Source organism: Streptomyces sp. NPDC058758 (assembly GCF_042746075.1).
Taxonomy (GTDB): Bacteria; Actinomycetota; Actinomycetes; order Streptomycetales; family Streptomycetaceae; genus Streptomyces.
Genome location: NZ_JBHYPS010000019.1, coordinates 54,221 through 111,492, shown reverse-complemented (window position 1 = coordinate 111,492; position 57,272 = coordinate 54,221). Strand labels below are relative to the sequence as shown.

Annotated in this window: 47 protein-coding genes and 1 pseudogene (2 of these 48 running past the window's edge); 23 read left to right on the top strand and 25 right to left on the bottom strand. The window is 72.4% G+C overall.

Going from position 1 to position 57,272, the window contains the following annotated elements; genetic code table 11:
* Window positions 1-1,355 carry the end of a cation-translocating P-type ATPase gene (locus tag ACFW6A_RS22420; protein ID WP_386642276.1) on the top strand. The gene continues 1,402 nt to the left of window position 1, outside the view, so only the last 1,355 of its 2,757 coding nucleotides appear in the window; its start codon lies beyond the left edge, outside the window; the stop codon is at window positions 1,353-1,355.
* Here the strand turns inward: ACFW6A_RS22420 and ACFW6A_RS22415 are convergent.
* The 5 genes from ACFW6A_RS22415 to ACFW6A_RS22395 form a co-directional block, all read right to left on the bottom strand.
* Window positions 1,298-1,954 (bottom strand): DUF4389 domain-containing protein, encoded by a 657-nt coding sequence (locus tag ACFW6A_RS22415; RefSeq protein WP_351846396.1) that lies wholly within the window; start codon window positions 1,952-1,954, stop codon window positions 1,298-1,300. The genes ACFW6A_RS22420 and ACFW6A_RS22415 overlap by 58 nt on opposite strands.
* A 4-nt stretch (window positions 1,955-1,958) precedes the next feature.
* A complete protein-coding gene (locus ACFW6A_RS22410; protein ID WP_351846399.1) occupies window positions 1,959-2,567 on the bottom strand; it encodes a CBS domain-containing protein in 609 nt (202 codons plus the stop codon).
* A 280-nt stretch (window positions 2,568-2,847) separates the two neighbouring features.
* Window positions 2,848-3,501, bottom strand: a complete 654-nt coding sequence (locus ACFW6A_RS22405; protein WP_386483400.1) for a CBS domain-containing protein — start codon at window positions 3,499-3,501, stop codon at window positions 2,848-2,850.
* A gap of 11 nt (window positions 3,502-3,512) precedes the next feature.
* Window positions 3,513-3,983, bottom strand: coding sequence for a cyclic nucleotide-binding domain-containing protein (locus tag ACFW6A_RS22400; RefSeq protein ID WP_386642273.1), 471 nt, complete (start codon window positions 3,981-3,983; stop codon window positions 3,513-3,515).
* Between the two features lie 93 nt (window positions 3,984-4,076).
* Entirely contained in the window at window positions 4,077-5,504 is a 1,428-nt protein-coding gene (locus ACFW6A_RS22395) for an MBL fold metallo-hydrolase RNA specificity domain-containing protein (RefSeq protein ID WP_386642270.1), read from the bottom strand.
* Window positions 5,505-5,701: 197 nt separating this feature from the next.
* Here ACFW6A_RS22395 and ACFW6A_RS22390 point away from each other — a divergent pair, with 197 nt between their 5' ends.
* From ACFW6A_RS22390 to ACFW6A_RS22380, 3 genes are read left to right on the top strand one after another with little or no spacing between them, the layout of a single operon-like run.
* Complete coding sequence (locus ACFW6A_RS22390; protein ID WP_386483402.1) at window positions 5,702-6,784, top strand: zinc-dependent alcohol dehydrogenase family protein; 1,083 nt, start codon at window positions 5,702-5,704, stop codon at window positions 6,782-6,784.
* Window positions 6,785-6,800: 16 nt separating this feature from the next.
* Window positions 6,801-7,574: an HAD family hydrolase gene (locus ACFW6A_RS22385; RefSeq protein ID WP_386642267.1), complete on the top strand. Its 774-nt coding sequence runs from the start codon at window positions 6,801-6,803 to the stop codon at window positions 7,572-7,574.
* Window positions 7,571-9,970 (top strand): glycoside hydrolase family 65 protein, encoded by a 2,400-nt coding sequence (locus ACFW6A_RS22380; RefSeq protein ID WP_386642263.1) that lies wholly within the window; start codon window positions 7,571-7,573, stop codon window positions 9,968-9,970. The genes ACFW6A_RS22385 and ACFW6A_RS22380 overlap by 4 nt, the downstream gene beginning before the upstream one ends.
* Window positions 9,971-9,986: 16 nt before the next feature.
* Here ACFW6A_RS22380 and ACFW6A_RS22375 read toward each other — a convergent pair whose 3' ends face one another.
* Both ACFW6A_RS22375 and ACFW6A_RS22370 read right to left on the bottom strand, forming a co-directional pair.
* Window positions 9,987-10,979 (bottom strand): Acg family FMN-binding oxidoreductase, encoded by a 993-nt coding sequence (locus tag ACFW6A_RS22375; RefSeq protein ID WP_351846417.1) that lies wholly within the window; start codon window positions 10,977-10,979, stop codon window positions 9,987-9,989.
* A 28-nt stretch (window positions 10,980-11,007) separates the two neighbouring features.
* Complete coding sequence (locus tag ACFW6A_RS22370; protein ID WP_386642260.1) at window positions 11,008-11,631, bottom strand: CBS domain-containing protein; 624 nt, start codon at window positions 11,629-11,631, stop codon at window positions 11,008-11,010.
* 242 nt (window positions 11,632-11,873) lie between these two features.
* On the opposite strand from ACFW6A_RS22370, the gene ACFW6A_RS22365 reads away from it, so the two are divergent.
* The 4 genes from ACFW6A_RS22365 to ACFW6A_RS22350 are packed head-to-tail and all read left to right on the top strand — an operon-like array spanning window position 11,874 to window position 18,055.
* Window positions 11,874-12,776, top strand: a complete 903-nt coding sequence (locus tag ACFW6A_RS22365) for a universal stress protein (protein ID WP_386642257.1) — start codon at window positions 11,874-11,876, stop codon at window positions 12,774-12,776.
* Window positions 12,773-13,633, top strand: a complete 861-nt coding sequence (locus ACFW6A_RS22360; RefSeq protein WP_386642254.1) for a universal stress protein — start codon at window positions 12,773-12,775, stop codon at window positions 13,631-13,633. The genes ACFW6A_RS22365 and ACFW6A_RS22360 overlap by 4 nt, the downstream gene beginning before the upstream one ends.
* Window positions 13,634-13,642: 9 nt before the next feature.
* Window positions 13,643-16,261, top strand: a complete 2,619-nt coding sequence (locus ACFW6A_RS22355; RefSeq protein WP_386484464.1) for a cation-translocating P-type ATPase — start codon at window positions 13,643-13,645, stop codon at window positions 16,259-16,261.
* Window positions 16,262-16,309: 48 nt separating this feature from the next.
* Window positions 16,310-18,055, top strand: coding sequence for a GAF domain-containing protein (locus ACFW6A_RS22350; protein WP_351846430.1), 1,746 nt, complete (start codon window positions 16,310-16,312; stop codon window positions 18,053-18,055).
* Here ACFW6A_RS22350 and ACFW6A_RS22345 read toward each other — a convergent pair.
* Both ACFW6A_RS22345 and ACFW6A_RS22340 read right to left on the bottom strand, forming a co-directional pair.
* Entirely contained in the window at window positions 18,052-18,738 is a 687-nt protein-coding gene (locus ACFW6A_RS22345) for a response regulator transcription factor (RefSeq protein ID WP_351846433.1), read from the bottom strand. The genes ACFW6A_RS22350 and ACFW6A_RS22345 overlap by 4 nt on opposite strands.
* Window positions 18,739-18,788: 50 nt before the next feature.
* The gene (locus ACFW6A_RS22340) at window positions 18,789-19,433 is read right to left on the bottom strand and encodes a CBS domain-containing protein (protein ID WP_351846434.1); all 645 of its coding nucleotides are present in this window, start codon (window positions 19,431-19,433) and stop codon (window positions 18,789-18,791) included.
* A 404-nt stretch (window positions 19,434-19,837) separates the two neighbouring features.
* Here ACFW6A_RS22340 and ACFW6A_RS22335 point away from each other — a divergent pair, with 404 nt between their 5' ends.
* The 3 genes from ACFW6A_RS22335 to ACFW6A_RS22325 all read left to right on the top strand — a co-directional run bounded on the left by ACFW6A_RS22335 (window position 19,838) and on the right by ACFW6A_RS22325 (window position 23,753).
* Entirely contained in the window at window positions 19,838-20,803 is a 966-nt protein-coding gene (locus tag ACFW6A_RS22335; RefSeq protein WP_386642250.1) for an ROK family protein, read from the top strand.
* Window positions 20,804-20,922: 119 nt separating this feature from the next.
* On the top strand, window positions 20,923-22,104 hold the full coding sequence (gene manA, locus ACFW6A_RS22330; protein WP_351846439.1) for a mannose-6-phosphate isomerase, class I: 1,182 nt from the start codon (window positions 20,923-20,925) through the stop codon (window positions 22,102-22,104).
* 341 nt (window positions 22,105-22,445) lie between these two features.
* Window positions 22,446-23,753: a cellulase family glycosylhydrolase gene (locus tag ACFW6A_RS22325; protein WP_351846441.1), complete on the top strand. Its 1,308-nt coding sequence runs from the start codon at window positions 22,446-22,448 to the stop codon at window positions 23,751-23,753.
* A gap of 185 nt (window positions 23,754-23,938) precedes the next feature.
* Here ACFW6A_RS22325 and ACFW6A_RS22320 read toward each other — a convergent pair whose 3' ends face one another.
* Both ACFW6A_RS22320 and ACFW6A_RS22315 read right to left on the bottom strand, forming a co-directional pair.
* Window positions 23,939-24,985, bottom strand: coding sequence for a LacI family DNA-binding transcriptional regulator (locus ACFW6A_RS22320; protein WP_351846444.1), 1,047 nt, complete (start codon window positions 24,983-24,985; stop codon window positions 23,939-23,941).
* A complete protein-coding gene (locus ACFW6A_RS22315; RefSeq protein ID WP_386642245.1) occupies window positions 24,982-27,381 on the bottom strand; it encodes a glycoside hydrolase family 2 protein in 2,400 nt (799 codons plus the stop codon). The genes ACFW6A_RS22320 and ACFW6A_RS22315 overlap by 4 nt, the downstream gene beginning before the upstream one ends.
* Window positions 27,382-27,656: 275 nt before the next feature.
* Here ACFW6A_RS22315 and ACFW6A_RS22310 point away from each other — a divergent pair, with 275 nt between their 5' ends.
* The 3 genes from ACFW6A_RS22310 (at window position 27,657) to ACFW6A_RS22300 (ending at window position 30,953) form a co-directional block, all read left to right on the top strand.
* A complete protein-coding gene (locus ACFW6A_RS22310; protein ID WP_351846450.1) occupies window positions 27,657-28,982 on the top strand; it encodes an ABC transporter substrate-binding protein in 1,326 nt (441 codons plus the stop codon).
* A 79-nt stretch (window positions 28,983-29,061) separates the two neighbouring features.
* Window positions 29,062-30,078: a carbohydrate ABC transporter permease gene (locus ACFW6A_RS22305; RefSeq protein WP_386483692.1), complete on the top strand. Its 1,017-nt coding sequence runs from the start codon at window positions 29,062-29,064 to the stop codon at window positions 30,076-30,078.
* Entirely contained in the window at window positions 30,075-30,953 is an 879-nt protein-coding gene (locus ACFW6A_RS22300) for a carbohydrate ABC transporter permease (protein WP_351846453.1), read from the top strand. The genes ACFW6A_RS22305 and ACFW6A_RS22300 overlap by 4 nt, the downstream gene beginning before the upstream one ends.
* A gap of 75 nt (window positions 30,954-31,028) precedes the next feature.
* Here ACFW6A_RS22300 and ACFW6A_RS22295 read toward each other — a convergent pair whose 3' ends face one another.
* Window positions 31,029-32,051: a LacI family DNA-binding transcriptional regulator gene (locus tag ACFW6A_RS22295; RefSeq protein WP_351846523.1), complete on the bottom strand. Its 1,023-nt coding sequence runs from the start codon at window positions 32,049-32,051 to the stop codon at window positions 31,029-31,031.
* A gap of 501 nt (window positions 32,052-32,552) precedes the next feature.
* Between ACFW6A_RS22295 and ACFW6A_RS22290 the strand changes: the two genes are divergently transcribed.
* The 3 genes from ACFW6A_RS22290 to ACFW6A_RS22280 all read left to right on the top strand — a co-directional run bounded on the left by ACFW6A_RS22290 (window position 32,553) and on the right by ACFW6A_RS22280 (window position 36,559).
* Window positions 32,553-33,263 (top strand): hypothetical protein, encoded by a 711-nt coding sequence (locus ACFW6A_RS22290; RefSeq protein WP_351846455.1) that lies wholly within the window; start codon window positions 32,553-32,555, stop codon window positions 33,261-33,263.
* Window positions 33,260-33,526: a cellulose binding domain-containing protein gene (locus ACFW6A_RS22285; protein ID WP_351846457.1), complete on the top strand. Its 267-nt coding sequence runs from the start codon at window positions 33,260-33,262 to the stop codon at window positions 33,524-33,526. Before ACFW6A_RS22290 ends, ACFW6A_RS22285 begins: the two co-directional genes overlap by 4 nt.
* Window positions 33,527-34,798: 1,272 nt before the next feature.
* Window positions 34,799-36,559 (top strand): ABC transporter ATP-binding protein, encoded by a 1,761-nt coding sequence (locus ACFW6A_RS22280; RefSeq protein WP_351846460.1) that lies wholly within the window; start codon window positions 34,799-34,801, stop codon window positions 36,557-36,559.
* Window positions 36,560-36,619: 60 nt separating this feature from the next.
* Here ACFW6A_RS22280 and ACFW6A_RS22275 read toward each other — a convergent pair whose 3' ends face one another.
* Window positions 36,620-37,933, bottom strand: a complete 1,314-nt coding sequence (locus tag ACFW6A_RS22275) for a cellulase family glycosylhydrolase (RefSeq protein ID WP_351846463.1) — start codon at window positions 37,931-37,933, stop codon at window positions 36,620-36,622.
* Between the two features lie 611 nt (window positions 37,934-38,544).
* Between ACFW6A_RS22275 and ACFW6A_RS22270 the strand changes: the two genes are divergently transcribed.
* The gene (locus ACFW6A_RS22270; RefSeq protein WP_351846465.1) at window positions 38,545-39,171 is read left to right on the top strand and encodes a hypothetical protein; all 627 of its coding nucleotides are present in this window, start codon (window positions 38,545-38,547) and stop codon (window positions 39,169-39,171) included.
* Here ACFW6A_RS22270 and ACFW6A_RS22265 read toward each other — a convergent pair.
* Window positions 39,122-39,657, bottom strand: a pseudogene (locus tag ACFW6A_RS22265) (transposase). The gene ACFW6A_RS22270 and the pseudogene ACFW6A_RS22265 overlap by 50 nt on opposite strands.
* A 503-nt stretch (window positions 39,658-40,160) precedes the next feature.
* On the opposite strand from ACFW6A_RS22265, the gene ACFW6A_RS22260 reads away from it, so the two are divergent.
* On the top strand, window positions 40,161-40,625 hold the full coding sequence (locus ACFW6A_RS22260; RefSeq protein ID WP_386485050.1) for an ATP-binding protein: 465 nt from the start codon (window positions 40,161-40,163) through the stop codon (window positions 40,623-40,625).
* Window positions 40,626-40,929: 304 nt separating this feature from the next.
* Complete coding sequence (locus tag ACFW6A_RS22255) at window positions 40,930-41,277, top strand: hypothetical protein (RefSeq protein WP_351846525.1); 348 nt, start codon at window positions 40,930-40,932, stop codon at window positions 41,275-41,277.
* Between the two features lie 92 nt (window positions 41,278-41,369).
* On the opposite strand, the gene ACFW6A_RS22250 is transcribed toward ACFW6A_RS22255, so the two are convergent.
* Window positions 41,370-41,666 carry an STAS domain-containing protein gene (locus ACFW6A_RS22250; RefSeq protein WP_351846469.1) on the bottom strand — a complete coding sequence of 99 codons (297 nt, stop codon included), beginning with the start codon at window positions 41,664-41,666 and terminating at the stop codon, window positions 41,370-41,372.
* Window positions 41,663-45,877: a SpoIIE family protein phosphatase gene (locus tag ACFW6A_RS22245; protein WP_386642241.1), complete on the bottom strand. Its 4,215-nt coding sequence runs from the start codon at window positions 45,875-45,877 to the stop codon at window positions 41,663-41,665. The genes ACFW6A_RS22250 and ACFW6A_RS22245 overlap by 4 nt, the downstream gene beginning before the upstream one ends.
* Window positions 45,878-46,222: 345 nt before the next feature.
* Here ACFW6A_RS22245 and ACFW6A_RS22240 point away from each other — a divergent pair, with 345 nt between their 5' ends.
* Window positions 46,223-46,579 carry an STAS domain-containing protein gene (locus ACFW6A_RS22240; protein ID WP_351846471.1) on the top strand — a complete coding sequence of 119 codons (357 nt, stop codon included), beginning with the start codon at window positions 46,223-46,225 and terminating at the stop codon, window positions 46,577-46,579.
* 83 nt (window positions 46,580-46,662) lie between these two features.
* Complete coding sequence (locus ACFW6A_RS22235) at window positions 46,663-46,833, top strand: hydrophobic protein (protein ID WP_386642238.1); 171 nt, start codon at window positions 46,663-46,665, stop codon at window positions 46,831-46,833.
* Between the two features lie 155 nt (window positions 46,834-46,988).
* Here ACFW6A_RS22235 and ACFW6A_RS22230 read toward each other — a convergent pair whose 3' ends face one another.
* The 9 genes from ACFW6A_RS22230 to ACFW6A_RS22190 all read right to left on the bottom strand — a co-directional run bounded on the left by ACFW6A_RS22230 (window position 46,989) and on the right by ACFW6A_RS22190 (window position 56,621).
* Entirely contained in the window at window positions 46,989-48,617 is a 1,629-nt protein-coding gene (locus ACFW6A_RS22230) for a SpoIIE family protein phosphatase (RefSeq protein WP_386642235.1), read from the bottom strand.
* The gene (locus ACFW6A_RS22225) at window positions 48,614-50,461 is read right to left on the bottom strand and encodes an ATP-binding protein (protein WP_386642232.1); all 1,848 of its coding nucleotides are present in this window, start codon (window positions 50,459-50,461) and stop codon (window positions 48,614-48,616) included. The genes ACFW6A_RS22230 and ACFW6A_RS22225 overlap by 4 nt, the downstream gene beginning before the upstream one ends.
* Window positions 50,458-51,501 (bottom strand): ATP-binding SpoIIE family protein phosphatase, encoded by a 1,044-nt coding sequence (locus ACFW6A_RS22220; RefSeq protein WP_386484411.1) that lies wholly within the window; start codon window positions 51,499-51,501, stop codon window positions 50,458-50,460. Before ACFW6A_RS22220 ends, ACFW6A_RS22225 begins: the two co-directional genes overlap by 4 nt.
* Before the next feature lie 5 nt (window positions 51,502-51,506).
* A complete protein-coding gene (locus ACFW6A_RS22215; protein WP_386484413.1) occupies window positions 51,507-51,929 on the bottom strand; it encodes an ATP-binding protein in 423 nt (140 codons plus the stop codon).
* Window positions 51,926-52,303, bottom strand: coding sequence for an STAS domain-containing protein (locus tag ACFW6A_RS22210; protein ID WP_351846482.1), 378 nt, complete (start codon window positions 52,301-52,303; stop codon window positions 51,926-51,928). The genes ACFW6A_RS22215 and ACFW6A_RS22210 overlap by 4 nt, the downstream gene beginning before the upstream one ends.
* Window positions 52,300-53,145, bottom strand: coding sequence for an STAS domain-containing protein (locus ACFW6A_RS22205; protein WP_351846485.1), 846 nt, complete (start codon window positions 53,143-53,145; stop codon window positions 52,300-52,302). The genes ACFW6A_RS22210 and ACFW6A_RS22205 overlap by 4 nt, the downstream gene beginning before the upstream one ends.
* Before the next feature lie 334 nt (window positions 53,146-53,479).
* The gene (locus tag ACFW6A_RS22200) at window positions 53,480-54,382 is read right to left on the bottom strand and encodes a glucose 1-dehydrogenase (RefSeq protein ID WP_351846488.1); all 903 of its coding nucleotides are present in this window, start codon (window positions 54,380-54,382) and stop codon (window positions 53,480-53,482) included.
* A gap of 204 nt (window positions 54,383-54,586) precedes the next feature.
* On the bottom strand, window positions 54,587-56,176 hold the full coding sequence (locus ACFW6A_RS22195; RefSeq protein WP_386484416.1) for a phytoene desaturase family protein: 1,590 nt from the start codon (window positions 56,174-56,176) through the stop codon (window positions 54,587-54,589).
* Window positions 56,169-56,621, bottom strand: coding sequence for an SRPBCC family protein (locus tag ACFW6A_RS22190; RefSeq protein ID WP_351846492.1), 453 nt, complete (start codon window positions 56,619-56,621; stop codon window positions 56,169-56,171). Before ACFW6A_RS22190 ends, ACFW6A_RS22195 begins: the two co-directional genes overlap by 8 nt.
* 585 nt (window positions 56,622-57,206) lie before the next feature.
* Between ACFW6A_RS22190 and ACFW6A_RS22185 the strand changes: the two genes are divergently transcribed.
* Window positions 57,207-57,272, top strand: partial view of a short-chain dehydrogenase/reductase gene (locus tag ACFW6A_RS22185; protein WP_386484417.1) — the 5' portion only. It continues 870 nt past the right edge of the window; 66 of the gene's 936 nt are visible here — the first part of the coding sequence; it begins with the start codon at window positions 57,207-57,209; the stop codon falls past the right edge of the window.

The following is a 57,272-nucleotide window of genomic DNA, read 5'->3' as shown; positions in this document are numbered from 1 at the left end:
GCGTGCCGCCCGGGCCCGACGGAGAGGCGGCCCGAGCAGCGGCGCAGCGACTCGCCCAAGCAGGCACGCGCGTCCTGGCGGTCGCCTTCCGTGACCTCGGGCCGGACGAGGGTACGCCCGCCCGGCGGCAGGACGCCGAAGTCGGCCTGACCCTGCTGGGCCTGGTCGGTCTGTACGACCCGCCGCGCGCCGAGGTCGCGGCCGCCGTCCGCCGCTGCCACGAGGCCGGTGTGCGCGTGCACGTGGTGACGGGGGACAACGGTGCCACAGCCGCCGCGATCGCACGGGAGGTCGGCATCGGGGTGCCCCGCCCGGAGGTCGTGGCCACCTCCGAGTCCCTGGACGACGGCGAACTGGACCGGCTCCTCGTGGAGGGCGACGCCGAGATCGTCTTCGCGCGCTCCTCGCCCGAGACGAAGCTCAAGGTCGCCGACACCCTGCGGGCCCACGGCCGGATCGTCGCCATGACGGGCGACGGCGTCAACGACGCCCCCGCCCTGCACCGCGCCCACATCGGGGTGGCGATGGGACGCTCCGGCACGGACGTGGCCCGCGAGGCGGCGGCCATGGTGCTGACCGACGACGACTTCGCCACCATCGTCACGGCGATCGAGTCCGGGCGCCGCGTCTACGACGACGTCCGCAAGTTCATCGTCTACATCTTCGCCCACGCCACGCCGGAGATCGTGCCCTTCCTCGTCTTCGCCCTCTCGGCGGGCGCCGTGCCCCTTCCCCTCACCGTGCTCCAGATCCTCGCCATCGACCTCGGCACGGAGACCCTCCCCGCCCTCGCGCTGGGCAGGGAGCGCTCCGAACCCGGCATCATGCGACGGCCGCCGCGCCCTGAGCACCAGAGCGTCATCTCGCGCGACATGCTCATCCGTGCCTGGGGATACCTCGGCCTGGTCTCGGCCGCCCTCGTGATGGCCGGATTCTTCTACGTCCTGTGGCGCGCCGGCTGGCAGCCCGGCGACCCCACCGGCGAGGGGACCCCTCTGCACGGCGCGTACGTGACGGCGACGACGGCCACGTTCGCCGGCATCGTCTCCTGCCAGGTCGGCACCGCCTTCGCCGCCCGCACCGACCACGCCGCGCTCCGCGAGATCGGGGTCCTGTCCAACCCGCTGCTGCTCGCGGGCATCGCCTTCGAACTCTGCTTCACCGCCGCGCTCGTCTACGCGCCGCCACTGCAGCAGCTCTTCGGCACTGCACCGCTCCCCTGGGACGTCGTCCTGTTCATCGGCGCCTTCCCGCTGCTGGTCTGGGGCGTGGACGAGGCGCGCCGCGCCCGGCGGCGTCAGACGGACTCCGCCGCCGGCTCGTCCCCGCCCTGGTCGAGGCGGAAGGGCGGATAGACGTCCGTCATCAGGCTCGCGTAGGCGGCGACCCGGAGGACCCAGCGGTTGAGGCCGACGACCAGGTCGAACAGGTCCCGGGGATAGCGCGAGGTGAAGGCGAGGGCGAAGCCGGCGATGACCGCGAGCAGGGTGATCAGGCCGCCGCTCCACCAGCCGGCGCGCATGCCGCCGGTGAAGAACGCCAGGATCAGGTAGTGGGGTACGGCGAGCAGCCACCACTTGACGAGCACCTGCGAGCGGGAGAGCCGCTTCGGGCAGGCGATGTCGAGCCGGGCCGGGTAGCCGGGTTCGGGGCCGAGGCTGAAGGGCGGGTAACGGTCGGTGCCGAGCGCGCCGTAGGAGTAGTACGAGACCCGCCAGGACCAGCGCAGCACGCCGAGACCGAAGTCGAACAGGGGCCGTGGGTACCGCTCGGTGAACAGGATCGCGAAGAAGGCGATCACCGTCACGACGAGGAAGGCGATCCACAGGAAGAACAGCACGATCCAGTGCGGGATCGCGAGGATCCATTTGACCAGCCACAGCCAGCGGGAGAGCGGGGCGTCGAGCGTGGCCGTCACGCGGACGGGCGGGCGGAGGGTTCGAGGAGCGTCCATGTCGCTACTTCCCTGTGCTGGAGGTCCGGTCGTCGCGCCGGAGCCGGTCCACGACCCCCACCACCCCGTCGACGCTGTTGCAGAGCCTGAGGAGGACGGGCACGAGTCCGGGACGCCGGACCGTGCCGCTGAGGGTGACCCGGCCGTCCTCGACCTCCACGGAGACGTCGGAGGGGTGCAGACCGAGCGTCCGGGTCATGACCTCCTCGACGATCTCCTCCTGGATCGCCCGGTCCCTGCGGAGGAACAGCCGGACCAGGTCGCTGCGGCTCAGAACCCCCACGAGCCGCCCGTCGTCGCCGGTCACCGGCAGCCGCTTCACTCCGGCCCTGTCCATCAGCCGGGCCGCGCGCACCACGCTCCAGTCGGGGCGGGCGACCACGGCGGGGCTCGACATGAGCGCGCCGGCCGTGTCGATGCCGGAGCCGGCCACGTGGCGGCGGACGAGGTCGGCTTCCGAGACGACGCCCAGGGGGCGGTCCTCCTCGTCCACCACACAGACGGCGGTGATGTCGAACTCGTCCAGAAGCCGGGCGATCTCCTTGAACGGCGTCTGCCGCCCGACGCTGACGGCCGTGGGTGTCATCAGCTCGGCCACGCTTCGGTGCCTCATCACCGGTCACCTTCCGTGCATGGATTCCGCTCCCCACCTCTCAGGATCGCCCGTGTCGCCCGGCGGGGGGGAGGGCCGTCCGGCCCCCCTCGGGCGGCCGTGGTCGCGGCCGCCCGGTGGCAGAGCGGGGACGGCGGACACGTCTCCACCGGCCGGGTCTGCGGCAGCGGCGCGGTGACCTCCGGCAGCGGCTCTTTGCCGAAGACGAACCTGCCCTCCGGGACGTCGCTTCGAGCACGCACGGGGAGGCGCCGCCCCGCAGGGGGAGGCGTCGCCGCGTTCACGCCCCGGTGGCGAGGGTGAGGGCGCACCGTACGTCCACCACGCCTTCGACGGCCCGGGCCAGGCGCTCCGCGAGCGGGACGAGCGTGCTGTCGCGCACCTCGCCGGTCAGGGTCACCACACCGGCGTCGACGCGGACCTCGATCCGGTCCCGCGAGAGCGGGAACAGGCGCGTCACGACGTCACGGCGGATCTCGTCGGCGAGTTCCCTGTCGGACCGGAGGAAGACCTTGAGCAGGTCGGAGCGGCTCACGACGCCCTGGATCATCCCGTCGGCGTCTACGACGGGAAGCCGCTTCACCCGACGGGTGGCCATGAGCCGGGCCGCCCGGGGCAGGGACGCCTCCGGGCGTACGGTGACGGCGGGCGTGGTCATCAGCTCCGCCGCCCGGTCGGAGCCGGCCTTGGCGGTGGCGTCGCGTCGCCGCAGCTGCTCGACCATGCCGAGGCGGTGGTCGTGGAACTCCTCCTTGAGGAGCAGGTCCGCCTCGGACACGACACCGACGACCCGCCCTTCTCCCTCCAGGACGGGCAGCGCGGTCACCTTCCAGCGTTCCATCGCGGTGACGATCTCCTTGAAGGAGGCGTCGGGCCGGACGGCGACGACCTTTTTGGTCATCACGTCGGCGACGCTGAACGGTCGTGTGGTCATGGCTCTCTCCTTCAGCGGGCGTAGGCCAGGAATTCGGTGCCGTGCCGGGGAACGAGGCCGTCGAGCAGGCGACCACGGAGCGTCAGCAGCCGGCGGGCCATCGTCGCGGCGACGCACGCGAACACCACCTCCCCGATGGCCGGGTCCCGGTCGCACAGCTCCCGGACCGCTCGGGCGTCGAACTCCAGCGCACGCACCTCCGTGACCGCCGTGGCGCCGAGGTGCCAGACGTACGGCGGCATGATCCAGGAGCAGCCGAGGAGCGCGCCGCCGACGAGGGTGTCGACGGTGGCGTCACGGCGGCCCGGTACGTGGGTGTCGAGCCCCACCCGGCCGGTCTGGAGGATCCAGAAGCGGTCGGCTCGCTGCCGCTCGCGGAAGACGCGTTCGCCGGCGTCGAAACGGACCGGGCGAGAGTGCCCCAGAAGCCGAGTCCGGGCTTCCGGGGAGAGTTCGTCCAGCAGGGTCCGCGTGGTGGTCATGGTGTCCTCCAGCCCTTCTCCTCCAGGATCGCGTGGAGCGTGCCCCGGGAGGCAGGGCCGCGAGGGTCCCGTCCAGGGGCCGATGGGCCCGTCTCAACGGACCAGGACGGTCTCTCCGGAGCGGGGCACGACGGCCGTCCAGCCCAGTTCGTGGTCGAGGCGGTCGCGCAGCGTCGCGGAGGCGGCCGGTTCACCGTGCACGACGTAGGCGGCGTGCGGGGCGGGGGCGTCCCGGAGCCAGTCGACGATCTGGTCCGCGTCGGCGTGGGCGGAGAAGTGGGGGACGTCGGCGACCTCGGCCCGTACGGGCACGTACTCGCCGAACATCTTCAGCGTGCGGGCCCCGTCGACCAGGTCCCGGGCACGGGTGCCGGCGGCGGCGAAGCCGACCACGACGACGGCGTTGCGCGGGTCGGGCAGGAGCCGGTGGAGGTGGTGCAGGACGCGGCCGCCGGTGGCCATGCCGGCGGAGGAGACGATGACGGCGGGGCCGTGCGCGCTGTTGATGTCGATGGACTCCTGGACGGTCCGGGCGGCGAGGAACGGCGCCGGGCTCAGCGCGGCCTCGCCCCGGGCGAGGATCTCGGGTCGCAGCTCCGGGGACCGCCCGCGCACGGCGTCGCGGTAGACGTCGAGCGCGGCCAGGGCCATGGGACTGTCGACGTAGACGGGTACGGAGCGGGGCATTACGCCCGTCTCGCGCAACCGGGTCAGTTCGTGGAGGACGACCTCGGTGCGGTCGACCGCGAAGGCCGGGATCACGACGGTGCCGCCCCGGGCGAGGGTCCGCTCGATCACCGAGGCGAACTCCGAGCGGGCGGACTCCCGGTCGTGGCGGCGGTCGCCGTACGTCGACTCCACCAGCAGCACGTCGGCTCCGGAGAACGGTTCCGGTGGCAGGAGCAGCGGGTGCCCGGGGCGTCCCAGGTCGCCGGAGACGACCAGGGTGTGTCCGTCCTCCAGGGTGAGGCTGGCCCAGGCCGAGCCGAGGATGTGACCGCCGTGGTGGAGCGTCAGCCGGGTACCGGACATGATCTCCACGTCCGCCCCGACGGGAACCGGGTCGAAGAAGGACAGCGTCCTGTCGACGTCGGTCTCGTCGTAGAGCGGTTTCGCCGGACGGTGCTTGGACCAGCCGTGCTCGTCGGCGTGGCGGGCCGCCTCCATCTGGAGCCGGGCGCTGTCCCGCAGCACGATGCCGGCGAGCCGGGCCGTGTGCGGGGTCGCGAGGATCGGGCCGCGGAAGCCCTGCCGGACCAGACGCGGCAGATAGCCGCAGTGGTCCAGATGGGCGTGGGTGACGACCACCGCGCGGACGTCGGCCGCGTCCCGGGCGAACCGGTCCCAGTTGCGCCGCCGCAGCTTCGCGAAACCCTGGAAGAGACCGCAGTCGACGAGGATCCGGGCATGGTCGCTCTCGACCAGGAACTTGCTTCCGGTGACCGTCCCCACGCCGCCCAGGAAACTGAGCAGGGCGGGGCGGGTCACCGACGGGACGGTGTGCGCTGCTGCCTCGGACATGGGAGGGGCCTCCTTCGCGCCGGGGGCCGGTCGCACCGGTCCGACCCCACCTTCACGCCGTCCCGCGCCGCGTGTCAGGGGTCCGAGAGGCCCGGACCGGGGACCGACCGGCCCATGCGCGCGGAGGCGACGCGGGGCGAGCCTGACGGTGGGCTCCGTGGGAGCAGACCCACGGACCGGCCGGGAAGGCGGTCGTCATGAAGGCTCTCGTGTTCCAGGGAACGGGCCGGGTCGCATGGCAGGACGTGCCGGATCCCGCGGTGAAGGACGCGGCCGACGCCATCGTGCGCGTCGACGCCGTCACCCTCTGCGGCACCGACCTGCACATCGTCAAGGGGGACGTGCCCGAGGTCGAACCCGGGCGTGTCCTCGGCCACGAGGCGGTCGGCACCGTGATGGAGACGGGCGGCGACGTCCGGACGGTGCGGCCCGGCGACCGGGTCCTGGTCTCCTGCATCTCCTCCTGCGGACGCTGCCGCTTCTGCCGCGAGCAGCGCTACGGCCAGTGCCGGGGCGGAGGCGGCTGGGTCCTCGGCCACCTGATCGACGGCACCCAGGCCGAGTACGTCCGCGTGCCCTTCGCCGACCTCTCCGTCCACCCGGTCCCCAGCGGCGTCGACAGCTTCGACGCCGTGCTCCTCGCCGACATCTTCCCCACCGCCTACGAGGTCGGGGTCCTCAACGGCGCGGTCCGGCCCGGCGACACCGTCGTCGTGGTCGGGGCGGGCCCCATCGGTCTCGCCGCGATCATCACCGCACGCCTCTACAGTCCCGGCCGGATCGTCGCCGTCGACCGGGACGACTCCCGCCTCGCCGCCGCCCGCCGGCTCGGCGCGGACGCCACCGCGACGGCCGACGAGGGACCGGAACAGCTCGTCGCCGACCTGACCGACGGCCTCGGCGCCGACGTCGTCATGGAGGCCGTCGGGGTCCCGGAGACCTTCGAGATGTGCACCCGGATGGTCCGCCCCGGGGGCCGCGTCGCCAACATCGGTGTCCACGGCAAGCCCGCCGCCCTCCACCTGGAGGACCTGTGGATCAAGGACGTCACCCTCACCACCGGCCTCGTGGACACCTCCTCGACGCCGATGCTGCTGCGGATGATGGCCGCCGGCCGGCTCCCCACGGCGGAGCTGGTCACCCACCGCTTCGAACTCGGGCAGATGGAGGAGGCGTACGACGTCTTCGGCAGCGCCGCCCGGACCGGTGCGATCAAGGTCGCGCTCGGCGGACCGCGGCACACGGCCGTCGACACCGCGCCCGCCACGGGTACCGGATGAACGACCGGGGAGCCGCATGAAAAGCCACGGGGTCCGTCCCGCGCCCCCGCGCGCCGTCGTCCTCGACACCGACGGCGTGCTCATCGACTCCGCCGCCGTCCACGCCGCCGCCTGGAAGACCGCCTTCGACGGCTGCCTTCCCGAGTGGGCGGACGGGGCGGGAAACGGGGAACCGTTCGACGCGGACGCCGACTACCGCCGGTACGTCGACGGCCGGTCCAGGTACGAGGGAGCCGCCTCCTTCCTGGCGGCCCGGGGAATCCGCCTCCCGGCCGGGGCACCGGACGACCTGCCCGGCTGCGACACGGTCCGGGCCGTGGCCGCGCGCAAGGAGCAAGCCTTCCGCGACGCCCTGCGCGCCCGGCCCGTCACCGCCTTCCAGGACGCCTCGCGGGCCCTTGCGGCCTTGAGGTCCCTCGGCGTGCCCGCCGCGGCGGTCTCCGCCTCCCGCCACGCCCGCGCGCTGCTCGCGTCCGCCGGGACGGACCGGCTCCTCACCACCGTCGTGGACGGTGAGGACGCGGCCGGGCTGGGGCTCGCGGGCAAGCCGGACCCGGCGCTCTTCCTGCACGCGGCGCATGTCCTCGGTGTGCGGCCCCCGGACTGCGCGGTCGTCGAGGACGCCCTCGCCGGCGTCCTGGCCGGCCGCCGCGGACACTTCGGTCTCGTCGTCGGTGTCGACCGCACCCCGGACCGGCACACCACCGGCGCGCTGCGCGAACACGGCGCCCACCTCGTCGTCACCGATCTCATGGAGTGCGTGGAGGCGGTGTGGGGAGCGTGGCCGTGAGCTCGGGAAGGAGCGGCTGGACCTGGGAGTACGACGGGTACGCGCCGGAGCGGGAGCGGCTGGTGGAGGCCCTCTGCACCCTCGGGAACGGCCGGTTCGCCACCCGGGGCTCCGCGCCCGAGTGCGCCGCCGGCCCCGTGCACTATCCGGGCACCTACCTCGCGGGCTGCTACGACCGGCGCTCCTCGCCGGTCGACGGCCGCACGGTGGAGAACGAGGACCTCGTCAACCTCCCGAACTGGACGCTGCTGCGGTACCGCTGCCTGCCGGAGGGCGAAGCGGCCGGCCCGTGGCTCTCACCCGACTCCGGCGAGCTGCGCCACCATGCCGTCCGGCTCGACCTGCGGCGCGGGCTCCTCCACCGCGACCTCCTCTTCCGGGACGCCCACGGACGCGGACTGCGCGTGGGGCACACCCGAATCGTCCACATGGGAGACCCCGGGCTCGCCGTCCAGCGCACCACCTTCCACGCCTACGGCTGGAGCGGCGAGATCGAGGTCGAGTCCCTGCTCGACGGCGACGTCGCCAACACCGGCGTCGAGCGCTACCACCACCTGGAGAGCCGGCACCTGTCCGGCCACCGCACGGTCTTCGCGCCCGGCGGGGTCGCCGGGCTGTCCTGCCGCACGGACGACCCGGGCCGCCTGGTCGCCCTGGCCGTCCGCACGGACACGAGTCCCGAACGACCCGCCCGGACCACCTCCACCTCCACCGGCACCGCGCAGGCGTACCGCCTGCCGATCGCCAGGGGACGGCCGGCGTGGTGCGCCAAGACGCTGGCCCTGCGCACCTCGTCGGACCGTCCGCCGGGCGATCCACTCACCGTGGCCGTGGAGGCCGCCGCCCGTGCCCCGGACTTCCCCGCCCTGAGGGCCGCGCACGAAGCGGCCTGGCGGCGGCTCTGGGAAGAGGGCGAGCTGTACGTGCCCGGAGAAGCGGGCCGCATCCTGCGCCTGCACCTGTTCCACCTGCTGCAGACCCTCTCCCCGCACACCGCCGACCTCGACGTGGGCGTTCCGGCCCGGGGCCTGCACGGCGAGGCGTACCGGGGCCACGTCTTCTGGGACGAGCTCTTCGTCCTGCCCTACCTCGGCCTCCACTTCCCCGAGGTGGCCAGAGGGCTGCTGATGTACCGCCACCGACGCCTCCCGGCCGCCCGCGCGGCGGCCCGGCGCGCGGGCCTGCGCGGAGCCATGTACCCCTGGCAGAGCGGTGGTTCGGGAAACGAGGAGACCCAGGAGCTGCACCTCAATCCGCGGTCGGGCCGCTGGCTGCCCGACCGCTCACGGCTCCAGCGGCACGTCGGGTCGGCCGTCGCGTACAACGTCTGGAAGTACGCACGGGCCACCGGCGACCGCGGCTTCCTGCACGGCGAGGGCGCCGAGATCCTGCTGGAGGTCGCCCGGTTCTGGGCGACCTCCGCCGTCCTCGATCCCGCGCTGGAGCGTTACCGCATCCGCGGCGTGGTCGGTCCGGACGAGTACCACGACGCCTATCCCGGCGCGGAGGTTCCGGGCGTCGACGACAACGCCTACACGAACGTCACGGCCGCCTGGGTGCTCGCCCGCGGCCTCGACCTGCTGGGCGAACTGCCCCCCGCCCGGCGGGAGGAACTGTGCGGCCTCCTCGCTCTGGACGACGAGGACCTCGCCCGCTGGGACGACGTGTCCCGCCGTCTGCACGTGCCCTTCCACCGGGGCGTGATCAGCCAGTTCGAGGGTTTCGGGGAGCTGGCGGAGCTCGACTGGGAGGCGTACCGCGCCCGCTACGGCGACATCCGCCGCCTGGACCGGATCCTGGAGGCGGAGGGCGACACCGTCAACCGCTACCAGGCGTCGAAGCAGGCCGACGCCCTCATGCTCGGATACCTCTTCCGGTCCGACGAGCTGGCGACGCTGTTCGCGCGGCTCGGGCACCGGCTGGACGACGAGACCTGGCGGGCCACGGTGGACTACTACCTGCGCCGCACCAGCCACGGCTCGACCCTCAGCAGCCTCGTCCACGGCTGGGTGCTCGCCCGTCTGAAGGGCGCCGAAGCGTGGAGGTACTGCGAGGAGGCCCTGCTCTCCGACGTGGCGGACGTCCAGGGCGGCACCACGGGGGAGGGCATCCACCTCGGCGCGATGGCCGGCACGATCGACCTGGTCGAGCGCGGCATCACCGGCCTGGAGGCCGGTCCGGAGGGGCTGCGCGTGGATCCCGTAGCCCTCCGTGAGCTGCCCCGTTTCGCCTTCACGCTGGCCTGCGGGGGCCATCGGGGCGTCCGCCTGCGCATCCTCCCCGCCCGCCTGGGGATACGCGTCCCCGCCGGCCCGGGAGGCCCCTTCTCCCTCGTCCTGCCGGGAGAGCGGAGGTTCACCGTCCTTCCCGGGGAGGAGCGCTGGTTCAGGCTGTGAGCCGGTCCGCGTCGTGTCAGGCGAAGGAGAGGACGTCCGCGACCGCCCGTCGGGGCGTCGCCCGGCCGGACGGTCCGTAGCCCAGGCGGACGATCATGTGGACGTAACCGACGTTCGAGAGGGGGTCCCGGGCGTCGAAGCGGAGTTCAGGCCATTCCAGGGGTTGCGACATGAGGGAGGTGGCGAGCCCGTCGAGCGTGGCCTGGAGCAGGACGCGTTGCAGGGCCTGGCCGGCCATCAGCCACGACCGCGGTGTGTCCGCGACTGTTCCGAGCAGGGCGATCTGCGGTGTCCTCTCGAAGCGGGCCGACGGACGGGAGGGCGTGCGGCCGGGCGCGCCGAAATCCCGGACGGGCGCGGTCACGTCGTATTGCCGGGGTCCGAAGGCGTAGGCGGGGACGCCGTCGGCGTCGGTCCCTTCGTCGTCCGCTCCTGTACGCGTCCAGGCCGCGATCTCGGCGCGTACGGCGTCGTCGGCGGCCTCGAACAGCTCGGAGGCGTGGACGAGGTCCATGACGGCGTCGGTGTGCCAGTCGCCGGGGACGATCAGGCGACAGCCCTCCAGCCGGGCGGCGGCGCAGAGGCCGTCGAGCAGTTCGACAGGGATCGGCTCCTCGGCGAACGGGAAGCGGCTGGTGTGCCGTCGCGCCAGGGCGGGATGGAGCACGCCCAGGTCGCCGGCGGTCTCCGCAGGGCCCTCGAACCGCACGTCGGCGAGGTGCCAGGGATCCTCGGCTGCGGGCAGCAGACGGACGGCGGGACGAAGGGTCCGGTGCTCGGCGGCCACCCGCAGACCGAACAGGGCGGCGCCGCAGCCGATGTGAAGGGCCCGGTGGACGGGGTCCTGGCGGGGCATGCCGCGGGCCGGGTCGCCGTGGAGCTCGAGAACACCGGACGCCTCCCGGTGCACGAACCGCCATGGCTGGGCGTTGTGCATCGACGGCGCCAGGACGGCTTCCTCCACCAGCGAGGTGACGAGGGGACGAGGGAGAAGGGCGGTGGGGGACACGGTACGTCCTGTCTGTGCGGGGCGGTCATCACGAGAAGTCGTAGGCCGACCGTGTGGGCGGGCCCTCGACGCGGGGTTCGTCGTCACGTGCGGACAGCCGGTCCACGACGGCGACCACGCCTTCCACGCGTTCGGCGAGACGCTGGAGCACCACGGCCTCGCTCCGCAGCCGGACCCGTCCGTCGAGGGTCACCACGCCGTCCAGGACGTGCACGTCGACCGCGTCGGCCGGCAGGTCCAGGGCGTCCGCGAGAACCTCCTCGCGGACGCGCCGCCTGATCTCGGGGTCCGGGCGGAGGAAGACGCGGAGCAGGTCGCGGCGGGTGACGATGCCCACCAGCCGCTCCTCCTCGTCGACCACGGGAAGGCGTTCGACCCCGCGGCGCACCATGAGGCGGGCGGCGTCCGCCGCCGCCTCCTCGGCGTGCACCGTGACGGCCGGAGCGCTCATCACGTCCCGTGCGGTCAGGGCCCTGCGGGCCAGGAGGTCGCTCTCGGAGACCACGCCGACGACGTGGTCGTCGGCGTCCACGACGGGCAGCCCGCTGATGTCGTGCTCGGCGAGGAGCTTCGCCACGTCCCGGAACGACGTGTCGGGGACGGCGGAGACGACGTCGTCGGTCATCACGCCGCCGACCTTGAGGCGCTTCATCGCGGTCCCTCCCGTTCGAACAGACGGCAGGCGGGTCTTCACGCCACCACCGTCCACCGCGCCACCACGCGTCGGCGAGGGGCCGAACGGTCCACCTACGGGCCCGACCGGGCCCCTGCCGGTGCCGCGTCGCCGTCGCGTGGGACCTTTGGCCCCACCTCTGCCCCCAGCGGCCCTCCGGTGCTCCGGTGCGGGGTGCGAGGGTCGAAGGGCAGTCCTCACGCACCCGGCAAGGAGGAGTCATGGCCGCAGCCCCGCGACTCCGGCACTCCGGAAGTGTCGTCGCCGGTGTCGACGGATCCGAAGAGGCGATGTCCGCTGCCCTGTGGGCCGCTGGAGAAGCGTTTCTGCGGGGATCGGTCCTCTTCCTCGTCCACGCGACGGACACGGACGCCCTCGTCCGGTACCTCTTCCAGGAACAGATCGACGAGAGCCGCAGGACCGGGCGCGAGGTCCTCGACCGTACGGCCGAGACCGTCTCCGCGCACCACCCGGGGGTGACCGTCGTCAAGGAGCTGAGCGACCGGCCGCCCTCCGAGGCGCTGCGGCACGCCGCCGCCCTGAGCGGCACGGTCGTCGTCGGCCACCGGGGCCGCGGCGGGTTCGCCTCGCTGCTCCTCGGCTCGGTCGGCCTGCGGACCGCGGCGACCGCGATCACACCGGTGGTCGTCGTCCGGGGACACGCCGGGACAGAGCACCCGGGCGTCGTCCTGGCGGGGATACGGGACGACCACGACCTCGGCTGTGCGCGAGCGGCCGCACACGAGGCCCTGCTGCGACGGCAGCCGCTCCGACTTCTGCACGTGTGGCGGACGGCCTGGGCACGGAGCGAGCGGACGGCACCGCGCGACCGCCCCTGCCCCCGGGCCGCCGACCACGTGCGCGTGCAGTTCCGGACCACCGGACTCCTGCGTGAGGAGTTCCCCGGTCTGAAGATCGAGACCGAGGGCGTGAAGAGCCCCGGCGTGCCCGGAGCCCTCGTCGAGGCGAGCCGGGACGCCGCCGTCCTGGTCGTCGGCGGACGCCGTGGTCCCGGATACCTGGGGCCGACCCTGGGCCGGACCACGCTCGCCCTGCTGCAACACGCCCACTGCCCGGTGGAACTCGTCCCCCGGCACGGACCCGGACACGGGAGCACCTCATGAGCACCACCCCGGAACACCGCGAGATCGTCGTCGGCGTCGACCCCGTGCGCGAAGGGGGCCTCGCCCTGGCCTGGGCCGCCGACGAGGCCCACCGGCGAGGGCTCGCCCTCCGCCTGGTCGTCGCCGTACCGCCCCCGCACGACACCCAGCACGTCGACGACACGCCCCGCCACCAGGCAGGGACCCAGCGCGGCAGGGACGCCCTGCGCGCCGCGGCCGACCGGGTCAGGGCCAGACAGCCGGACGTGCACGTCGGCTCCGCGCTCGTCGACGGCTTCCCGGCGGCCGTGATGGCGGGCATGGCACAGCGCGCCTCCATGACCGTCCTCGGCTCCCGGCACCTGAGCCGCACCGAGGAGTTCCTCAGCGCCGGCTCCCTCGTCGTCCCGGTCACCGCCCAGGCCCGCTGCCCGGTCGTCGTGGTCGGCGACGCCGAGCACATCACCCAGGACCCGCCCCACCTCGTCGTCGGCGTCGACGGCAGCGAATCGTCCCGGGCGGCCCTCGCCTTCGCCTTCGAGGAGGCCGACCTCAGACACTGCGCCCTGCGCGCCGTCGCGGTCTGGCAGCCCCCCGTCTTCACCCTCCACACCGGGGACACCCTCTTCCACGCCGAACGCAGGCTCCTCTCGGAGACCACCGCCGGCTGGGCCGAGAAGCACCCCGACGTCCGCCTCACCCACGAGGTGCTCATCGGCTCGCCCGTCGAACTGCTCGCCGGCGCCGCCGAGCACGCCCTGGCCGTCGTCGTCGGCCGCCGTGGCCGCGGCGGCTACACCGGCATGCGCGTCGGCTCCGTCGTCCACGGCCTCCTGCACCGGGCCCACTGCCCCGTGATCACCGTCCCCTCGGGGTGAGCGCGCGCCATGACGACGCCGGCCGGAGCCGAAGCGGTCCCGACCTCCCCGGCGACAGGACTCACCCCGGCGGAGGCGGCCCGACGGCTCGCCGCCGACGGGCCCAACGAGGTGGCCGCCCGCCGGTCCGTACGGCTGTACAGCCGGGTCCTCGCCCAGCTCCGGGATCCGCTGATCATGGTGCTCCTGGGCGCCGTCGCGCTGACCCTGGCGATCGGGGACCACCCGGACGCGATCGTCATCGGCCTGGTCGTCCTCGTGAACACCACGGTCGGCGTGGTCCAGGAGGTCCGGGCGGACGACGCCGTCGCCGCCCTGTCGGCGCTCAGCGCCCCGCACGCGCGCGTGCGGCGGGACGGAACGGTCCGCGACGTGGCGGCCGCGGAGGTCGTCGTCGGCGACGTCCTGGTCCTCGGCGAGGGCGACATCGTCGCTGCGGACGCCCTGCTCGTCGAGGCGTCCGCTCTGCTCCTGGACGAGTCCATGCTCACCGGGGAATCCGTGCCGGTGGACAAGGACGTGGAGGACGCCCTGAGCGCGGGAACCGTCGTCGTACGCGGCCGGGGCGTGGCCACCGTCACCGCGACGGGCCCGAGGAGCGCCCTCGGCCGCATCGCCGCCCTGCTCGACGACCAGCACGAGGCGACACCCCTGCAACGCCGCCTCGCCGCCCTCGGCAGGATCCTCGCCGCGGTGACGCTCGCCCTGTGCGTGCTGGTCTTCGCCCTCGGCCTCGTACGCGGCCTGCCGCCCGGCACCATGGCGGTCACCGCCATCAGCCTGGCCGTGGCCGCCGTACCCGAGTCGCTCCCCGCCGTCGTCACCCTCGCCCTCGCCCTCGGCGCCCGCCGCATGGCCGCCCGCCACGCGCTGGTGAGACGACTGCCGGCCGTGGAGACCCTCGGCTCGGTGTCCGTCCTCGCCACCGACAAGACCGGCACCCTCACGGAGGGGCGCATGGCCGTCCAGCGGGTCTGGACGCCCGGGATGTGCGTCGAGCTCACGGGCGTCGGCTACGAACCGGCGGGGGAGGCCCTGGTCGCCGGGAGACCCGCCGCCCCGAACGAGCTCGCGCCGGTGCGGGAGCTGCTGAGGGCGGCCGTCCTCTGCAACGACGCCACGCTGCGCCCGCCCGACGCCACGGATCCCCGAAGCCGCTGGACCGCCGTGGGCGACCCTATGGAAGCGGCTCTCCTGGCGGCGGCGGCCAAGGCGGGGTGCCCCCCGGAGCCGGAAACGAGAGCAGACCTCCCCCGGATCGGCGAAGCCCCCTTCGACAGCCTCCGCAAGCGCATGACCACCCTGCACGAGGTGGCCCCTGGGCGGGTCCTCGTCTGTCTCAAGGGAGCGCCCGAAGCGGTCCTCACCCCGGAGGTGCTGAGCGCGGAGCCGCACACCGTCGCACGAGCCGGGAAGGCGGCCGCCGACCTCGCGGGGGAGGGATACCGGGTGCTCGCCGTGGCGTCGGGCGTGCGCGGCGGCGTGCCGGAGCCGGTCGCCGCGGCCGAGTCGGGGCTGAAGCTCCTCGGCCTCGTGGCGCTGAGCGACCCGCCGAAGCCCCACGCGGCCCGGACGCTCGCCTCCTGCCGCGCGGCCGGCATCACCCCCGTGCTCATCACGGGCGACCACCCGGCGACGGCCCGCGCCGTCGCGGACGGCGTCGGTCTCACCGAGGGGACCGGCGGCCCCACGCTCCACGTCGTGACCGGGGAGGACGTCGCGGCCGACCGGGTCCCCGACCTCACGTCCGTCCGCGTCTTCGCCCGCACCGACCCCCAGCAGAAGCTCGACATCGTCGCCGCCTGGCGGGCGAGGGGCGCGGTGACGGCCATGACCGGCGACGGCGTCAACGACGGTCCCGCCCTGCGCCGGGCCGACATCGGCGTGGCCATGGGCGCCCGCGGCACCGAGGTCGCGCGCCAGGCCGCCGACCTCGTCCTGACGGACGACGAACTCACGACGGTCGTGTCGGCCGTCGAGGAGGGCCGGCGCGTCTACGACAACATCCGCCGCTTCCTCGTCTACGGGATGGCGGGCGGGGCCGCGGAGATCCTCGTGATGCTCGCCGGCCCCCTCCTCGGGCTGCCCCTGCCGCTGCGAGCGGGGCAGATCCTCTGGATCAACCTCCTCACCCACGGCCTCACCGGGGTCGCCATGGGCGCCGAACCGGCGGCGCCCGGGACGATGCGACGACCGCCGCGCCCTCCTGACCAGCACATCCTCGGCGGTGGCGCCTGGCAGAGGCTACTGGTCCTCGCTGCCGTCGTCACGGCGGCGTCCCTCGGCGCGGGGCTGGTCGCGCGGACGTGGGGCCTCGAGTGGCAGAGCGTCCTCTTCCTCGCCCTGCTCGCCGCCCAGCTCGGAGTGGTCCTCGGACTGCGAGCCCGGCTGTTCGTCCGGGAGAACCTGTTCCTCCCCCTCTCGGTCATCGCCTCCGCGCTCCTGGCCCTGGCGGCGCTGTACGCGCCCTTCCTCCGTACCGCCCTCGACACGGACCCCCTCGGAGGAGCGGGACTCGCTCTGGCGGCGGCGTGCGCGCCGACCGGATTCCTCGCGGCGCGGGCCGTCCGCACCGCGTTCCGGCAGGCGGCTCCGACAGGAACGGACAGGCCATCCGGACTACCGTGAGAGCGGGCGCCGGGGACGCGGTGTGCCCCGGACGGACCGGAGGTGGCGATGGGCCGGGAAGGCGCCGGACCGGCGAACACCAGGCTGCCGCGCCTGCGCCTCGACGAGCTGCTGGACGAGCTCCAGGCGCGCATCGACGAGGCGCGCGGCACCAGGGACCGCCTCGACGGCCTTTTGGAAGCGGTCATGTCGGTGGGCCGGGAACTCGACCTGCCCTCGGTGCTGAGGGGCATCGTGGAGGCCGCGGTGTCCCTGGTCGACGCCGAGTACGGTGCGCTGGGCGTCATCGGCGAGGACCGGCGGCTCTCCGAGTTCCTCCCCATCGGCATCGACGACGACCTGCGCGAACGGATCGGCGCCCTCCCGTCCGGACACGGCATCCTCGGCGAACTCATCCGGAACCCCGAGCCCCTGCGCCTGACCGAGCTGTCCGAGCACCCCGCCTCGTACGGTTTCCCGGCCCATCACCCGCCCATGCACTCCTTCCTGGGCGTACCCGTCCGGGTCCGCGACGAGGTCTTCGGCAACCTCTACCTCACCGAGAAGCGCGGGGGAGCGGACTTCGACGCGGAGGACGAGTCGGTCGTGACGACCCTCGCCGTCGCCGCCGGCATCGCCATCGAGAACGCCCGGCTCTACGAGGAGGGCAGGCGCCGGCAGCGCTGGCTCGCCGCGAGTTCCGACTTCACCCGTGCCCTGCTGTCCGGCACGGGGGAGACCGAGGTCCTCGACGGAATGCTGGAGCAGGCCGTGGACATCGCCGACGCCGACATGGGCGTCTTCTACCTCGTCGGCCCCGGGGGCGAACTCCGTGGCTCGCTGGCCCGCGGCGACGGCGCCGACACCCACCGAGGGGTCGTCCTGTCCAGCAGCGAGGGCACCCTGGCGGCCGCGGCCCTCGCCGCGACCGACGGGCTGATCACCCTGGGGGACGTCTCCAGCGACGCGCGCGTCACGGTCCAGCCCGAACGCTGGCGGGGCTTCGGCCCGGCGGTCGCGGTCACGGTCGGCACCAAGGAACGCCTCAGCGGCGTCCTGATCCTCGCCCGGCACAGCGGGCGCACGCAGTTCACGGGAGCGGAGACCGCGGCCCTCCCCGGCTTCGCGGGCCAGGCGGCCCTCGCCCTCGAACTGGCCGACCGCCGCCGCGACGCCGAACAGGTCACCCTTCTGGAGGAGCGCGACCGCATCGCCCGCGACCTGCACGACCTGGCGATCCAGCGCCTCTTCGCCACCGGCATCACCCTCCAGAGCGCCCGGCGCTTCATCGAGCATCCGGAGGCGGTGGACCGGCTGACCAGGTCGATCGACGACCTCGACGCCACCATCAAGATCATCCGTTCGACCATCTTCGGGCTCAGGGAACACGACGCCCCAGGCACCGCCCCGAAACTCAGAAGCCGTGTCGTCACCGCGGTCGATTCGGCCGCGTCCACGCTCGGTTTCGCTCCCGCGCTCCGCATGGAGGGGCTCCTGGACACGGACGTGCCCGCCGACATCGCCGACGACGTGGTCGCGGTGATCGGCGAAGCCCTCACCAACGTCGCCCGTCACGCCCAGGCCCACAGGACAGAGGTCGCCGTCGTCGCCGACGACGGGACCCTGGAGGTGACGGTGGGCGACGACGGCATCGGTCTGACACCGGACCGGGCCGACAGGGGGCTCCGCAACCTCGCGGAACGGGCCGAGCGCCTCGGCGGCTCCCTCACCGTCCACTCCCCGCCGGGACCCGGCGGAGGAACCCGCCTCACCTGGCGCATCCCCCTCCCTCCGGACGACGGACAAGAGGACTAACCGCTCTCCGCCCCGCGCTCGTGGGCCTGCGCGGCGATCACGGCCGCCTGCACCCGCCGCTCCACACCCAGCTTGCCGAGCAGCCGCGAGATGTGGTTCTTCACCGTCTTCTCCGACAGGTAGAGCCGCTTGGCGATCTGCCGGTTGGTGAGCCCCTCCCCGATCAGCTCCAGCACGGACCGCTCACGCTCGGACAGTGCCGCGAGCCGCTCGTCCTCGGGCGGCTGCGCCGCTTCCGGATCCCGCAGCGAACGCATCAGGCGAGCCGTGGTGGCCGGGTCGAGCATCGACTGCCCCGTCGCCACGGTGCGTACCGCCGACACGAGGTCCGACCCCTTGATCTGCTTGAGGACGTACCCCGACGCCCCGGCCATGATCGCGTCGAGCAGGGCGTCCTCGTCGTCGAACGAGGTCAGCATCAGGCACGCCAGCTCCGGCATCCGCGACCGCAGCTCCCGGCACACGGCGATCCCGTCGCCGTCGGGGAGCCGTACGTCGAGGACGGCCACGTCCGGGCGCAGCGCGGGCCCCCGGGCCAGGGCCTGGTCGGCCGTGGACGCCTCCCCGACGACCCGCATGTCGGGCTCGTCGTCGATCAGGTCCCGCAGCCCTCGGCGGACGACCTCGTGATCGTCCACGAGGAAGACCCGCGTGGGTCCCTCCGCTACCGGAAGCTCGGTCATGGCGACCCCTGTGCTCGGTGGATGTTCACCCGCTCCCTAAGGATTGTCCGTCACGAAGCGCCTTCATGGGCACCCAGCTCCATCCGGACGTCGACGACCCCCTCCACGGCACGGACGGCGCGCGCCAGCAGCGGCACCAGGGAGCGGTCGGAGAGGACGCCACTCAGCGTGGCGACCCCCTTCGTCACGGTCACGTCCAGGCCGGTGAGCGCCGGCCCGTCGAGAACCGACCGCCGGATCTCCGACGCCATCTCGCCGTCCTCCCGCAGGAACACCTTGAGCAGGTCGCTCCGGCTGACCACTCCCTCCAGCATCCCTATGCCGTTCACCACCGGCAGCCGCTTCACCTTCCGGCGGGCCATGATCCGCGCCGCCTCGGCCAGGGAGGCGTCGGCGTGAACCGTCACCGCCGGACTCGACATGAGGTCCCCCGCCCGCACGGCCCCGGCCTTCGCTTCCTCCTCCGCCTCCCCCGACAGCGGATCCGCGCCCCGGAACGCCTCCTTCGGCAGCAGGTCCGCCTCCGAGACCACCCCCACCACCCGCCCCTCTCCCTCCAGGACGGGCAGGGCGCTCACCTTCCATTCGTCCATCAGAGCCACGATCTCCTTGTAGGGAGCGTCACGGCCGATCGCCACGGCGGTGTGGGTCATCACGTCGCTGACGATGAGAGGCGCAGGGCCTGCGGAGTCCATGATTCCTCCTCGACGATGCCCCTTCCCAGGTTCGCGCGGACCTGGACGGGAAGGGAGGGCCGAACGGTCCCCTACTGGTTCTCCCCTCCAGTAGGCCGTCCCGGGCCGTTGGGGACGCACGTCGGCGGAGGCCGGTCCTGCGTCCCCCGCGCAGTGCCGGAAGGATCCCCGGCCTGCCGGTGCGGCCCGGGTTCATCGGCTGCGGAACGTCGGCCCTTCGCCTCTGGGTGTGCGGCCAGCGCAGGTATCCGGAGCCCAGGAAGATCGGAGGTGGCGAGAGTCTGTCCTGAGCCCCGCCGCCGACATGTGACTTAACCGGATCCGTCCTTCTCTAGACAACGTTGTCATCACTAGGCAGAGTAGTGGCTCGCAGTTCTGACGGTTCTGGAGAGGTGGGGCGGACGATGTACGGAGCGCTGGACATCGGCGGTACGAAGATCGCCGGGGCGCTGGTCGACGCCGAGGGGCGCGTGGTGGTGAGGGCGCAGCGGCCGACGCCCGCGCGCGGGTCCGCCGAGGCGCTGATGGCCGCGGTGACCTCGGTGGTGGACGAGCTGGCCGCCCGGCCCGAGTGGGCGTCGCTGTCCTGCCTGGGGATCGGGAGCGCCGGGCCCGTGGACACCTTCGCGGGCACGGTGAGTCCGGTGAACATTCCGGCCTGGCGTTCCTTCCCCCTGGTGGGGCGGGTGCGGAGCCATCCCGCCGTCCCCCGCGGTGTTGAGCCGGTGCTGGTCGGCGACGCCGTTGCGATGGCGGCGGCGGAGCACTGGATCGGTGCAGCCAAGGGCGCGGCGAACGCCCTGTGCATGGTCGTCTCGACCGGGGTCGGCGGCGGCCTGGTCCTGGGGGGCTCCGTCCACGCGGGGACGACGGGGAACGCCGGCCACATCGGGCACATCACCGTGGACCAGAACGGCCCGGTGTGCCCGTGCGGCGCCCGCGGGTGCGTCGAGCGCTACGCCAGCGGCACGGCGATCGCGGCCCACGCCCTGGAAGCGGGCTGGACGCCCCCGGCGGGCCTTCCCGCCACCGCCCGCGAGGTCGCGGCCTCGGCCCGCGCGGGCGACTTGAGGGCGCTCGCCGCCTTCGACCGGGCCGGCCGCGCCCTGGCCGCCGGCATCGCGGCGACGGCCGCGCTCGTCGAGCTCGACCTGGTCGTCGTGGGCGGCGGCGTCTCCCAGGCCGGCGAGGTGCTGTTCGGGCCGCTGCGCCACCACCTGAAGTCCTGCGCCGTCCTCGATTTCACCCGTGACGTCCCGGTCGTGCCCGCCGCGCTGGCCCTCGACGCCGGACTGATCGGCGCGGCCGCTGCCGGCGTCGCGGCCGCTGGGCTGTCCCGTGCTGGCGCGACCGGCCTGACGGCCACCTGACGCCCGGCTTCCGCCGGACATGAGCGGGACCGCCATGTCCGGCGGAAGAGCACCGACAGCTTCCGCGACGCGTGGCGCCCTGCCCCGGCCCCACCCGTACAGCACTCCAGGAAATGGTCATGGATCTCCTCCACAACACCGTCCAGCCCTACGACTGGGGCTCCCGCACCCTGCTGCCGGAGCTCATGGGGGTGCCACCCACCGGGGCTCCCCAGGCCGAGCTCTGGATGGGTGCCCATCCGGCGGCGCCCTCCAGAGTGCTCCGGGACGGCGTCCCGGTCCCGCTGGACCGGGTCCTCGCCGGGGACCCGGAGGGCGAGCTCGGGGCGGGCGCCGTGCGCAGGTTCGGGCCCCGGCTGCCGTTCCTGCTCAAGCTGCTGGCCGCCGACGCGCCGCTCTCCGTCCAGGTGCACCCGGACCTCGCCCAGGCCCAGGCCGGCTTCGCCCGGGAGAACGCGCTCGGGATCCCCTTGGACGCCCCGCACCGCAACTACCGCGACGACCAGCACAAGCCCGAGATGATCGTCGCCCTCACGCCGTTCCGGGGGCTGTGCGGTTTCCGGAGCCCGGCGGACGCCGCCGACCTGCTCGACTCCCTGCGTGTGCCCGCGCTGCGGCCCTACATCGAGACCCTGCGAGTTCTTCCCGAGCGCCAGGCGCTCGCGGAGGTGTTTCGAGCCTTCCTCCGGCCGCAGGCGGGCCTGCTCGACGCCGTGGCCCAAGGGCTGGCGGCTCGGGCGGGACAAGCCTTCACCATTGCGTACGACCGCATTGCGCGCGCTCACCCGGGAGACCCTGGACTGCTGTCCGCTCTGATGCTCAGGTACGTCGAACTGAGCCCTGGCGAGGCGCTGTTTCTCGGAGCAGGAGTTCCGCACGCGTACCTCTCCGGACTCGGAGTGGAGATCATGGCGAGCTCCGACAACGTCCTGCGGTGCGGACTGACCTCGAAGCACATCGACGTGGAGGAACTGACCAGGGTCGTCCGTTTTGACGCACCTCCGGCCCGGGTCCTGGTCCCTCGGGAGGAGGGAGACGAGGAGACGTATCCGGCGCCTGTGGACGATTTCCGCTTGTCGCGGTACCGCCTGCGCGCCGGGGAGCCACGGCGGCGTGCGGCGCTGGACGCCCCGCAGATCCTTCTCTGCACCGATGGGACCACGACCGTTTCCTCGGCGGGGAAGCGCCTCGGTATGGGGCCCGGCCAGGCCGTGTACGTGCCTGCGGGTGCCGAGGCCGGCCTGGAAGGCGCGGGTACGGTCTTCCGCGCCACGACAGGCACAGCCGAACGTCTCGGGTGAATCCGGGGCGCCAATAAAACCCCACTAAACTTAACCGGTTATGTTTCATCTCTTGTTATCGGTCATCACGGCCTCTAGCCTCAACTCGTCCGCCAGGATTCGGCAGGAGAAATCGCTGACCAACGAAAGCGACGCCCTGAACCGCACCTGCGGTTAACCCCACTGCCCGGAACCGAGCCGCAGCACCATCCGGGCAGTGGGGGGACGGACGGCGGCGGCCTGCCCACCACTTGTGGGCCCGCCCGGGGCGACCGGCCCCGATCGGCCGCGATCTCACTCCATGTCATGCACCGCCGCGCCTGATCTTCCCCTGAGGGCGCGGTCCGAGTGGGGAGCACCACATGAACAGGACACGGGTCCTCTCGGCAGTGACGCTGCTCGCCCTCGCCGCCACGGTCACCTCGGTCCCCGTCACCGCCCGGGCCGCCGAGAGGTCCGACGGCTTCCGCGTCGTGGACGGACGACTCGTCGACGCCACCGGCAAGGACTTCGTCCTGCGCGGTGTCAACCACGCCCACACCTGGTACCCCGACCGCACCGGGCGGTCCCTCGCCGACATCAAGGCGCTCGGTGCCAACTCGGTCCGCGTGGCCCTCTCCACCGGCGCCCGCTGGACGAAGAACGACGCCGCCGACGTCGCGGCCGTCGTCTCCCAGCGCAAGGCCAACCGACTGGTCTGCGTCCTGGAGGCCCACGACACCACCGGATACGGCGAGCAGGGCGGTGCGGCCTCCCTGGCCGAGGCCGTCGACTACTGGCTGGAGGTGGCGGGCGCCCTCAAGGGGCAGGAGAAGTACGTCATCGTCAACCTCGGCAACGAGCCCCACGGCAAAGCGGGTTACGCCGCCTGGACGCAGGACACCAAGGACGCCATCGGCCGGCTGCGCGCGGCCGGATTCGACCACACCCTGATGGCCGACGCACCCAACTGGGGTCAGGACTGGTCGAACACCATGCGCGAGAACGCGCCTGCGGTCTTCGCCTCCGACCCCGACCACAACACCGTCTTCTCCCTCCACATGTACGGCGTGTACGACACCGCCGCCGAGGTCGAGGAGTACCTCGGCAGTTTCGTGGACCGCGGTCTGCCCGTCGTGGTCGGCGAGTTCGGGTTCGACCACTCGGACGGCAACCCCGACGAGGACGCCATCATGGCCACCGCCCGCCGGCTGGACCTCGGCTACCTCGGCTGGTCCTGGAGCGGCAATGGCGGAGGCGTCGAATACCTCGACCTCGCCACCGGTTTCGACGCCGACCAGCTCACCGGGTGGGGCGAGCGCCTCTTCCACGGTCCCGACGGCATCCGTCAGACCTCCCAGGAGGCCGGCGTGTACCGGCGCGGCTGCTCGATCGCGTACCGCGTCGACGACTGGGGCACCGGCTTCAACGCCGACATCACCGTCCGCAACACCGGCGAACAGCCCCTCAAGGGCTGGAAGCTCGACTTCGCCCTCCCGGAGGGCGCCACGGTGAACTCCGCCTGGAACGCCGCGGTCACCCAGGACGGCCGCCAGGTCCGCGCCACCAGCGAGTCCTGGACCGCGTCCGTCCCGGTCGGCGGGGCCGTGAGCTTCGGCGTCAACGTCACGGGCCCCGGCGCCGTGCCCGCCTCCTTCAGCCTCGACGGCGTCCCCTGCGCCAAGGGCTGACCCCCGTACCGCACCCGCCGCATCGGGTGCGGGAGGAGCGGGTTCCGTGGGCACGTCCCTGCCCCGGAGCCCGCTCCTCGTCTGTTTCCGCCCTTCCCGCCGAGCCGACGAAAGGCGTCGAGGGGCTGCCCCTGGAAAGGCAGCCCCTCGACTGGAAAGGCAGCCCCTCGACGCGATGTCCCGGCCTACATACGCCGTGGCGGCCCCGTCGATCCGCGAGGCGTCAAGGACGGAGTGGGCACCTGGTGGGCGCCCGTATGGGTCCCCTCGATGACCCCGAACAGGGTCCGGGCGACCTGTTCGCCGAAGTGGTGCACGTCGTGGCTCATCGCGGACAGCGGCGGGTGGGTCAGCCGGCACAACTGTGAGTCGTCCCAGGCCAGCAGGGAGAGATCATCGGGGACCGAGAGCCCCATCTCCGAGGCGACCGCGGCCCCGGCGACGGCCATGATGTCGTTGTCGTACACGATGGCCGTCGGCCGGTCCGGGGCCGTCAGCAGACTGCGCGTGGCTCGCGCCCCCTCTTCCCCGACGAAGCCGGTCGCCACCTGTCGGCCCCCGTCCAGACGCAGTTCGGCCATGGTCGCCTCGAAGGCGGCGGCGCGGATGCCGCTGTGGCCGAGGCCGGCGGGGCCGCCGACGCGGGCGATCCGCCGGTGCCCGAGCGCCGCCAGGTACCGCACCGCCTCCGCCGCCGCCAAGGCGTCGTCAGTCCACACCGACGGGAAGCCGCCGGTCAGGACCGGGTGCCCGACGGCGACGGCGGGCATGCCCAGCGCCCGCAGGGGGGCGATGCGCGGATCGTCCTGGTGGAAGTCGACCAGGATCGCCCCGCTGACCGTCCGGCTGCGCCACCACTCCTGGTAGAGGGCGGTCTCCTCGTTCAGGTCGCGCACCAGTCGGAGCAGGAGGGAGCAGGAGCGCTCGGCGAGGACGTCCTCGATGCCGGAGATGAACTCCATGTAGAAGGGTTCGAGGCCGAGGAGCCGGGCGGGACGGCAGATCGCCAGGCCGACGATGCCCGCCCGCCGGCCGGAGAGGTTGCGCGCGGTCTGGTTCGGGCTCCAGCCGAGCTCCCGCGCCGCTGCGAAGATGCGCTCCCGGGTCGTCGGGGACACTCCCGGCCGGTTGTTGAACGCGATGGAGACGGCACCTTTGGAGACCCCGGCCAGCGCGGCGACGTCGTTGATCGTGACGCGCCGGCCGGGGATGCGAGGGGCTGGGGCGCTCACGCCGCTCCCACGCTGAAAAGGGCCGCCCGTACGGCGTCGGGGTCGTCGCCCGCCCAGCCGCGCACCGCGATCCGGACTTCCTCGCCCGGCAGCAGGGTCACGAGGCCGTGGTCGACGCTCGCCGCCGGGGCGAGGCGGTCCGCCTGGAGCAGGAGGTCCCGTACGAGGGTGCGGGCGGTGACCGTCACGACCGAGTCGCCGTCCCCGGCCGGCTCGACCAGGACGTCGTACCCGGGCGCCGGGTAGGCGAACTCCTTCTCGTACACGGGGAGGTGAACCGCGCGCAGACCGTCCGCGTCGGCGACCAGCAGTTCCTTGCCGGAGTCGGCCGCCGGCAGGAGGGACACCGGGATGACCACCCGTACCACCGTCCGGGCCGCGGCCTCCAGGTCGAGGGCGGTCTCCTTCAGCACGGTGCCGTCGGCGGCGACGCGGCGCAGGGTGACGGTGGCGCGCCAGGTGGTGCCGGACTGGTTGTCGAGGGCGAGGACCGGTCCGCCGTCGGCGGGGACCAGGCTGAGGAGGCGGTCGGCGTAGACGCGGCGCAGCTCGTGGTAGAGCGGCTTGAGGTGCCCGTCGCCGTCGATGGCGGCCCAGCTGCTCACCGGCCAGCAGTCGTTGAGCTGCCACACGACCGTTCCCGCGCAGACCGGCCAGTGGGAGCGCCAGTGCTCGATGCCGGCGGCGACGGCGCGGGCCTGGACGACCTGGGCGAGGTAGTGCCAGCGGTCGAAGTCGCCGTCGGGGAGGCCGAAGTGGCGCTCGATGCCGCGGTTCAGCTTGCCGTTGCCGTCCTCGGCCTTCTGGTGGTGCAGCATCCCGGGGGAGTCGGGAGCCAGGTCCTCGCCGGGCAGGGCGCGCCGCAGGGTGCTGATCGCGGGCGGGGCCTGCCAGCCGAACTCGGCGCAGAAGCGGGGCACGTCGGCGCGGTACTCGGCGTAGTCCTGCCGGTTCCAGACCTCCCACGAGTGGTGGGTGCCGTGGCGGGGGTCGTTGGGGTGGTGGTCCCAGGATCCGGACCAGGGGCTGCCGGCGGTGTAGGGGCGCGTCGGGTCGAGCTCGGCGACGATTCGGGGCAGGATCCCGAGGTAGTAGCCCTCGCCCCAGGAGTCGCCGGCGAGCGGTTCCTCCCAGTCCCAGTCGCGGAAGCCCCACAGGTTCTCGTTGTTGCCGTTCCACAGCACGAGGCTCGCGTGGGACATCAGTCGGACAACGTTGTCGCGCGCCTCGGCCTCCACCTCTCCCCGCAGCGGCTGCTCCTCGGGGTAGGCGGCGCAGGCGAAGAGGAAGTCCTGCCAGACCATCAGGCCCAGTTCGTCGCAGACGTCGTAGAACGCGTCGTCCTCGTAGATGCCGCCGCCCCAGATCCGCACGAGGTCGATGTTGGCCTCGGCGGCCTGGACGAGGCGCGTGCGGTAGCGCTCGGGCGTGACCCGGGACGGCAGAACGTCGTCAGGGATCCAGTTGACGCCGCGGGCGAAGATCCGCACGCCGTTGACGACGAAGGTGAAGCCGGTGCCGTGCTCGTCCGCCGAACGGTCGACGGTCACCGTACGGAAGCCGATCCGCCGCGACCACGAGTCGAGCGGCGCCCCGTCCTCGTCCAGGAGCTCCACGTCGAGCCCGTACAGCGGCTGGGAGCCGTACCCCCGGGGCCACCACAACTCCGGCTCGGGCACCTCCAGTCGGAGCATGGTGTCCGCCCCCTCGAAGGAGGTCTCGGCGACCGACCCGGCGACCGTGGCCCGCAGGGTGAGCGGACGGCCCGTCCCGCTTTCGGTGCGCGCGGTCTCGACCCGCAGTTCGACGCGGCCGGTGGTGCCGTCCACGGTGACCAGCGGGCGGACCTCTGCGAGCCGCGCGGTCGACCAGTGCTCGATCCTCACGGGCCGCCACATGCCGGCGGTCACCACGGTAGGGCCCCAGTCCCACCCGAAGGAGCAAGCCATCTTGCGGATGTACTGGAACGGCTCGGGGTAGACGTTGGGCCGGTCGCCGGTGAGCGCGCGGACCCGCTCGGCCTCGTCGTAAGCCGAGTCGAAGCGCACCTCCAGGCGGCCGCTCCGCCCCGTGACGTCGAAGCGGTGGACGCGGTGCATGTTCCGGGCCGAGCCGAGGGACGCGCCGTCGATCAGGACCTCGGCGGCGGTGTCGAGGCCCTCGAAGACCAGCTCGCTGCGTTCGTGCCCGCCGTCGTGAGCGGTGAGGTCCGTCTCGTACGACCACGACCGGTGCCCCACCCAGGCGATGTCGGTCTCGTGGAGCCCGAGGAACGGGTCCGGTATCACATCGGCGGCGAGCAGATCGGTGTGGACGCAACCGGGCACCTGCGCCGGGAGCGCCGCGTCCTCGTGGCGCAGGGTCCACCCCTCGTGCAGCTGGGTGAGGTCCTTCATGATGTGCGGCTCCAATCGCCTGGCAGTGGGCGGGATGCGTGTACGGGCCGACAAGTTAGCCGTACATTTACTTAACTGTCCATGAACCGGTGAAGCGCAGCCTGTACGTCGCGCAGCCGATCGGGCACGTGACTTCACCGGCCCTTGACATTCGGTCGACCCGGGTAACGATTAGGCATCACGCTGGAAATCGGTACTTTACCGGTTCACGCCTGGCTGACATAGTGCCGTCATCCCACCGATGACCTGAGCCGTGACTTTGAAGGAGTTGGGCCATGGGGAACAAGAAGACGACCGCGTTCTCGGGCGCCGTGCTGGCTGCCGTGATGCTGGCACTGTCGGCGTGCGGCGGCGGGGGCGGCGGTGCCACCGGCGAGGTGGCCGCTCCTCCGTCGGACCCGAAGGAGGTCTCCGGCGAGATCAAGGTCCTGACCCAGCGGACGGACCTGGTGCAGAACGGGGCGCTGCAGAAGTACGCGGCCGAGTTCAACAAGGTCTACCCGAACGTCAAGGTCAAGTTCGATGGCATCACCGACTACGAGGGCGAGGTGAAGATCCGCATGAACACCAACAACTACGGTGACGTGCTCTTCATCCCCGGAGCGGTGGCCAAGAACGACTACCCGAAGTTCTTCGCCCCCCTCGGCACGACCGAAGAGCTGTCGAAGTACCGCTTCAGCGACAAGACCGAGGTGGACGGCAAGGTCTACGGCATCGCCCAGTTCGGCACCGCCAACGGCTTCGTCTACAACAAGAAGCTCTGGAAGCAGGCCGGCGTCACCACCTGGCCGAAGACCACGGACGAGTTCCTGGCCGGCCTGAAGGCGATCAAGGACAAGACCGGCGCCACCCCGTACTACACCAACTTCAAGGACGGCTGGCCGCTGGTCCAGTGGACCAACAACCTCGGCGTCGTCGGCTGCGACGCCCAGGCGAGCAACGCCCTCGCGGGCCCGGTCTCCCCCTGGAAGGCCGGCGGCGAACTGAACACCATCGACGGCCTCCTCTTCGACATCGCCAAGGAGGGCCTGTCGGAGAAGGACCCGACCACCACCAACTGGGAGATCTCCAAGGCGCTCCTCGGCGAGGGCAAGATCGCCACGATGATGCTGGGCTCCTGGTCGATCACGCAGATGCAGGACGCCGCGAAGAAGGCCGGCGGCTCGCCGGACGACATCGGCTTCATGCCCTTCCCGGTCCAGAAGGACGGCAAGCACTGCGCGGCCCTGGTCTCCGACTACCAGCAGGCCGTCAGTGTCCACTCCCACAACAAGCCCGCGGCGCGTGCCTGGGTGGACTGGTTCACCGAGAAGTCCGGCTTTGCGGAGAAGGAGGGAGTCGTGTCCGCGGTCAAGTCCGCCGCGATGCCCGCCACGCTCAAGGACTTCGTTGACAACGATGTCAGGTTCTTCGACCGGTCCGAGGCGAAGACCGCGGCCGTCAACGACATCGACGAGGCGGCCGAGATCGGCCTCAACAAGCAGGACTACCGCCAGAAGCTGATCGACACGGCCCGCGGGGCCGCGAAGGGCAGCATCGAGGACTTCTTCGCCGACCTGAACAAGAGGTGGGACGAGGCGGCGAAGACCGTCGGTAGCTGATACCGGCGGAGTGGCCCCGGCCGTACGACACCGGCCGGGGCCCCTGGACCTTCCGCAGACGCGGACACGAAAGGCCGACATGACCCACACCACCGACACCGCACCAGAGGGCGCCGCCATGACAGGGCGATCCAGCACGGACAAGGCCAAGGCTGACGCCCAGAGGGGCCGACGGCGCCCGGCGGGCCGCCGGTGCGGTCCCGCCGCCGGAAGGACGAGATCCTGGCGGGATTCACCCCTGCGGCGGATCACGCCCTGGCTCTTCCTGGCGGCGCCGCTCGCCCTGCTGATCACGTTCACGTACGTCCCCGTCGCGAGCATGATCTCGTACAGCTTCACCGACTGGGACGGCGTGAGTCCGGACCGGGAGAGCGTGGGCTTCGACAACTACGTTCAGATCTTCACCCGGCCCGAGCTCTTCCGCGTCTTCTTCGTCAGCGGCTACTACCTCGCGGCGTCCGTGGTCCAGATCGCGGTCGCGCTGTACTTCGCGGTGATCCTCAGCTTCAACCTGCGGTTCCGGAACTTCTTCAAGGGGATCCTCTTCTTCCCCTACCTGATCAACGGCGTCGCGATCGGCTTCGTCTTCCTGTACTTCTTCCAGGACGGCGGCACCCTCGACTCGGTTCTGGCCTGGCTCGGCGTGTCGACCGATCATCCGTGGCTCGGTGATCCGACCTCCGCGAACGTCTCCCTGGCCGGCGTCTCCGTCTGGCGTTTCACCGGACTGAACTTCGTCCTCTTCCTCGGCGCGATCCAGTCCATCCCGGGCGAGCTGTACGAGGCGGCCGAGCTGGATGGCGCGGGGAAGTGGAAGCAGTTCCGGCACATCATCGCGCCGAGCATCAAGCCGGTGATCAGCTTGAGCGCGATCCTGGCGATCTCCGGCTCGCTGTCGGTCTTCGAGATCCCCTACATCATGACCGGCGGCGCGACCGGTACCCAGACCTTCGTCATCCAGACGATCAAGCTCGCCTTCCAGTTCAACAAGACCGGCCTGGCCTCGGCCGCGGCCGTAGTGCTGCTCCTGATCATCCTGCTGATCACCTGGATCCAGCGCCGGCTCGTGCCCGACGACAAGGTGGACCTCGTATGACCTCCCCCGACCTCACCGCCGCCACCGTGAAGGGGCACCGCACGTCCCGTCGCCGTCTGCCCGTGGGGAGCGTGCTGACCTACCTGTCGCTCCTGGTGGCCTCCGCGGTCGTCCTGATCCCGCTGGTGGTCGTCTTCCTGACCTCGCTCAAGACCTCGGAGGAGGTCGGCGACGGCAGCGCGCTCTCCCTGCCGGGGAACTGGTTCAACTTCGACAACTACGTCACGGCGTTCAACGACGGCAAGATGCTGATGGCGTTCGGGAACACCGCCTTCATCCTGCTGTTCTCGATCGGCGGCACGGTGATCATCGGCTCCATGACCGCGTACGCCGTGGACCGCTTCGACTTCCGCGGCAAGAAGCTCGTCATGGCAGGCTTCCTGGTCGCCACCCTCGTGCCCGGCGTCACCACCCAGGTCGCGACCTTCCAGGTGATCAACGGCTTCGGCCTCGTCGACACCCGCTGGGCGCCCATCCTCCTCTACATGGGCACCGACATCGTCTCGGTGTACATCTTCCTGCAGTTCATCCGGGGCATCCCCGTCTCGCTGGACGAGGCCGCCCGGCTCGACGGCGCCAACGCCTTCACCATCTACCGGAAGATCATCTTCCCGCTGCTCAAGCCCGCGATCGCCACCGTCGTCATCATCAAGGGGATCACCACCTACAACGACTTCTACATCCCCTTCCTCTACATGCACTCCGAGGACCTGGGGACCATCTCGACCGCGCTCTTCCGCTTCAAGGGCCCCTTCGGGGCGCACTGGGAGGCCATCTCCGCCGGCGCGATCCTCGTCATCGTCCCGACGCTGGTCGTCTTCCTGCTCCTCCAGCGCTGGATCTACAACGGCTTCGCCCAGGGAGCCACCAAGTAGGCGCCGGAGGGTGGCAAGGCGCCGGGCCGTACGAGGGGACGGTCCGGCCCCTTGCCGGCACGTCGGAGGCGGTCGTCAGCGCGGGGCAGGCGGCGGGGCGGTGCTGCCTCGCGGCACGAAGTGCGCGTATCCGTCGCGGACGCTGCCCACGTCCTCCCCGTCGATCAGCGCGAGGAGCGCGGTCGCGGAACGGACTCCGTACGCGGCGATGTCGCGGGTGACGGCGGACAGCGTCGGACGCACGACCTGTGTCAGCGGCGACTCGTCCCAGGCGACGACCGACACGTCGGCGGGGATCGACAGGCCCAGCTCCTGCGCCACCGACAGCGCGGCCACCGCCATGATGTCGTTGTCGAAGACGAGCGCCGTCGGCCGTTCGGGGGCGATCAGCAGGGCCCGCGCGGCCCGCGCGCCCGCGTCGCCGGTGTAGTCGGTGTGCACCACCGTCGCCTCGGGGATCCCGGCCTCCCGGCACGCCTCCGCGAGGGCCACGTCGCGGACCGCCGTGTGCGCGAGCCCGGCGGGGCCCGCCACCCGTGCGATCCGCCGGTGCCCGAGCGCCGCCAGGTACCGGACGATCTCGTGAATGCTCTCGCCGTCGTCCGACCAGATGGCCGGCAGTTCGCCGGCGACCTCGGGGGGCCCGATGGCCACCGCGGGCAGGCCGATGTTCCGCACAGCGCCGACCCGTTCGTCCTCGGTCTGCAGGTCCATGAGGAAGACGCCGTCGACGCGCCGCTCGCCCCACCAGCGCCGGCAGACCTCGATCTCCTGTTCCTGGTCCCCGGCCATCTGGAGCATCAGTGCGTAGGTGTGCTCGGCGAGTACCGTCTCCACCCCGCTGATGAACTCCATGAAAAAGGGCTCCACCCCGAGGGTGCGCGCCGGCCGTCGGACGACCAGGCCGACCGCCTGTGCCCGTCCGCCGGTCAGCGCGCGGGCGGCGCTGTTCGGCTGCCAGCCGAGTTCCTCGGCGATCGCCTTGATCGAGGCCCGGGTCGTCTCGGACACCCCCGGCTGGCCGTTGAGCGCGTACGAGACCGCCACCTTCGACACGCCCGCCCGCCGGGCGATGTCCGCCATCGTCGGCCGCTTCACCTGCACCCCAGCTCCATCCTGAACCTCGACACCCCGACCCTACCGCCAGGTCATGTGCCGGGCGGCAGGTCTCCATGGCCGCACTGTGGACCACGTCCAGCCTCAGGCGGGTGTCGGCAAGAAATGGGAATTCCCAACAAGCTTACGAGGAAGGCGAGTTGGAGCCATCGACACGTCTCCGCGCCCTCTCTGCGGCCCCCTTCGAAGTTAACCGGTTAATTAATGTCTGGGTGAGCCGCCCCGCGGACGACCGGCTCCTCCTCCCCTCCCCCCGGACGAAAGGGAAACCCATGAGCGCGTCCCCCTCACGCCGTTCCACCGGCAAGACGAGCGGGCCCGCCGGCCCTCCTCTTCGCCGCGGTCCTGGCCCTCACCGGCCTCCTGGTCGCCCGCCCGGCGCCGGCCGCCGCCGATAGCGCCGACTCCTTCGTCACCCGCTGTGGGATCCGCTTCTGCCTCGACGGCGAGGAGTGCTTCTTCGCCGGCGCCCACGCCTATGACATGTTCACCTTCGGAGCGGGCTCGGGGGACACCGAGACCCAATACATGGACAAGGCCCGCATCGACGCCCACTTCGCCCGCATGGCCGCGGACGGCGTCGACGTCGCCCGGGTCTGGATGTTCAGCCACGAGAGCCGGCACGGCTTCGAGGAGCACGAGGGCGAGTTCAACGAGCAGCAGTACGCCGCCTTCGACTGCATCATCGAGTCAGCCAAGGCCCACGGCCTCCGTCTGATGCCCGTCTTCGAGAACTACTGGGAGGCGTACGGCGGCATCGACACCCGCCTGCGCTGGGAAGGCCTCTCCGGCGGCCACCCGGCCCGCGCCGCCTTCTTCGACAAGAACCGCTGCCCCGGCTGCTTCACCTCGTACAAGAACCCGGTCTCCTACGCCCTCGACCGCACCCACCACTACAGCGGCGTGAAGTACAAGGACGAGCCGGCCATCTTCGCCTGGGAGCTCATGAACGAGCCCCGTTATGAGGGCCAGGGCGCCCCCGAACTCGCCGTTTCCCGCGCCCACTCCGACCGGATGGCCGCCAAGAGCGGCCTCCCGGCTCCACGCCGTCCCCGACCCCGACCACCCTGCCCGCCACGGAACCGACCGGGCCCACCACTCCGCCCACCACCCCGCCGACGACGCCGGCTCCGGCCGGCCGCGCCGTCACCTGCACGCTCTCCGACTGGGGCACCACCTTCAACGCCGGCGTGACCGTCCGCAACACCGGAGGCACCCCCGTCGAGGGCTGGAAGCCGGCCTTCGCCTTCCGCGGTGACCAGCGGATCACCCAGATGTGGAACGCCGTACCCGTCCAGGACGGACGGAACGTCACCGCCGGCAACCCGTCCGGCTACAACGTCACCATCGCCCCGGGAGCCTCCGTGAACTTCGGCTTCAACGGCACGTCGACGGCCGGCACCAACGGAGTGCCCACCGCCTTCACCCTCAACGGAAAGGCGTGCACCACGGCCTGACCGCACACACTGCAGCACAGGGGTGTCCGCACCGGCGGGCACCCCTGTGCTGCATTCCGCATCCGAGACCCGCGGACGTACGCACCATCGCCCTTCTTTGCCGCCGCTGTGAGCACGACCCTGCCGGGCCCGCCGCATCTCACACCCGCGGCAGCGGGTGGCGCCCGCAGCCGTACCCGCTTCCCCGGTCTGGGGTTGTCGGCAGGGCTGCTGCCGAAGAGGGCGGATTGCCACGCCGTACACCCATACGACGCCCGCCGGCTCCTGGAAGAGCCGGCCCACCCCGATGGCGCAGAGGGCGATGAGCCCCCTGCCCACCAGCTGCTCTGCCCGGGTTGCGCTGTTCCGGTCGCCACCACACGCATCGGGACACGGAGGAAGGGCGTGCGCTACTCGACGGGGACAGGGTGCGAGCGGCCAGCACGCTGTCAGAGCACTGGGGAGGGGAGGTGCGCAGAGCCATCAAGCGGGCTTCGGCCCGGCGAAGGGGAAGCGAGACGCGCGACTCGGTGTCTGGCCTTCGTGGAAGACGCCTACCAGCGAGCCGATGGCATCGGGATGTTCGGTGGGACCATGCCACGTAGTCCGCGGATCTCCTACATGCACGTCTCGACCCGGGCCGCCCGCCCAGAGGGGCCTTCGTCTTCTACGACTTCGCCGGCCCGGTGCTCGGGGAGCGCCGCAACCGGGGCCACGTGGCTCTCACCGTCAGTGGAGACGAGTCGTACCCGCGGGGGACGTCGGCCGTGTAAATGGCCATCTGGCCGTCGCGCACCTGGTGACGGGACGGGGCTGGAAACGCCCCTCATGCATCGGCCGGGTTCCGGTGACGCGGCTCTTCGAGGCGGCCGCCTCAAGGAGTGGGGAACGGATCGCAGCGTCGTCGCAGAGGCACTGGCCGCCCAGCAAAAGCAGTTCGGGGGCCGGTCGGTGACTGGCCGGCACCGTCGCATCGGAGTCATCCGCAGAGTACGCCCCGGTGTCATTCCACGGCGCGATACACCGGCGTGACCTGCCAGAACCGGCGAATTTAGCCAGAGTTTCGTAAAGCTTTGATGCGGTACCGCCGACACTGGAATCGGAAGCCCCACGCGCCGCATGCTTTTACGAGAGCACGCCGCCGTTCTCGCCCCAGGAAGACTCCGGCCGTCCCACGGCCGCAGGACCGGGCAGCCCTTGTACCCGGCGGCTCCCCCCGGCCCACGCGCCGCCACCGGACGCGCGCCACGGGCAGAGGCGCGGCCGGTCACGACGAAGGAAGCCGCAGAAGCCATGAATCACAGTCCGCTCGACCACCGTTACCGGGGCGAACACCCGATCCGCACTGTCCACTACCTCTTCCGCCCCGACCAGGCACGGCTCGCCGGGGCCGTCGCGGTCTTCTTCGTCAAGCACGCACCCGTCTGGCTGCTCCCCCCGGTGACGGCGAACGTCATCGACGTCGTCGTCGAGCACCGGCCGATCGCCGAACTGTGGTGGAACTGCGCCGTGATGCTCACGGTCCTCCTCCTGAACCCGCCCCTGCACCTGCTGTACGTCCGCTGGATGCACGGGGCGATCCGCCGGCTCGGCCGCGACCTGAGGTCCGCCCTCGTGACCCGGATGCAGCAGCTCTCCATCGGCTTCCACAGCCGCACCAGCTCGTCCGTGTTGCACGCCAAGGTGGTCCGGGACGTCGAGACGCTGGAGACGGGACTCCAGCAGACGGCGGACAACGGCCTCACCGCCGTCGCGACCCTGGCGGGCGGCCTCGCCGTCATCGCCGTCGTCACCCCGGTCTTCCTGCCCGTCTTCCTCCTGCTCATCCCCGTCGCCGTGCTGCTGATCGGCGCGCTGCGCGCGCGGCTCGGCGAGGGCAACAGCACCTACCGGCGTTCCGTGGAGCGCATGTCTGCCTCCGTCAGCGACATGACCACCCTCATCCCCATCACCCGCGCCCATGCCCTGGAGCGCACGGCCCTGGGCCGCGTCGGACGCGAGCTCGACCAGGTGCAGCGGGAGGGGACCAGACTCGACCTGCTCAACGCCCGCTTCGGATCCCTGTCCTGGGTGGCCTTCAACGGACTCGGCACCGCCTGCCTCGCCGGGGCGGCGCTCGTCGCCTACTACGGGTGGGCGTCGGTGACCGCGGGGGAGGTCGTGATGCTCAGCGCCTACTTCTCCACCCTCACCGGCGCGGTCACCAGCCTGCTCGCGCTGGCACCCGTCGTGGGCAAGGCGGTGGAGTCGCTCAAGTCCGTCGGCGAGGTCCTCCAGGCGCCCGACCTGGAGGTCAACGACGGCAAACGACGGGTGGAGTCGGTCGCCGGGGCGTTCCGGTTCGAGGGCGCCGGCCTCACCCACGGCGACAGCGACGAACCCGCCCTGAGCAACGTCGACCTCGACGTACCGGTCGGCACCACCCTCGCGATCGTCGGTGGCTCCGGCGCGGGCAAATCCACGCTGCTCAACCTCGTGCTCGGCTTTCACCGACCCACTGCGGGCCGGGTCCTCCTCGACGGCCAGGACATGGCCGACCTCGACCTGCGGAGCTACCGCAGGTCCGTCTCCGTCGTCCCCCAGGAGTCCGTCCTCTTCGAGGGGACCATCAGGGAAAACGTCACCTACGGTCTGGAGGACGTCGACGACGGGACGCTGCGGCGCGCCCTTCGCGATGCCAACGCCGCCGAGTTCGTCGACGCGCTGCCGGGCGGCCTCGACACGGTGGTGGGGGAGCGAGGCACGCGGCTCTCGGGCGGCCAGCGGCAGCGGCTCGCGATCGCCCGGGCCCTCATCCGTGACCCTCGGGTCCTGGTCCTGGACGAGGCCACGTCCGCGCTGGACGCCCGCTCCGAGGCGCAGGTCCAGGAGGCCCTCGCCCGTCTGGTCGCCGGCCGGACGGTCTTCGTCGTGGCCCACCGTCTCTCGACGATCAGGAGCGCGGACCGGATCGTGGTCCTGGAACGGGGTCGGGTGGTCGAGACCGGCAGCCATCAGGAACTCCTCGAACGCGGCTCCACGTACGCGCGCCTCCAGGCGACCCAGCTGGCCTGAGTCGTGGTACGGACGCGGGGTGCCCTCCCGTCGGCGAGGACAGGAGGGCACCCCGGTCGCTCAGTGGTCGGCGGCGCTGCCGCGGACGACGCAGGAGCGGTTGTTCTCCCAGCCCCAGCCGTCGCCGTCCGGGTCGGAGGTGCTGCCGTTGGCGCAGTACGGGTAGCCGTTGGGTGCGGTGCCACCGGTGTCGCCGCCGGAGCCGGAGCCGGAGCCGGTGTCGGCGGCGCTGCCGCGGACGACGCAGGAGCGGTTGTTCTCCCAGCCCCAGCCGTCGCCGTCCGGGTCGGAGGAGTTGCCGTTGGCGCAGTACGGGTAGCCGTTGGGTGCGGTGCCACCGGTGTCGCCGCCTCCACTGCCGCCGCCGTAGATCGTGGCGCGGGTGGAGGTGGTGGAGATGCCGTCGGCGCCGTTGAAGAAGCGGTCGCCCCAGGTGGTCAGGGAGCCGGGATTGAAGCCGGTGACCATGTCGAGGTACTCGACGCCGCTGCCGTTACCGCTCCAGGACCAGCCGAGATAACCGACGCGCAGCGAGCGGGCGGTGGCCATGATGGCGTTCTCGTCGGGGTTGCCGTCGCTGTGGTTGTCGCCGAACTCACCGACCACGATGGGCAGTCGGTTGTTCACGAAGTGGTTCAGGTAGCCCTGGACCTCGGCGGCCGTGTCGTACACGCCGTACATGTGGATCGAGAAGATCGTGTTGCGGCGCGGGTCGGAAGCGAAGACCGCGGCAGCGTTGTCGCGCATGGTGTTCGACCAGTCCTGGCCCCAGTTGGGGGCGTCGACCATCAGAGCGTTCTCGATGCCGGCGTTCCGCAGTTTGCCGATGGCGCTCTTGGTGGCGCCGGTCCAGGCGGTGTAACCGCTGTTGCCGAACGGCTCGTTGCCGATGTTGACGACGGCGTAGTCCTCCTGGCCCTGGAGGGCGCTCTTGACGCCCACCCAGTAGTCGGCGGCCTGGTCGAGGGTGGCGGCGGCGCCGTCCTCTCCGTACCCGGTGGTGTCGTGCACCTCCAGGACGCAGATGACCTTGCTCGTCTTGCAGTCGCCGATGATCGACGCCACCTGCGAGGCACTCGTCTCCGTCCAGCGGTCGCCGCTGGAGAGGACGACGCGGACGGTGTTGGCGCCCTTGGCGGCGATGTCGGCGATGGCGTCGGTCTCGCCGGGGTACCAGGCGTGCGCGTGGTTCACCCCGCGCATCACGAACTCGCTGCCGTTGGCCTCGTACACGCGGCCGTTGCTGACGTGGATGCCGCTCTCGGCGGCCTGGGCGGCTCCGGCGGCGCCGAAGACGGGCAACAGCAGCCCGGCGACGCCGGCGAGAGCGCTGCCGGCGGCCGTGAGCCACGTCCTGCGCTGTGACTGGGTCATGCCTCTCCTCATAGGGAAACGTGTGGAAGGAGCCCGCGCACGTCGAAAACTGATACTGAGACAACGTTGTCAGAATTCAAGGACCGAGCCGCTGGTCCGTGTCGTGCCGGGGTGTCCACCATGAGGCACCCGTGGCCGGATACATGTCAAGCATGAAGGACACATTTATTGCGAAGGGATGAATTGGCGAAGTTGGTTCACGGGGCCAGCGCTGAACGTAAGGTCGTTCTTGTGGTTCCGTTGTCACTTATCGGTCATGTATTTACTGAACTGAGGCTTGCCGAACTGAACCATCCGGTCGCATCGCATCGCACTCGCACGCGGGGTGCGAAGTCGAATGACAGGAAGCCCGGTGCTGCTTCCGTCGGGGTGCGGTAGGCGGCCCGTATGGGGGCTTCATGGCGAAGAACTGCCGCGCTGAAGGCCGCCCCGAGCCCCGACGCCGCCGTGACATGGAGACCACCAGAGCGGAGGCGCCCCGCCTCCCGCGCTGAGTCGAGGTTCAGGAAGGGGACGGTTTCCGGGCAATGTCCTCAGAAATCCTACTCAGGTTGAACTCGCGATGTCGGTGGTCAAGATCAGGCGAGAAGCCGCTGTGGCATGCTCTCCGCGTGATCGATGCCCCGAACGATGACTGGTCGTTTGCAACAGCGCGGGAGCCGGCCCGCTTCGGTGCCTGCGAGGTGAACGGCGTTCCCGGTGTCGAGCATGCGGCGGGCCAGCGAGGGACGCTTTGCGGTATCTCTGCGCGGCATACCACCTGCTATCTGCATCTTTTCGTTCCCGACGCCCTGCAGTCGTGCCGGCGGTGTCGCCAGGAGGCTGAGGCGTCCCCGACGCAGCCGTGCGTCCAAGAACGCCTTCACGGTCGAGTCCTGGAATCGACTCAGGGCACGATGCGTGACGAGTTGCTCGCCGCGCTGCGCAAGGGGGCGAACGTCCGCTCGTGGCTCAGCGGCCCCTCCGCAGATCTGGCGAAGTCCTACGCGAAGCTCGACGAGCTGACTGAGGGCACCGGGCCCGCAGCCGAGGCTTTCGCATCCGCAGCGACGATCGGACTGGCGAATGTGGAGGCCGGCCTCTGGCGGTTCCTGGTCGTCCTGCCGGAGGACGGCGGCTCGCCGCTCATCGCTCGCGGACCGCGCGGCGATCGTCGAGGCGGCCAGGATCCTTCGAGGTTGGATGTGATCACGGCAAAGCAGTGGTCAGCCCGGTCGCGGTCAGGCAGCCGTCGATGAGCTGGGGCCGGTACTGGATCTTCCGCAACCCACGCCTGATCGTCCGCACGAGGTGGTCGGGGTCGGCGAAGGCGACGTTGGACAGGAAGCCGCGTCGCAGCAGTGACCAGATGCCCTCGACCGGGTTGAGGTCGGGCGCGTACGGGGGCAGCTGGTAGACGGTGAGCCAGTCCTGGTCGGCGATAAACTCCTTCATGCCGGCGGCCAGGTGGGTGTTCAGGTTGTCCCGGATCAGGACGATCGGACCATCGAGCCGGTTGTGCGCTGCGACGATCAAGTCACGGTAGTCGGTCCAGGCGAAGCTCTTGCGACCTTGCTCCGGCCCTGGCCGTCGTCCAGCCTGGGCCGGTAGATCAGTCGAGACCGTTCACCGGGCTTGTAACAGGTCAGGGCGGCGATCGAGACCCGTCGGCGGGAGCGGCCGCGCACCCTGACGACGGGCGTTCGGCCGCAGCGTCCCCAGGTGCGGGCCCTCGCCGGTGTCATCGAGACCCCGGCCTCGTCCTCGAACACCAGCCAGGCCCCGGGCGCCGCCATCACGTGAGGGCGCGGCCGCGGACGGGCACTCGGACGGAAGGCCGGCGGTCGGCCGAAGCCGTCGGGTCCCGCCCTCCCCTCGCCGGGCGGAGAGTCGTCCCGTCAGGCACCGCGGGGTGCGACCGGACAGGTCGGTCGACGACGGGAGACAGGCACGCGAAGCTCCTGGTGGCTGCGGGCGCTCCCGGCGGGACCGCGTCTGCCGGGAGCTTCGCCGTTCCGCCGGTCCGTTCCCCGCGCGGCCGACACCGTCGGGCCGGAAAAGGTTCACCCACGCATCGACCGGATGCTCTCCCGGGCTTGTGCGGGCCGCAGCGCGCGCGGATGATGGTGCACCGCTGCTGAAGACCGGACCCACCCGTACGGCGGCACCGGTCGGCCTTCGCCGCATGCGGCCCGGACGGTCGGGTAACCGCCCCCTGTGAACGAGAACGAGAACGAGGACGAAGTCAATGGGAGCTGACGCCGACCCAGGCGGCGGTTCCGAATCCCTGCTGGACAGGTTCCTGATGCGGGCCGGCCATGTGCTGGACGGCGGGGGAAGCTGTGTGGCCGAAGCCCGGCGTCACGCCTCCGCCTTTCTGGACCGGGCCCGCACCGAGCATCGGCTGCCGGTGTCCCCACGGGCACGGGACCTGACCGTGCTGGTCGTCAGCGAGCTGGTCACCAACGCCTGCAAGTACGCCCCCGGCCCCGTCCTGATGGAGCTGCGCATCAGGGACGACAGCGTGGACGTCGTCGTGCGCGACGGGAACCCTGCCGTTCCCGCGGCCCGCGCCGCCGATCCGCGGCGGATCGGCCAGCACGGCCTGGAGATCGTCGAAGCGGTCTCCGAGGAACTGCTCATCGAGCAGGAGCCGTTGGGCAAGCGCGTCACGGCCCGCCTCGCCCTGTCGGGCGCCTCCGGCCCGGCGTAGCGGCGGAACGCGACGACGGCCCGGGCAGCCCCGTTCCCTCCCCCGCTCCTCGGCCCCGCCGGTGCCGTGAGCTTCGCCTCACCCCAGCCGTGCGGTCCCCTCGTCGTTTCACGCGCGTGCACGGGTGTGCGACGCTGAAAGGACACGAGACCGGCCGGTGCCACGAGCGGCGGCCTTTGGGATCCGGGAGTTGCCCCCACTCCGGGCACCCGGACCCCGCCATCGTCGTGCACCCCCCCTTTTCCCGGATCCGGGGTGTTTCGTCCGTGGTCTCATCAACCCCCGGAAGGGGGGCGTGTCCTGTATGAACGTCGTCACCACGATCACCGGCACCACCGCCCGCGTCACCCCGCACGGGGAGATCGACTTCGGCACCCTGCCCTTGCTGCACGCCGCTGTGGACCGGTTGCCGCCCCACGTCACCCTCCTGCTGTGGGACCTGGAACACACGCCCTTCACCGACGTGTCCGGCCTGCGCCTGCTGTTCGGCCGCGCCCCGCGGAGCGGCCCGCACCGCAGGACGGCGGCGACGAGGCTGCACGACCAGCCCCTGCACCTTCTGCTGCTGGCCGCCGACCTCTTTCCCGCGGCCTACGACGTCTCCCGGCTCATCCCCGACACCCCCGCCGGCCTGACGGCCCCCCGGTCCTGAGCGATCCCGGGACCGGACCTCCGGAGCACCGGCGCGGGCGGCTCCGGCCGAGCAGAGGCGCCGGACGTCGGCGACCTCGGCCTGCCGTGCTCTCAGGCGTCACTCTCGTGGACGGTGGTGAGCTCGGCGAGACCGGAGATCGTCAGGACGGGAGTGAGCAGCGGGGGCGCGACAAGTTCGACGCGGTGAGAGCGGGCGAACAGCACGCTCAGGGCGGCGCTGTCGAGGTACTCGACCTCCGTGAGGTCGACGACGAGCCGGTCCGGCAGGGCGTCGAGGGCGTCGGCCAGGGCATCGGCGTTGCTCATGTCGATCTCGCCGACCGCCCTCAGCACCGGGGTGCCGTCCGCCCGGCGGCCGGGGGTGAGGGTGAGCGGTGTCGTGGTCATGGGGCGATCCTCGTGCGCATGTCGACGGTGGTTCCGGCCGGGCCGGGGGTCAGGGTGACCTGTTGCATCAGGGCGCGCATGAGGGTCACTCCGCGGCCGCGGTGGGGATGGGACACGGGATCGGGCAGCTTCCAGCGGCCCGTGTCCCGGACACTGAGCCGCAGCTCGCCGCCGAGGGCTTCGGCGCGCAGGCGCACGGCGCCGCCGGGAGAGTCCCGGTGGCCGTGCTCGATCGCGTTGGCGCACGCCTCCCCGGCCGCCACGAGGGCGTTCTGCACCGTCCGCGGAGGCAGGTCGCACCGGCCGAGCCAGCTGCGGAGGGCCCGGCGCACCGTCGCGAGCTGCCCCGATTCCGCGGGGAACGTCACGTCGAGGGGGGCGGGGAGGCGGTAGAGCAGGAGGGCGACGTCGTCGTCGTAACCGTCCGCCGGAGCCAGCCGGGCCATGAGGTCGCCGGCCAGGACGTCGAGGGCCGTGTCGCGGCCGTCCCGCAGGGCGCGGCCCGCTTCGGCGATGCCGTGGCCGAGGGGGACGCGACGGCGTTCGACCAGGCCGTCCGTGTAGAGCAGCAGCGTGGCCCGGGCCGGCACGGTGCACGTGCCGGTCGGGCGGTCCTTCCCCGGGGCGACGGCGAGCGGGACGGAGCGGCCCCCCTCCAGCAGGACGGTGGTGCCGTCGGGGTGTGCGAGGACACCGGGAGGGTGTCCGGCGCTGGAATAGGTCAGGTTTCCGGTTTCGTCGTCGAGCACGCCGCAGAACACCGTGGTGCACAGCGCGCCGGGAACGCCGGCGGCGAAGTGGTCGAGCGCCATGAGGACCTGGGCCGGGTCCGGGTTCCGCAGCAGCAGTGCCCGGCAGGCGCTGCGGAGCTGGCCCATGACCGCGGCGGCTTCGAGTCCGCGGCCGACGCAGTCCCCGACGACGATGCCGGTGCGTCCGTCGGGCAGCGGCACCGTGTCGTACCAGTCGCCGCCCACTTCGAGGGGCCGGACGGCCGGTTCGTAGCGCACGGCGAACCCCTCGGGGAGCCGGGAGGGACCGAGGATGGCCCGCTGCAGGGCGAGCGCGGTCTCCCGCTGCTGGTCGATCTGACGGGCTCGGGTCAGCGCCTGTGCCAGACGGCCTGCCAGCAAGGACAGCAGCAGCCCGTCCTCATCGGTGAAGGGGCGCCGGTGACCGAGGGCGATCCGGAGGACGAGGGGGCCGTCGGGGTGCTGCAGGAGGACGGCGGCGCCGGAGCCGTCCGCCACCGGCGTGAGCGCGGGCCCCCCGCGCACCTCGGTCAGCAGCCGTCGCTCCTCGGCGGGGAGCCGGTCCCACGTCACCGGCGCCCCCGCCACGGTCAGTCGGGGCCGGTCCCCGTTCGTGAAGACGGCGGCCGTCGCCCGGTGCGCACGCCACAGACTCCGCAGTTCGTCCAGCGCGCCGGCGAGGGCTTCGGCCGTGCTGCCGGCCTCCGACAGCCGGGTGCCGAAGGCGGCCAGGGCGCTGTCACGCTGGACGGCGCGGTGCTCGGCGGTGACGTCGCGGAAGGTGCCCACGACGACGCGACGGCCGGTGTCGGGATCCTGGACCCGGACGACGGCGACGCTCACCCAGACCCGCCGTCCGTCCCGGTGGGTGAGGGGGACGGTGGAGGAGCCCTTGGCCGTCCGGGCCAGCCGGGCGAAGGTCTCCTCGACCTGACGGCGGGCCTCCGGGTCGAGCCGCGGGTCGGGCCACCACGGGGGGACGGGCGCGTACGGCAGTCCCTCGGGGCCGTGACCGAGGATGTCGGTGAAGGCGGCGTTGATCTCGACGACGGAGCCCGTCTCGTCGCAGACGAAGAAGCCCTCCTGGAGGGAGTCCACGAGGGCGGTGCGCCAGCGCGCCTGGTGGTTGCGGAGCCTGGAGAGTTCCACGGTGGCGCGCACCCGGGCGAGGAGTTCGACGGCCGCGAAGGGCTTGACGAGGTAGTCGTCGGAACCCGCCCGCAGGCCCTCGACGGAGGCTTCCTGACCGGCCCGCGCGGAGAGCAGCACGACGGGGACGGTGGCGGTGCGGGGGTCGGCGCGCAGTGCGGTCACGAGCGCCAGGCCGTCCAGGCGGGGCATCATCACGTCGCTGACGACCAGGTCGGGCACCTGGGCGCGGATCGCGGCGAGGGCTTCCTGGCCGTCGCGCACCCCCCGCACCTCGTAACCGGCACCCGACAGCAGACGGGTGAGGTACTCGCGCATGTCCGCGTTGTCGTCGGCGACGAGGACCTTCGTGGTGACCGCCGGGACGCTTCTCCCGCTCGGCTCGACGGCGGCCCCGGGGCCGGCGTCCGCGCCGCTTCCGGCGACGGCCGCGCCGCTCTCGGCCGGCGTGCCTGCCGGTCCCGGGGCCGCCTCTCCGCCGGGCAGCCAGCGCAGTGCCTCCTGCAGGTACGGTTCGGCCGCGTCGCCCCTCTCGCCCGGCGGGGTCGCGGGCACCACCGCGTCCGCGGGCAGGTGTGCGGTGCCGAACGGCAGGCGGATCGTGAAGCGGGTGCCCTCGCCCTCCACGGACTCGGCGGTGATGGTGCCGCCGTGCAGCCCGACCAGCTCCCGGACCAGGGCGAGCCCGATGCCGCTGCCCTCACCGGAGCGCGCGCGGGCGTTCTCGACGCGGTGGAAGCGCTCGAAGAGCCGCGGGACCTCGTGGGCCGGCACCCCGGTGCCGGTGTCCGTGACCGTCACCACCGCCTCCGCGCCCTCCGCGCGCACGGACACGCCGATCGTTCCCTCGAAGGTGAACTTCAGCGCGTTGGACAGCAGGTTGAGGATCACCTTCTCCCACATCCCGCGGTCCACGTACACCGGGGCTTCCAGAGTCCGGCAGTCGACCGCGAGGTCGAGGCCGGCCTTGTCGACGGCGGAACGGAACACGCCGGCCAGGTCGGCGGTGGCCGTGGCGAGGTCCACGGGCTCGTAACGGCCTTCCAGGCGACCGGCCTCGATCCGGGAGAAGTCGAGCAGGTCGTTGACCAGCCTGCCCATCCGGAGCCCGTTGCGGTGGATGACGTCGAGTTCGTCGCGCACCGCGGGATCGGCGTCCGCCCACCGGGTGCGCAGCTCCTCCACCGGGCCCGTGATCAGGGTCAGCGGGGTCCGGAACTCGTGGCTGATGTTGGAGAAGAAGGCCGTCTTGGCGCGGTCGAGCTCGGCGAGCTCCTCGGCCCGCCGCTGCTGTGCCCGGTAGCTGCGGGCGCGGGAGATGCCGGCCGCGAGGTGTCCCGCCACGAGTTCGACGAAGCCCCGGTAGTCCTCGTCCAGCGGCCGGTAGCGGTTCAGGGCCGCCACCAGGAAGCCGTACGGTGCCGCGCCCCGGTCCAGCAGGGGCACGATCAGCGCGTGCGTCGGCCGCTCGGACCAGGCGCCGCACGGCAGCGCCTCGTGCGCCGGACCGTCCAGGACCACCAGCGCGGTCTCCTGCCGGTCGGGTGTCCGGGCCGGCCACGGCGCCGACGTGTCGCCGGCCGCCAGCACCTCGGGGGCGGCGGGGTGCCCGGCGGCGATGCCGGTGGTCCCCGCCAGCCGGGCCGAGCCGTCCTCCTCGAACAGGTACGTGAGGGTGAACGGCAGGTCCTCGGCGTTGTGCTCCATCTGCCGGCCCGCGAAGACCACCAGTTCCTGCTCGGTCAGGAGCGCACGGGAGTCCGAACCCAGGTCCCGCAGCGTGCTCATGCGGCGCTCGGCGATGACGCGGTCGGTCTCCTCGCTGACGACGCACAGCACGCCGACGACCCGTCCGTCGTCGTCGCGGAGCGGACTGTACGAGAAGGTGTGGTAGCTCTCCTCCGGGAACCCGGAGCGCCGCAGGAACAACAGCAGTGCCTCGTCCCACGTGGCGCTGCCGGCGAGGACGCTCTCGATCCGCGGGCGGACGTCCTCCCAGATCTCCGCCCAGACCTCCCGCACCGGCCGGCCGAGCGCCCACGGGTACTTGCGCCCGAGCGTGTCGCGGCGGTAGGCGGCGTTGCAGAAGAACGTCAGTTCCGGCCCCCACGCCAACCACATCGAGAAGCGGGACGACAGCAGGATGCTCACGGCGGTGCGCAGACTCTGCGGCCAGCCATCCGGGGGGCCCAGGGGAGTCGCCGCCCAGTCCACCGCCGCGAGATCGGGGCCGATCTCCTGGTCGGCGGCGAACACCCCGGACGCGGCCGTTCCCGTCGTACGGGGCTCCCGGCCCTCACGCTCGACCACTGGCCGCCCTCTCGTTGCCGTGCCCGGGCGTCCCGTCCGCGACGGAGGGTCCACGGCCGCGTCGTCCGCGACCGTCCGTTCCGATCACCGGCCGACACGTCGGTGCCCCGCGAGAACCCCGCATGATCCGTAGGATAAACCTGCCGCCGCGCCCCCGGGCGCGGGCGCCGGTCCGCGAAGCCGGGGAACGCGCGGGCCCACGGGCGGAACCGCACCCGGTCGGAGGCCGGTGACACATGTTCCGCCCAGCCGTGGAGAGGCGAAAGGTCCGGGGACGAGGCCCCGCTCCGTACGCTCCGCACCCCGACCGACGAACCGTACGCCCCCAGCCGCACAGGAGAACCGGTGGACGACCACACCCTCACCATCAGCCCCCAGCACACCGCCCCGGGCGCCACCGTCCTGGTCGTGGACGGCGAGCTCGACCATCACACCGCCCCGCTCCTCGCCGACTTCCTCGGCGAGGAGGCGTTCGTCCCGGACACCCGTGTCGTGCTCGACCTGACCGCCCTCACCTATTGCGACTCCACCGGCGTCACCGTCCTCGTCGGCGCTTACCAGAAGGCACACGCGGCGCGGTGCGTCCTGGCACTCGCCGGAGTGAACGACGACCTGACGCGGGTCTTCGGCATCATGGGGCTGGACCAGGTCTTCACCCTCGTGCCGACGGTCGCGGACGCGCTGGGCCCCGCACGGCCCTGATCGCGGAAGGAAGGAACCGGCCGGGCGGATCGGTGCATCGGACGGGAATCGCGGGGCAGGCGGCTGTCAGGAGGTTGATGACAATGGTTCCTTTGCTTCTGGTCCTGCTTCTCGCCCTGATCCTGTTCGGTGCGGGTTTCGCCGTGAAGGTGCTCTGGTGGGTCGCCATAGCCGTGCTGGTGATATGGCTGCTCGGCTTCGTCATGCGGTCCACCAACGAGGGAGGCGGTCGCGGCCGCTGGTACAGATGGTGAGGTGAGTGACGGTGCGCTTCTTCGCGCACCACGCGCCTCGGGGCCCGGCCGGACGGAAGACGGCCGGGCCCCGAGGCGCTTCGGAGGGCCCGGCGCGGCACGACGGGCACGAGGGGGGCGGGCGTCGCGGAAGGCCTGTGGCACCGGCCCCCGCATCACTCCGAAGGGCCGGTGACGCGGACCGCCATCAGGGCGATGTCGTCCTCCCCGTCGGGCGGAAAAGCCGTCAGCAGCCCGTCGCACACCTTCTCCGCGTCGGTCGGCAGCGTGCCCAGGACGGCCGACAACCGCGTCAGCGAGTCGCCGAGGTCCTCGTGGCGCCGCTCGATCAGGCCGTCGGTCGTCATGACGAGCACGGAGCCGGGGGGCGCGGCCACCCGGACCGCCGGGGGCTGCGGGAGACGCAGACCGAGAAGGGGTCCGTGCTCCTCGACGAAGCGGACGCCTCCGTCGGGAGTGCGCAGGAGCGGCGGCAGGTGACCGGCGTTGGCGACGTGCAGCAGTCCCGTCCCGCTGTCGACGAGGACGATGCACAGGGTGAGGGTGAGCTGCGCCTCGACGGCCACGAGGAGGTTCTCGATCCGGTCGAGGATCGCCTGCGGCGCGTGTCCCTCGATCGCGTAGGCGCGCAGCGCGTGGCGGATCTGCCCCATCAGCATCGCCGCGTCGAGGGAGTGGCCGGCCACGTCGCCGACGGCGAGCAGCAGCCCGTCCCGGGTGGGCAGGGCCTCGTAGAAGTCGCCGCCGATCTCAGTGTGTTCGCTGGCGGGCAGGTAACGCACCGCGAGCTCGGCGAGGGGGGAGCGGGGCAGGGTGTCGGGCAGGAAGCTCCGCTGGAGCGTCAGCGCCAGGTCGTGCTCCTCGGTGTAGCTCCGCAGCGCCTCCAGGGCCAGGGCGCACGCCTGGGCCAGCTGGGTGAGCAACTGCTCGTCGTCCGGCGTCGCGACGGCCTCGGCGGGCACCGCGAGGCAGACCGGGGGGCGCCCCGGCTTCGCCCGGGCGACGCCGACGGCGAGCACGCCGCCGGGCGCCAGGTGGGCCGGGAAGCCCGGCCAGGACCGGGCCTCGGCCCGCAGGAGCCGGGTGCCGGTCCGTTCGCCGGACTTGTGGTACGTCGGCAGGTCCCGCACGTCGACCTCGCCGGCCTCCACGCCGAGGGGCGTCTCCTCGGTCCGCGCCGCCGTGCGGACCGCCGAGGCGGGCTCGCCGTGCGGGGAGATCAGGGCCGCCACCGCCGTCGTCCCCAGCACGGTCGCGGCGCCTTCCGCGGCCGCCCGGGCGACCTCGCCGGCGTTGTCCGCGCGGTAGAGGAGGTGTGTGGCCGCGTTGAGGTGGAGGAGGCGGTCGGCCAGGTGCTCGGCCCGGCGCCGGGCGCGGGCGTAGCGCAGGGCGGCGGTGACCGTGGCGAGGAGCTCGTCCGGTGCGATGGGTTCGGTGAGGTACGCGTCGGCTCCGCGGTTGAGGCCCTGCGTCCGGTCGGTGGCGGTGATCGCCGAGGCGGAGACGTGGATGACGGGCAGGGCCGCCGTCACGGCGTTCGCCTTGATGCGCTCGCAGACGTCGAAGCCGGTCATGTCCGGCAGCCTCACGTCGACGATGGCGACCTCCGGCAGCGGTTCGCCGGACTCGAGGATCGCCAGGGCCTGGGTGCCGTCCTCGGCCTCGACGACCGCGTGACCCGCCCGCGACAGCGTGGTCCTCAGCACGTAACGGTTCGTCGGGTTGTCGTCGACGATCAGGATGCTCGCCGGCGAGTTGTCGGACGGGGACGGGTCGGGGATCACTCTGTCGTCTTTCCGCTCTCGGCGGGCGCGTTCCCCGCCGCCGGGGGAGGGGGAGCGGCGAGCACCGGGTCGAGGCCCAGGGCCGGCAGGATGCGCTCCCGGGTGAGGTGGGTCTTGTTCAGCACGGAGCGCGCGTGGGTGAGCCGGGTCCGGTCCACCTCGCTGGGGTCGGTGGAGGTCAGCACCACGACCGGGATGCGCGCCGTGACCGGGTCGCGGGCCAGGACCCCGAGCAGGGTGTAGCCGTCCGGAGCGGGCATGACGAGGTCGATCAGGATCGCGTCCGGCCGGCGGTCGCGGATGACGTCGAAGGCCTGCGAACTGACCGTGACCTCGGTGACGTCGTCGGCGATGCGCTCCAGCGTCGGGCGCAGCAGGGCGAGGAACGTCGGGTCGTCGTCCACCACCACGAGGGAGCCGAGCCGGGCGGCGGGTTCGGCCGCCTGCGGCGCGTCCCCGTCCGCGCCCTGCGCCTCCATGGGGGAGGCGTCGAGATGGGCGGGGACGTCCACGCGGACGGTGGTTCCCTCCCCGGGGGCACTGGTCAGCGTGAGGGTGCCCCCGAGGATCGTGGTGAGCCGGCGCGCGTACGGCAGCCCCAGGCCGGTGCCGGACCGGCCTCGCTGGTGCACGCCCAGAACCTGGTAGAACTCCTCGAACACCCGCTCCTGCTGGTCCAGCGGGATCCCGACGCCCGTGTCGGTGGTGGTGAACGCGAACCAGGTCCGCCCGCCCCGCGTCTCGGTCTCGACGGTGAGCCGGACCTCGCCCGCCGTCGTGAACTTCAGCCCGTTGGAGAGCACGTTGCGCAGCACGCGGGTCAGCATGACCTCGTCGGTGACGAGCCGAGGAGCGTCCGGCACGTCGGGAATGTCCAGGCGCACCCCTTCGTGTGCCATGCCGCCGAGCGTCCCGCGGAGCTGGTGGAGCAGCGTCCGCAGGTCGGTGTCGACCGGCACGGGCTCCAGTCGCCCGGACTCCGCCTTCGCCACGTCGAGGAGCTCCTCCACGAGTGCGAGGAGGGTGTTGCCGGAGCCGGCTATCAGGGACAGCTGCTGCCGCTGTTCCTCGCTCAGCGGATCGGCACCGGGCGCCATGAGGAGACGCGCCAGGGAGATGACCGAGTTGACCGGGGCGCGCAGCTCGTGGCTCACGTTGGCCCAGAACCTGGTCTTCGCCTCGCTGGCCAGGTGCAACTGCCGGGTCTTGTCCTCCAGTTCGGCGTACAGGGCGACCACGCCGGTGTTCGTCTCCTCCAGCTCCGCGGACAGCTCGCTGTAGAGGGCGACCACTCCTTTGTTGGTCTCCTCCAGTTCCTCGTTCAGCCGCCGCAGCTCCTCCTGCTGGGCCCGCGACTCCTCCAGGGCCCGGAGCAGCTGCCGGTTCTGCGAGCGCAGCTGATCGGCCATGCTGAGGTCGCCCGAACCGAGGAGCGCCGCGCGGGCCCGCTCGACGCGCTGTTCGGGGGGAGTGTCCGTGGAGGGCAGTCGTTGTCCCACCGTCAGCGTGTGCCCTTCGTCCGAGGCGCTGTACCGGCTGTGGTCCAGGAGCCGTTGCGCCGCCCGTACGGTCTCGGCGCCGGGACGCCGGTGCCCGCCCCAGGTGAAGGAGGCGAGGAAGTGAACCCCACCGGGCTCAGGCGCGGTGCGAAGCCCCACGCGAAGGGCCGGGGATCCCAGCAGATCACGCCCCACCTCACTCAGTACGGTCACCACGCGGACCAGTTCGTGACCTTCCAGCCCCAAGGCCTTGCACAGCAGTTGTCCCTGTCTGCGGAGTTCAAACACATCCCTGTCGGCGCTCAGCGGCAGATCGCTGAACTCGTGGCTCCCCACGGCTCTCACGAACCGGCCGCCTTGACGACGACGATGCCGGCGTCGTCCCGTCGCACACCCGCCTGACCGAGGATCTGCGCGGCGATGAGCGCCGGACGCCGCCGGAACAGTCCGGGGAAGGAGGCGGGGGACCAGCGGTCGCTCAGCCCGTCGGAGTGGAGGACCAGGACGCCGCTCCGCTCCAGGGGCACCTGATAGGTCCTCAGGGTCGGCATCTGGTGGCCCACGATGCCGGGAACCGACAGCAGCGCGCTCCGCTTGTCCCCACTGACCACGCAGGCGCTGATGTTGCCCACGCCGCAGTGCTCGACGGTGCCGCGCGAGTAGTCGGCACGTGCTACCGCGACCGCCGCGCCGCGGGTCCCCTTCAGCTCGTCGTGCAGTGCCCTCACGACCAGCTCGGGCGACCTGTGCGCGTGGGCCCTGAACGCGGCCCGTGCCCGTTCGCCCGCCAGCGCCGCCAGCGGGCCGTGGCCGAGTCCGTCGCACATCATGGAGGTGACCACGACCCCGTCGGGCCCCTCGGCGGTGCGCGCGGCCCAACTGTCCCCGCACACGGCCTCACCGCTGATCGGGCGGGTCAGCCCGGCCACCGAGGGCTCGGCGTCTCCGAGCGCGCCGTCGGCCCTGACGGACCAGAACCGGGCGAGCAGCGCCGTTCCGACCCCCGGCAGGGAGTACACGTCGAACGTGTCGGCGCACCGTGCGATGGAGCCCAGGCCCATGCCGAGGGTGCCACGGCTGGATACGCCGTCGGCGAGCGCGGCCGAGAGGTCCGGAATGCCGGGACCGCTGTCCAGCGAGAGCAGTTCGACGGCGGCCCGGCCGGGCAGGCGGACGATCCGCAGCGCGAGGGAGCCGTCCTTCGCGTACTTCTGCAGGTTGGTGGCCGCCTCGGTGACGGCGAGCTCCACCTCGGCCCCCCTGTCCGCGGACATGCCGATGCGGTGCGCCAGACGCGCTGCCTCACGACGCGCCACCGCGTCCAGCGCCGCGCCCAGGCGCATCCACACGACGTCCTCGGCCTCGGTCCCGTGGCCGTCCGCCACGGGATTCACCGTGCCCACTTCAGCACCGTCACCGTGGTGCCGACACCGGGCGTCGAATCGAGCTCGAACTCGTCGACGAGCCGGCGGGCGCCGCTGAGCCCCAGCCCCATGCCGCTGCCGGACGTCCACCCGTCCGTGAGGGCCAGTTCCATGTCCGGGATGCCGGGGCCGGCGTCGGCGAAACGCACCCACACGCCGACCCTGGCCACGTCCCGTACGACCGCCGCCTGAGCGGTGCCCCCGCCCCCGTAGATGAGGGTGTTGCGCCCGAGCTCACTGGCCGCGGTGACCAGCTTCGTCTGATTGACCAGGGAGAGACCGGCCTGCTGGGCGAGCAGACGCACCGTCTGGCGCGCCTTCACCACGTCCCCGCTGGCCTGGATCACCACTTCCTCGCGTGAGGCCTCGTCGGCCGGGTAGTCCCTCACCGGCTCGCCGGAGGTGACACCTGCGCACGACGAAGGTAGCCCAGCCCGAGTTCGAGGTTGAGGGCCGTCCGGACGCCGCCGAGCGACAGTCCGAGCTCCACCAGGGTCATGGCGACCGCGGGCCGCATGCCCACGACGACCGTCTCCGCGCCCAGAACGCGGGAGATCGCCGCCGTGGTGGCCAGCATCCGCCCCACGAAGGAGTCGACGATCTCCAGGGCGGAGATGTCGATGACCACGCCGCGGGCGGAGGTGGCGACGATCTGCTGGGACAGGTCGTCCTGCAGGTCGAGCACCATCTGGTCCTCCAGGTCGACCTGGATGGACACCAGGAGGATGTCCCCGATCTTCAGGACCGGAACGCGATCGCTCACAGCAGGCCCGCCGCACGCGTCGCAGCTGCCTTGTCGATCTCGACGAGCGCGTGACGCAGCGCGTCCGCCAGGGTGGCCTTCGTCGGGATGTCGCCGAACTCGATGCCCAGCCCCACGATGGTCTGCGCGATCTGCGGCCGGATCCCCGAGATGACGCACTCCGCGCCCATCATGCGGGCCGCGACGACGGTCTTGAGCAGGTGCTGTGCCACCTGGGTGTCCACCGCGGGGACACCCGTGATGTCGATGATCGCGTGGGCGGAGTTCGAGTCCAGCAGGGCCTGGAGGAGCTTCTCCATGACCACCTGCGTACGGGCGGAGTCCAGGGTGCCCACGAGCGGCACGCCCACGACGCCGTCCCACAGCTTCACGACGGGCGTGGACAGCTCCAGGAGCTGCTGCGACTGCGCGGAGATGATCTCCTCGCGGGTCCGCGCGTACTCCTCTACCGTGAAGAGGCCCAGATCGTCCAGGAGGCGCGAGAACTGCAGGTAGACGCGGATGTCCTCGACGGACCCGCCGAGCAGGGACTCCAGCACCTCCTTCAGGGCGAACACGCTCACGGCGGTCTCGGTGGGGGTGAAGCCCTGGCGCGCCCGGTTCCGGGAGAGCTCCACCAGGAGGCTGCGCACGACCGCGTACTCCGAGCTCCGCCCGGCGAACCCGCCGGTCGCGAGGGCGTCGACGACGGCGTCGTACAACTCGCTCAGCTCACGGCCCAGCTCCACGGTGCTCAGCCGGCCGTGCAGGGAGGCCCCGACGGCCTGCTCCCACTGCGCGATCAGCTCGGCGCGGCGTGCCGTGAGCAGTTCCAGCAGCCGCTTTGAATCGCCGCTGTCCATACGCAGTTCCCTCCACGTGTCACCAAGTCAGAACGATGCCGACCCTACGGCACCGTTCGGGGCGCCATCCGAACCCGTCGTCGCGAAGAAAGGCGTTCCCCCACGTCCCCACCCGGTGCCCAGCCCCACGGGCGGCCTCCTGCCCCGGGGGATCCGGTTCACACGTCGAACTCAAACGTGAGGCACATCACGCCGGATGGGGGTGCGGGGCCCGCCCGAGGGCACCGTGACCTCGGCCCGTCGACGGACGGCGCCGCCCGTGCCGGGCTCCCGCCCGTGCCGGCCCCGTGTGCGGTCACGGGCGGGGAACCGGGGAGCGCGGCTCTCCGGGGCGTCAGGGGAGGGGGGTGCCGCCGGTGGCGTTGACGATCTCGCCGGTGATGTAGCTCGCGGCGGGGGAGGCCAGGAAGACGTAGGCGGGCGCCATCTCCGCCGGCTGGGCGGGCCGTCCGAGCGGGGACTGGGCGCCGAACTCCGTCGTGTCCGGCATCGTCGCGGGGATGAGCGGCGTCCACACGGGGCCGGGGGCGACGGCGTTGACGCGGATGCCGCGGTCGGCGAGCATCTGGGCCAGGCCGTGGGTGAAGGAGACGATCGCCGCCTTCGTCATCGCGTAGTCGAGGAGATGGGGGCTGGGCTGGTAGCCCTGCACCGACGTGGTGTTGATGACCGACCCGCCCCGCGGCATGTGGGCCAGGGCCTTCCGCGTCAGCCAGAACATCCCGTACAGATTGGTCTTCATCACCCGGTCGAACTGCTCCGTGGTGATCGTCTCGATCCCGTCGGGCCGGGACATCTGGTAGGCGGCGTTGTTGACGAGGACGTCCACCCGCCCCAGCTCGTCCACCGCACGGTCGATCAGGGCCGTGCACTGCTCCTCGTCCCGGATGTCGCACAGGACGGGCACCGCCGTCCGGCCGGCCTCGCGGACGAGGCGCGCGGTCTCGGCGGCTTCGGCCTCCTCCTCGGCGAGGTGGGTGAAGACGACGTCCGCGCCCTCTCTGGCGAAGGCCAGGCACACGGCCCTGCCGATTCCGGAGTCCCCTCCCGTCACCACCGCCGCGCGGTCCGCGAGCAGCCCGTGGCCCCGGTAGGAGTCCTCGCCGTGATCCGGCCGGGGCCGCATCTCCTCCGTCGAGCCGGGGTGCTCCTGTTCCTGGTCGGGGAAGGGGGGCCGGGGGTGGCGCGTCACCGGGTCGGGGACCCCGGGCACGTTCTCGGGCGTGTTCTCGGGCATGGAAACCTCCGTGGGACCGCCCGGAGCCGGGCCGGCGGGCAGGGCATCGGGCATCGGGGAGTAGGGGATGGGGGGATGGGGGGATGGGGGACGGACGGGGGCGCGGAGCCGTACGGGCTGCCGCTCTCCTGGCGCGGCTACCCGCATCGCCCCGCGTCTCACCTCGCTCGCGCGGTGAGACACCCGGTCGGCCGTACGCGGCCCTCACAGGCGCTGGAGGCGGTGGAGGGTCGCGTGCAGGGGACGGGGGCTCAGGGCGGCCCGGGCCGCGTTGGCGCCCGGCGCGCCGTGGACCCCGCCGCCCGGGTGGGCGGCGGCGGAGGCGAGGTAGAGGCGCTTCACCGGCGTCTCGGGCCGGCCGGTGCCGGGCGTGGGCCGGAAGACCGTCTGCTGGTGGAGGGCGGTGGTGCCGTTGTTGAGGGCGCCGCCGTGCAGGTTCTCGTCCAGGGCCTGGAGGGTCGGAGGGGCGAGGACGCGGCGGGCGGCGATCAGGGAGCGGAAGCCGGGCGCGAGCCGTTCGATCCGGTGCTCGACGCGGTCGGCCATCGCCTCCTGCTCGCGGGGGTCCCACCGGCCGGTGATGCCGTCGGGGCCCGCGTCCGCGGCGACGTGCTGCGGGAGGTGGGTGTAGGCCCACGCCGATTCCGTCCCCGCGGGCGACCGGCTGGGGTCCGCGGTGGTCATCTGGCCGAAGAGGACGAACGGCTCGTCGGGGACGAGCCCCCGGGCGATCTGGGCGGCGAAGCGGGTCAGGCCGTCCACGCCGTCGGCGAGGTGGACGGTGCCGGCGCCGACCGCCCCCGCCGCCGCCCACGGCACCGGTCCGGACAGCGCCCAGTCGACCTTGAAGGTCGCGAAGTCCCACTGGAAGCGCTCCAGGTCCCGCAGGAGACGGGACGGCAGGTGCTGCTCGCCGACGAGTTCCCGGTAGAGGGCGGGCGCCGAGGTGTCGGCCAGCACGGCCCGGCGTGCGGGGACCGCCTCCCCGCCCGCCGTGCGGACGCCCACCGCCGTGCCGCCGCGGACGACGACGGACGTGACGCGCTCTCCGCACCGCAGGACGCCGCCGCGGCGCCGGAGGCGGCGCACGAGCGCCGCTGTGAGCGCGCCGGCTCCGCCGACGGGAACGGGGAACCCGTGGCTCTGGCCGAGCATCGACATCAGCCAGCCGAAGCCGCCGCTGCCCGCCGCCTCGGGAGCCAGGTCGGCGTGGAGGGCGTTGCCCGCCAGCAGCAGCCGGCCGCCTTCCCCGGCGAACTCCTCCTCGCCCAGGCGCCGCACGGGCAGGGCCAGGCTCCGGGCCAGCCGCAGCCCGTCGGGGCCCCGCAGTTTCGCGGCCAGCCGCAGTCCCGCCCGGACCGGCGGGAAGGGCGTGAACAGGGCGCGCAGCAGGTCCGGCTCCAGGCGTTGCCACGTCCGGTACAGCGCTGCCCAGGACGCGCCGTCGCCGTCCGCGAAGCCCCGCAGCCCGGCACAGGTGTCCTCCGCGCGGCGTTCGAGCACCGCGCACCGGCCGTCCGGCAGCGGGTGCGCGAGGACGCGGGGCGCGTGGCTCCAGCGCAGCCCCTCGGAGGCGAGGTCGAGCGCCGCCAGCACGGGCGAGGCGGCGGCGAGCGGATAGAAGGCGCTGAAGAGGTCCGAGACGTGGTCCGGGTGCACCCCCCGGTCGCTCCGCACGGCCCCGCCGGGCTCCTCCTGGGCTTCGAGGACCTCCACGCTCCATCCCGCGTCGGCGAGGAGGTTCGCGGCCACCAGCCCGTTGGGACCGGCTCCGATCACGACCGCGTCAGGCACGGGACGCCTCCTCCGGCCGCCGCTCGACCAGCCTGGCCAGGCGGGCCAGCATCCCCCGGTGCCTGAGCTGGAGGGCCGTCTCGCTCACCGGGTTGTGCAGGGTGCCGCCCAGGCCGCGCAGCGGGTGCTCGTCGCAGACGACGAGCGTCTCCTCGCCCCAGGGCCTGAGCTGGAGGAAGATCCTCGCCGTGCCGAGGGACTTGAACGCCGCCTCCAGTTCCAGCTCCCTGCCGGTCTCCTGGTGACGGACGGTCGTCACGCCGTCGGTGGCCCAGGGGCCCAGCCGGATCGTGTAGCGCAGCCGGGAGCCGGGCGCGGGCCAGGTGTCGTCGAGCGGGACGGACTCGGACGGGCCGACCACCCACTCCCCGTAGCGGGTCGGATCGGCGAGTACGGCCCACACGGCGAGCGGGGGACGTCGGACGAGCTGATGACGGATGGCCACGGCGGATCCTCCTCGCGAACGACGGGCGCGCCGCCCCGCAGGGCCCGGCGGGCGCTCCCCGGGCCCGCTGCCGGAGGCCCGGGGCGGAGCACCGCCCGGGACCCGGGCCGTACGGACGGGCCGCGCGGACAGGTCGTACGGACGGGCCGTACGGAGGGGCCGCGCGGGGCGGGAGGTCCTGAGAAGGGCCTTCCGCCGGCGGTCCGGTCGGAACCGCGCCGGGGCCGGGCGGGACGGCTCCCCGAAGGGAGCGGTGCGACGGTCGTGTCGCGTCTACCCCGGTGACCGCGCCTCACGCGGCCGGGGGCCCGCCCCGGCGCGGGCGGGGCCGCCCTACGCGTCCGGGACCTGCCCACGTGGCAGGGGTCTGCCCCACGTGGCAGGGGCCCGCCCCGGCGCGGGCGGGCCTGCACCACGCGTCCGGGACCTGCCCACGCGTCCGGGGTCTGCCCCAAGAGGCCGGGGTCTGCCCCGGAGCGGGCGGCCGCCCGCGGGAGCATCCTGGAGGGAAGACCGGGGCGCGGGGCGCACGGCGCCGTCGCGGCCGGACCGACGCCGGACGAGTGGAGGCGCCACGTGAGGACCGTGAGGACACGGACCCACGCCCGGCCCCTGCGCGGCCGCACCGTCGTGGTCACCGGGGCGGCGCGA

Bases quoted from the DNA above. Each gene is read 5' to 3' on its own strand.
- ACFW6A_RS22345 (WP_351846433.1), bottom strand. From the start codon at position 18,738: ATGACCGAGCTTCCGGTAGCGGAGGGACCCACGCGGGTCTTCCTCGTG.
- ACFW6A_RS22200 (WP_351846488.1), bottom strand. From the start codon at position 54,382: ATGCCCGAGAACACGCCCGAGAACGTGCCCGGGGTCCCCGACCCGGTG.
- ACFW6A_RS22235 (WP_386642238.1), top strand. From the start codon at position 46,663: ATGGTTCCTTTGCTTCTGGTCCTGCTTCTCGCCCTGATCCTGTTCGGT.
- manA (WP_351846439.1), top strand. From the start codon at position 20,923: ATGGATCTCCTCCACAACACCGTCCAGCCCTACGACTGGGGCTCCCGC.
- ACFW6A_RS22300 (WP_351846453.1), top strand. From the start codon at position 30,075: ATGACCTCCCCCGACCTCACCGCCGCCACCGTGAAGGGGCACCGCACG.
- ACFW6A_RS22400 (WP_386642273.1), bottom strand. From the start codon at position 3,983: ATGACCACCACGCGGACCCTGCTGGACGAACTCTCCCCGGAAGCCCGG.
- ACFW6A_RS22255 (WP_351846525.1), top strand. From the start codon at position 40,930: ATGAACGTCGTCACCACGATCACCGGCACCACCGCCCGCGTCACCCCG.
- ACFW6A_RS22280 (WP_351846460.1), top strand. From the start codon at position 34,799: ATGAATCACAGTCCGCTCGACCACCGTTACCGGGGCGAACACCCGATC.
- ACFW6A_RS22350 (WP_351846430.1), top strand. From the start codon at position 16,310: ATGGGCCGGGAAGGCGCCGGACCGGCGAACACCAGGCTGCCGCGCCTG.
- ACFW6A_RS22325 (WP_351846441.1), top strand. From the start codon at position 22,446: ATGAACAGGACACGGGTCCTCTCGGCAGTGACGCTGCTCGCCCTCGCC.
- ACFW6A_RS22415 (WP_351846396.1), bottom strand. From the start codon at position 1,954: ATGGACGCTCCTCGAACCCTCCGCCCGCCCGTCCGCGTGACGGCCACG.
- ACFW6A_RS22205 (WP_351846485.1), bottom strand. From the start codon at position 53,145: ATGGACAGCGGCGATTCAAAGCGGCTGCTGGAACTGCTCACGGCACGC.
- ACFW6A_RS22390 (WP_386483402.1), top strand. From the start codon at position 5,702: ATGAAGGCTCTCGTGTTCCAGGGAACGGGCCGGGTCGCATGGCAGGAC.
- ACFW6A_RS22290 (WP_351846455.1), top strand. From the start codon at position 32,553: ATGTTCACCTTCGGAGCGGGCTCGGGGGACACCGAGACCCAATACATG.
- ACFW6A_RS22340 (WP_351846434.1), bottom strand. From the start codon at position 19,433: ATGGACTCCGCAGGCCCTGCGCCTCTCATCGTCAGCGACGTGATGACC.
- ACFW6A_RS22250 (WP_351846469.1), bottom strand. From the start codon at position 41,666: ATGACCACGACACCGCTCACCCTCACCCCCGGCCGCCGGGCGGACGGC.
- ACFW6A_RS22260 (WP_386485050.1), top strand. From the start codon at position 40,161: ATGGGAGCTGACGCCGACCCAGGCGGCGGTTCCGAATCCCTGCTGGAC.
- ACFW6A_RS22410 (WP_351846399.1), bottom strand. From the start codon at position 2,567: ATGAGGCACCGAAGCGTGGCCGAGCTGATGACACCCACGGCCGTCAGC.
- ACFW6A_RS22315 (WP_386642245.1), bottom strand. From the start codon at position 27,381: ATGAAGGACCTCACCCAGCTGCACGAGGGGTGGACCCTGCGCCACGAG.
- ACFW6A_RS22370 (WP_386642260.1), bottom strand. From the start codon at position 11,631: ATGAAGCGCCTCAAGGTCGGCGGCGTGATGACCGACGACGTCGTCTCC.
- ACFW6A_RS22395 (WP_386642270.1), bottom strand. From the start codon at position 5,504: ATGTCCGAGGCAGCAGCGCACACCGTCCCGTCGGTGACCCGCCCCGCC.
- ACFW6A_RS22275 (WP_351846463.1), bottom strand. From the start codon at position 37,933: ATGACCCAGTCACAGCGCAGGACGTGGCTCACGGCCGCCGGCAGCGCT.
- ACFW6A_RS22310 (WP_351846450.1), top strand. From the start codon at position 27,657: ATGGGGAACAAGAAGACGACCGCGTTCTCGGGCGCCGTGCTGGCTGCC.
- ACFW6A_RS22385 (WP_386642267.1), top strand. From the start codon at position 6,801: ATGAAAAGCCACGGGGTCCGTCCCGCGCCCCCGCGCGCCGTCGTCCTC.
- ACFW6A_RS22365 (WP_386642257.1), top strand. From the start codon at position 11,874: ATGGCCGCAGCCCCGCGACTCCGGCACTCCGGAAGTGTCGTCGCCGGT.
- ACFW6A_RS22305 (WP_386483692.1), top strand. From the start codon at position 29,062: ATGACCCACACCACCGACACCGCACCAGAGGGCGCCGCCATGACAGGG.
- ACFW6A_RS22405 (WP_386483400.1), bottom strand. From the start codon at position 3,501: ATGACCACACGACCGTTCAGCGTCGCCGACGTGATGACCAAAAAGGTC.
- ACFW6A_RS22360 (WP_386642254.1), top strand. From the start codon at position 12,773: ATGAGCACCACCCCGGAACACCGCGAGATCGTCGTCGGCGTCGACCCC.
- ACFW6A_RS22355 (WP_386484464.1), top strand. From the start codon at position 13,643: ATGACGACGCCGGCCGGAGCCGAAGCGGTCCCGACCTCCCCGGCGACA.
- ACFW6A_RS22335 (WP_386642250.1), top strand. From the start codon at position 19,838: ATGTACGGAGCGCTGGACATCGGCGGTACGAAGATCGCCGGGGCGCTG.